The sequence below is a fragment of the Liquorilactobacillus cacaonum DSM 21116 genome, assembly GCF_001436735.1.
In the GTDB taxonomy this organism is placed as follows: domain Bacteria; phylum Bacillota; class Bacilli; order Lactobacillales; family Lactobacillaceae; genus Liquorilactobacillus; species Liquorilactobacillus cacaonum.
The window spans coordinates 57,139-110,896 of sequence record NZ_AYZE01000010.1 but is presented as its reverse complement, the minus strand read 5'-3'; the positions used below and the strand labels follow the sequence as shown (position 1 = coordinate 110,896).

59 protein-coding genes, 1 other RNA gene and 1 other annotated feature (1 of these 61 cut by a window edge) are annotated in these 53,758 nt (G+C 32.7%); of the genes, 8 read left to right on the top strand and 52 right to left on the bottom strand.

From position 1 onward, the window contains the following. Positions 1-232: 232 nt before the first annotated feature. Positions 233-616 (bottom strand): CvfD/Ygs/GSP13 family RNA-binding post-transcriptional regulator, encoded by a 384-nt coding sequence (locus FC80_RS03770; protein WP_057828813.1) that lies wholly within the window; start codon positions 614-616, stop codon positions 233-235. 24 nt (positions 617-640) lie between these two features. Beyond that, positions 641-1,213, bottom strand: coding sequence for a peptidylprolyl isomerase (locus tag FC80_RS03765; RefSeq protein ID WP_057828812.1), 573 nt, complete (start codon positions 1,211-1,213; stop codon positions 641-643). Positions 1,214-1,340: 127 nt separating this feature from the next. Here FC80_RS03765 and FC80_RS03760 point away from each other — a divergent pair, with 127 nt between their 5' ends. Then, complete coding sequence (locus tag FC80_RS03760; protein ID WP_057828811.1) at positions 1,341-2,357, top strand: NAD(P)/FAD-dependent oxidoreductase; 1,017 nt, start codon at positions 1,341-1,343, stop codon at positions 2,355-2,357. A 3-nt stretch (positions 2,358-2,360) separates the two neighbouring features. Beyond that, positions 2,361-2,996, top strand: a complete 636-nt coding sequence (locus tag FC80_RS03755) for a VTT domain-containing protein (RefSeq protein ID WP_057828810.1) — start codon at positions 2,361-2,363, stop codon at positions 2,994-2,996. A 140-nt stretch (positions 2,997-3,136) separates the two neighbouring features. On the opposite strand, the gene FC80_RS03750 is transcribed toward FC80_RS03755, so the two are convergent. From FC80_RS03750 to ccpA, 16 genes are all read right to left on the bottom strand, one after another. Continuing rightward, positions 3,137-3,763, bottom strand: coding sequence for a TIGR01906 family membrane protein (locus tag FC80_RS03750; protein ID WP_057828809.1), 627 nt, complete (start codon positions 3,761-3,763; stop codon positions 3,137-3,139). After that, entirely contained in the window at positions 3,764-4,534 is a 771-nt protein-coding gene (locus FC80_RS03745; RefSeq protein WP_057828808.1) for a TIGR01457 family HAD-type hydrolase, read from the bottom strand. Between the two features lie 35 nt (positions 4,535-4,569). After that, a complete protein-coding gene (locus FC80_RS03740; RefSeq protein ID WP_057828807.1) occupies positions 4,570-5,181 on the bottom strand; it encodes a YutD family protein in 612 nt (203 codons plus the stop codon). 27 nt (positions 5,182-5,208) lie between these two features. After that, positions 5,209-6,588 (bottom strand): bifunctional metallophosphatase/5'-nucleotidase, encoded by a 1,380-nt coding sequence (locus tag FC80_RS03735; protein WP_057828806.1) that lies wholly within the window; start codon positions 6,586-6,588, stop codon positions 5,209-5,211. A gap of 224 nt (positions 6,589-6,812) precedes the next feature. After that, complete coding sequence (locus tag FC80_RS03730) at positions 6,813-8,012, bottom strand: acetate/propionate family kinase (protein WP_057828805.1); 1,200 nt, start codon at positions 8,010-8,012, stop codon at positions 6,813-6,815. A 143-nt stretch (positions 8,013-8,155) separates the two neighbouring features. Continuing rightward, entirely contained in the window at positions 8,156-9,163 is a 1,008-nt protein-coding gene (locus FC80_RS03725) for a class I SAM-dependent methyltransferase (RefSeq protein ID WP_057828804.1), read from the bottom strand. 78 nt (positions 9,164-9,241) lie between these two features. Next, positions 9,242-9,532, bottom strand: coding sequence for a hypothetical protein (locus FC80_RS03720; RefSeq protein ID WP_057828803.1), 291 nt, complete (start codon positions 9,530-9,532; stop codon positions 9,242-9,244). Next, a complete protein-coding gene (locus tag FC80_RS03715) occupies positions 9,525-10,004 on the bottom strand; it encodes a competence type IV pilus minor pilin ComGF (RefSeq protein WP_157055584.1) in 480 nt (159 codons plus the stop codon). Before FC80_RS03715 ends, FC80_RS03720 begins: the two co-directional genes overlap by 8 nt. Positions 10,005-10,210: 206 nt before the next feature. Continuing rightward, the gene (locus tag FC80_RS03705) at positions 10,211-10,642 is read right to left on the bottom strand and encodes a type II secretion system protein (protein ID WP_057828802.1); all 432 of its coding nucleotides are present in this window, start codon (positions 10,640-10,642) and stop codon (positions 10,211-10,213) included. Beyond that, positions 10,626-10,928, bottom strand: coding sequence for a competence type IV pilus major pilin ComGC (gene comGC, locus FC80_RS03700; protein WP_057828801.1), 303 nt, complete (start codon positions 10,926-10,928; stop codon positions 10,626-10,628). The genes FC80_RS03705 and comGC overlap by 17 nt, the downstream gene beginning before the upstream one ends. A gap of 2 nt (positions 10,929-10,930) precedes the next feature. Beyond that, positions 10,931-11,947 carry a type II secretion system F family protein gene (locus FC80_RS03695; RefSeq protein WP_235807233.1) on the bottom strand — a complete coding sequence of 339 codons (1,017 nt, stop codon included), beginning with the start codon at positions 11,945-11,947 and terminating at the stop codon, positions 10,931-10,933. Then, positions 11,916-12,878, bottom strand: coding sequence for a competence type IV pilus ATPase ComGA (gene comGA / locus FC80_RS03690; protein ID WP_057828800.1), 963 nt, complete (start codon positions 12,876-12,878; stop codon positions 11,916-11,918). Before comGA ends, FC80_RS03695 begins: the two co-directional genes overlap by 32 nt. Positions 12,879-13,050: 172 nt before the next feature. Further along, positions 13,051-13,965 carry a ribokinase gene (gene rbsK, locus FC80_RS03685; RefSeq protein WP_057828799.1) on the bottom strand — a complete coding sequence of 305 codons (915 nt, stop codon included), beginning with the start codon at positions 13,963-13,965 and terminating at the stop codon, positions 13,051-13,053. A 93-nt stretch (positions 13,966-14,058) separates the two neighbouring features. Continuing rightward, a complete protein-coding gene (locus FC80_RS03680) occupies positions 14,059-14,787 on the bottom strand; it encodes a YebC/PmpR family DNA-binding transcriptional regulator (protein WP_057828798.1) in 729 nt (242 codons plus the stop codon). 88 nt (positions 14,788-14,875) lie between these two features. After that, positions 14,876-15,373 (bottom strand): VanZ family protein, encoded by a 498-nt coding sequence (locus tag FC80_RS03675; protein WP_057828797.1) that lies wholly within the window; start codon positions 15,371-15,373, stop codon positions 14,876-14,878. Between the two features lie 17 nt (positions 15,374-15,390). Then, complete coding sequence (ccpA, locus tag FC80_RS03670) at positions 15,391-16,392, bottom strand: catabolite control protein A (protein WP_057828796.1); 1,002 nt, start codon at positions 16,390-16,392, stop codon at positions 15,391-15,393. Between the two features lie 208 nt (positions 16,393-16,600). Between ccpA and FC80_RS03665 the strand changes: the two genes are divergently transcribed. Beyond that, a complete protein-coding gene (locus tag FC80_RS03665; protein WP_057828795.1) occupies positions 16,601-17,707 on the top strand; it encodes a M24 family metallopeptidase in 1,107 nt (368 codons plus the stop codon). A 153-nt stretch (positions 17,708-17,860) separates the two neighbouring features. On the opposite strand, the gene FC80_RS03660 is transcribed toward FC80_RS03665, so the two are convergent. Together FC80_RS03660 and FC80_RS03655 are read right to left on the bottom strand one after the other, a co-directional pair. Then, positions 17,861-18,310 carry a hypothetical protein gene (locus FC80_RS03660; RefSeq protein WP_057828794.1) on the bottom strand — a complete coding sequence of 150 codons (450 nt, stop codon included), beginning with the start codon at positions 18,308-18,310 and terminating at the stop codon, positions 17,861-17,863. A gap of 18 nt (positions 18,311-18,328) precedes the next feature. Next, entirely contained in the window at positions 18,329-18,730 is a 402-nt protein-coding gene (locus FC80_RS03655) for a DUF948 domain-containing protein (protein WP_057828793.1), read from the bottom strand. 150 nt (positions 18,731-18,880) lie between these two features. Between FC80_RS03655 and FC80_RS03650 the strand changes: the two genes are divergently transcribed. Then, positions 18,881-19,792, top strand: coding sequence for a mechanosensitive ion channel family protein (locus FC80_RS03650; protein WP_057828792.1), 912 nt, complete (start codon positions 18,881-18,883; stop codon positions 19,790-19,792). Between the two features lie 198 nt (positions 19,793-19,990). On the opposite strand, the gene FC80_RS03645 is transcribed toward FC80_RS03650, so the two are convergent. From FC80_RS03645 to cbpB, 3 genes are all read right to left on the bottom strand, one after another. Further along, complete coding sequence (locus FC80_RS03645) at positions 19,991-21,136, bottom strand: N-acetyldiaminopimelate deacetylase (protein WP_057828791.1); 1,146 nt, start codon at positions 21,134-21,136, stop codon at positions 19,991-19,993. Between the two features lie 168 nt (positions 21,137-21,304). Next, positions 21,305-22,015, bottom strand: coding sequence for a 2,3,4,5-tetrahydropyridine-2,6-dicarboxylate N-acetyltransferase (gene dapD, locus FC80_RS03640; RefSeq protein ID WP_057828790.1), 711 nt, complete (start codon positions 22,013-22,015; stop codon positions 21,305-21,307). A 31-nt stretch (positions 22,016-22,046) separates the two neighbouring features. After that, positions 22,047-22,526 carry a cyclic-di-AMP-binding protein CbpB gene (gene cbpB / locus FC80_RS03635; RefSeq protein ID WP_057828789.1) on the bottom strand — a complete coding sequence of 160 codons (480 nt, stop codon included), beginning with the start codon at positions 22,524-22,526 and terminating at the stop codon, positions 22,047-22,049. A 148-nt stretch (positions 22,527-22,674) separates the two neighbouring features. Here cbpB and FC80_RS03630 point away from each other — a divergent pair, with 148 nt between their 5' ends. Then, on the top strand, positions 22,675-23,409 hold the full coding sequence (locus FC80_RS03630; RefSeq protein WP_057828788.1) for an MIP/aquaporin family protein: 735 nt from the start codon (positions 22,675-22,677) through the stop codon (positions 23,407-23,409). Positions 23,410-23,496: 87 nt separating this feature from the next. Here the strand turns inward: FC80_RS03630 and FC80_RS03625 are convergent, their stop codons facing one another. After that, complete coding sequence (locus tag FC80_RS03625; protein ID WP_057828787.1) at positions 23,497-24,732, bottom strand: MFS transporter; 1,236 nt, start codon at positions 24,730-24,732, stop codon at positions 23,497-23,499. Between the two features lie 314 nt (positions 24,733-25,046). Here FC80_RS03625 and FC80_RS03620 point away from each other — a divergent pair, with 314 nt between their 5' ends. Further along, entirely contained in the window at positions 25,047-25,925 is an 879-nt protein-coding gene (locus tag FC80_RS03620) for a LysR family transcriptional regulator (RefSeq protein ID WP_057828786.1), read from the top strand. Positions 25,926-26,092: 167 nt separating this feature from the next. Here the strand turns inward: FC80_RS03620 and FC80_RS03615 are convergent, their stop codons facing one another. The 16 genes from FC80_RS03615 to FC80_RS03540 all read right to left on the bottom strand — a co-directional run bounded on the left by FC80_RS03615 (position 26,093) and on the right by FC80_RS03540 (position 40,673). Then, positions 26,093-27,064 carry a Gfo/Idh/MocA family protein gene (locus FC80_RS03615; RefSeq protein ID WP_057828785.1) on the bottom strand — a complete coding sequence of 324 codons (972 nt, stop codon included), beginning with the start codon at positions 27,062-27,064 and terminating at the stop codon, positions 26,093-26,095. A gap of 82 nt (positions 27,065-27,146) precedes the next feature. Further along, entirely contained in the window at positions 27,147-28,223 is a 1,077-nt protein-coding gene (gene hisC / locus FC80_RS03610) for a histidinol-phosphate transaminase (RefSeq protein ID WP_057828784.1), read from the bottom strand. A 10-nt stretch (positions 28,224-28,233) separates the two neighbouring features. Further along, positions 28,234-28,554, bottom strand: a complete 321-nt coding sequence (gene hisE, locus FC80_RS03605) for a phosphoribosyl-ATP diphosphatase (RefSeq protein ID WP_057828783.1) — start codon at positions 28,552-28,554, stop codon at positions 28,234-28,236. Between the two features lies 1 nt (position 28,555). Further along, the gene (gene hisI, locus FC80_RS03600) at positions 28,556-28,879 is read right to left on the bottom strand and encodes a phosphoribosyl-AMP cyclohydrolase (protein WP_057828782.1); all 324 of its coding nucleotides are present in this window, start codon (positions 28,877-28,879) and stop codon (positions 28,556-28,558) included. Continuing rightward, positions 28,876-29,634 (bottom strand): imidazole glycerol phosphate synthase subunit HisF, encoded by a 759-nt coding sequence (gene hisF / locus FC80_RS03595; protein WP_057828781.1) that lies wholly within the window; start codon positions 29,632-29,634, stop codon positions 28,876-28,878. The genes hisI and hisF overlap by 4 nt, the downstream gene beginning before the upstream one ends. After that, entirely contained in the window at positions 29,624-30,349 is a 726-nt protein-coding gene (hisA, locus tag FC80_RS03590) for a 1-(5-phosphoribosyl)-5-[(5-phosphoribosylamino)methylideneamino]imidazole-4-carboxamide isomerase (RefSeq protein ID WP_057828780.1), read from the bottom strand. The genes hisF and hisA overlap by 11 nt, the downstream gene beginning before the upstream one ends. After that, on the bottom strand, positions 30,346-30,960 hold the full coding sequence (hisH, locus tag FC80_RS03585; RefSeq protein ID WP_057828779.1) for an imidazole glycerol phosphate synthase subunit HisH: 615 nt from the start codon (positions 30,958-30,960) through the stop codon (positions 30,346-30,348). Before hisH ends, hisA begins: the two co-directional genes overlap by 4 nt. Further along, complete coding sequence (hisB, locus tag FC80_RS03580; protein ID WP_057828778.1) at positions 30,961-31,545, bottom strand: imidazoleglycerol-phosphate dehydratase HisB; 585 nt, start codon at positions 31,543-31,545, stop codon at positions 30,961-30,963. 12 nt (positions 31,546-31,557) lie between these two features. Then, a complete protein-coding gene (hisD, locus tag FC80_RS03575) occupies positions 31,558-32,835 on the bottom strand; it encodes a histidinol dehydrogenase (RefSeq protein WP_057828777.1) in 1,278 nt (425 codons plus the stop codon). A gap of 15 nt (positions 32,836-32,850) precedes the next feature. Beyond that, complete coding sequence (gene hisG / locus FC80_RS03570) at positions 32,851-33,483, bottom strand: ATP phosphoribosyltransferase (RefSeq protein ID WP_057828776.1); 633 nt, start codon at positions 33,481-33,483, stop codon at positions 32,851-32,853. Continuing rightward, a complete protein-coding gene (locus FC80_RS03565) occupies positions 33,458-34,627 on the bottom strand; it encodes an ATP phosphoribosyltransferase regulatory subunit (protein WP_057828775.1) in 1,170 nt (389 codons plus the stop codon). The genes hisG and FC80_RS03565 overlap by 26 nt, the downstream gene beginning before the upstream one ends. Positions 34,628-34,687: 60 nt before the next feature. Continuing rightward, positions 34,688-34,927, bottom strand: a binding site (T-box leader). A 51-nt stretch (positions 34,928-34,978) separates the two neighbouring features. Then, positions 34,979-35,824, bottom strand: a complete 846-nt coding sequence (gene hisJ / locus FC80_RS03560) for a histidinol-phosphatase HisJ (protein WP_057828774.1) — start codon at positions 35,822-35,824, stop codon at positions 34,979-34,981. 14 nt (positions 35,825-35,838) lie between these two features. After that, complete coding sequence (locus FC80_RS03555; RefSeq protein ID WP_057828773.1) at positions 35,839-36,771, bottom strand: alpha/beta hydrolase; 933 nt, start codon at positions 36,769-36,771, stop codon at positions 35,839-35,841. A 196-nt stretch (positions 36,772-36,967) separates the two neighbouring features. Continuing rightward, positions 36,968-38,317 (bottom strand): glucose-6-phosphate isomerase, encoded by a 1,350-nt coding sequence (locus tag FC80_RS03550; protein WP_057828772.1) that lies wholly within the window; start codon positions 38,315-38,317, stop codon positions 36,968-36,970. A 225-nt stretch (positions 38,318-38,542) separates the two neighbouring features. Beyond that, complete coding sequence (locus tag FC80_RS03545) at positions 38,543-39,406, bottom strand: GRP family sugar transporter (protein WP_187327430.1); 864 nt, start codon at positions 39,404-39,406, stop codon at positions 38,543-38,545. 79 nt (positions 39,407-39,485) lie between these two features. Next, positions 39,486-40,673, bottom strand: coding sequence for a class I SAM-dependent methyltransferase (locus FC80_RS03540; protein WP_057828770.1), 1,188 nt, complete (start codon positions 40,671-40,673; stop codon positions 39,486-39,488). Positions 40,674-40,887: 214 nt separating this feature from the next. Here FC80_RS03540 and FC80_RS03535 point away from each other — a divergent pair, with 214 nt between their 5' ends. Next, the gene (locus FC80_RS03535) at positions 40,888-43,059 is read left to right on the top strand and encodes an LTA synthase family protein (RefSeq protein ID WP_057828769.1); all 2,172 of its coding nucleotides are present in this window, start codon (positions 40,888-40,890) and stop codon (positions 43,057-43,059) included. Positions 43,060-43,156: 97 nt separating this feature from the next. Here the strand turns inward: FC80_RS03535 and FC80_RS03530 are convergent, their stop codons facing one another. The 8 genes from FC80_RS03530 to trhA all read right to left on the bottom strand — a co-directional run bounded on the left by FC80_RS03530 (position 43,157) and on the right by trhA (position 49,738). Then, positions 43,157-44,608, bottom strand: a complete 1,452-nt coding sequence (locus FC80_RS03530) for a sensor histidine kinase (protein WP_057828768.1) — start codon at positions 44,606-44,608, stop codon at positions 43,157-43,159. Further along, positions 44,608-45,330, bottom strand: a complete 723-nt coding sequence (locus tag FC80_RS03525) for a response regulator transcription factor (protein WP_057828819.1) — start codon at positions 45,328-45,330, stop codon at positions 44,608-44,610. The genes FC80_RS03530 and FC80_RS03525 overlap by 1 nt, the downstream gene beginning before the upstream one ends. Positions 45,331-45,519: 189 nt before the next feature. Continuing rightward, positions 45,520-45,887: a transfer-messenger RNA gene (ssrA, locus tag FC80_RS09365) on the bottom strand. A 42-nt stretch (positions 45,888-45,929) separates the two neighbouring features. Beyond that, entirely contained in the window at positions 45,930-47,279 is a 1,350-nt protein-coding gene (locus FC80_RS03520; protein ID WP_235807232.1) for a L,D-transpeptidase, read from the bottom strand. A gap of 142 nt (positions 47,280-47,421) precedes the next feature. After that, positions 47,422-47,550 (bottom strand): hypothetical protein, encoded by a 129-nt coding sequence (locus tag FC80_RS09705; protein ID WP_268872126.1) that lies wholly within the window; start codon positions 47,548-47,550, stop codon positions 47,422-47,424. Positions 47,551-47,618: 68 nt separating this feature from the next. Beyond that, a complete protein-coding gene (locus tag FC80_RS03515) occupies positions 47,619-48,296 on the bottom strand; it encodes an NAD(P)H-dependent oxidoreductase (RefSeq protein ID WP_057828766.1) in 678 nt (225 codons plus the stop codon). Positions 48,297-48,312: 16 nt separating this feature from the next. Then, entirely contained in the window at positions 48,313-49,011 is a 699-nt protein-coding gene (locus FC80_RS03510; protein ID WP_057828765.1) for a ribonuclease H family protein, read from the bottom strand. 94 nt (positions 49,012-49,105) lie between these two features. Then, positions 49,106-49,738: a PAQR family membrane homeostasis protein TrhA gene (gene trhA, locus FC80_RS03505; protein WP_057828764.1), complete on the bottom strand. Its 633-nt coding sequence runs from the start codon at positions 49,736-49,738 to the stop codon at positions 49,106-49,108. A gap of 149 nt (positions 49,739-49,887) precedes the next feature. On the opposite strand from trhA, the gene FC80_RS03500 reads away from it, so the two are divergent. After that, on the top strand, positions 49,888-50,391 hold the full coding sequence (locus FC80_RS03500; RefSeq protein ID WP_057828763.1) for a DUF1836 domain-containing protein: 504 nt from the start codon (positions 49,888-49,890) through the stop codon (positions 50,389-50,391). 91 nt (positions 50,392-50,482) lie between these two features. Here FC80_RS03500 and FC80_RS03495 read toward each other — a convergent pair whose 3' ends face one another. From FC80_RS03495 to FC80_RS03485, 4 genes are all read right to left on the bottom strand, one after another. Beyond that, the gene (locus tag FC80_RS03495; RefSeq protein ID WP_057828762.1) at positions 50,483-51,343 is read right to left on the bottom strand and encodes a class II fructose-bisphosphate aldolase; all 861 of its coding nucleotides are present in this window, start codon (positions 51,341-51,343) and stop codon (positions 50,483-50,485) included. A gap of 135 nt (positions 51,344-51,478) precedes the next feature. Continuing rightward, positions 51,479-51,634: a FeoB-associated Cys-rich membrane protein gene (locus FC80_RS09735; protein WP_083486917.1), complete on the bottom strand. Its 156-nt coding sequence runs from the start codon at positions 51,632-51,634 to the stop codon at positions 51,479-51,481. Next, on the bottom strand, positions 51,631-53,757 hold the full coding sequence (gene feoB, locus FC80_RS03490; protein WP_057828761.1) for a ferrous iron transport protein B: 2,127 nt from the start codon (positions 53,755-53,757) through the stop codon (positions 51,631-51,633). Before feoB ends, FC80_RS09735 begins: the two co-directional genes overlap by 4 nt. Next, a protein-coding gene (locus tag FC80_RS03485) for a FeoA family protein (RefSeq protein WP_057828760.1) crosses the window boundary here: on the bottom strand, positions 53,754-53,758 show its 3' portion. It continues 475 nt past the right edge of the window; 5 of the gene's 480 nt are visible here — the last part of the coding sequence; its start codon lies off the right edge, out of view; it ends in the stop codon at positions 53,754-53,756. The genes feoB and FC80_RS03485 overlap by 4 nt, the downstream gene beginning before the upstream one ends.

The window sequence follows — 53,758 nt, the reverse complement described above, 5'->3', positions numbered from 1 at the left end:
TGTCGAAACTTTGTTCAGTTTTCAAAGGTCTACATAATCGCTTAACGCAACTATTTGATAATAATACATCTGATGTTAAAAGTCAACATTTTTTTATTTTTAACTGTAAAAAAAGAATAAATATCCATTAATATTCATGAAAAGCCAATGATAACTCAGTGTTCCTAAGCATTTTCTGACAATCAACAAGAAATATAATATCAATTTATTCATTACAGGTCAAGCATTATTTTTATTTTCTTTCAATATCTTCTAAAGCATTACCCACCCAACTATTCAAATGAGACTCTATCGGCTTAAATCCATCATTAACTTTATAGTTAGTCCAATAATGTTTATGATTGCATCTAACACGTTCATCTTTTATATTTACAAATGCGTCTTTTAAACATCTCAAAGAAAGACTTATCTTTCCAGTATATTCATCGATATCAATAATCATAACTTTAACTCTTTGATTAGTCTTTAAGTAATGGTGAATATCAGCAACATAGCCATGCCGACACTCTGAAATATGGATAAGGCCTTGCATATGTGAATCAAGAGAAACAAAAGCACCATAAGTTTGTATCCCTGTTACCTTACCTTCAACAATTGATCCAATTTTATAATCCATAAATTCACCCCTGTAATTAATGAATTAGCTAATAATAATCTTGTTAATCACTATATCTTTAACAGGCTTGTCTTGTATACTTTCAGCTGAAGCAATCTCATCTACTATATTTAGGCCTAAACGAACTTGACCAAAAACAGTATGATGATGATCTAGCCAAGGTGTTCCACCCTTCTTATACTCTTCTACTATTTCATTTGGATACCCAGCCTGTATCATTTGTTCAACCATCTGATTAGGTAAACTTTCATTTTGAACGATAAAAAATTGGCTTCCGTTTGTATTAGGACCTGCATTAGCCATTGATAAAGCTCCTCTTAAATTAAAGAGCTGATTTGAAAACTCATCTTCAAACGACTTATTCCAAATACTTTGTCCACCCATACCGGTACCACTTGGATCGCCTCCTTGAATCATAAAATCTTTAATCACGCGATGAAAAATAACTCCCTCATAATATCCCTTTTCACTTAATTTCAAAAAGTTTTCAACCGTTTTAGGTGCTAATTCTGGAAATAATTCAATCGTAATTTCCCCGTAATTAGTCTGCATTGTCACCTTAGGATTTTCTGGGTTTTCTTGTAATTGTGGAAACATTGTAATTCCTCCTTTATTCTTACATAACACATTTTATCCGAATATTAAATAATTTTCCAATTTAATTTATTTTGTAGATCAATTATGCTAATGTATTCTAGTGTACATATTCGAAAGGAGCATTACAATGGGAAACGAAAATTACTATGACATTACAATCATAGGTGGTGGGCCTGTTGGTATCTTTGCTGCAACATATTCTTGTATGCGACAAGCAAAAACCCAGGTCATAGAAAGTTTAAATCAACTTGGTGGTCAAGTGGGTGCTCTTTTCCCATCTAAAACATTGTACGATATTCCAGGATTCTCATCTATAGAAGGTGAAGAACTTGTCAACAATCTTTTAAATCAGAATTCACAATTTAACCCTCAAATTTTTTTAAATGAAACCGTAAAATCAATTTCAAAAAACGAAAATGGTTTTACTATAATAACAGACAAAAAAACAACATATTCTCGTACAGTCATTATTGCAACAGGTGTGGGTGCTTTTCAACCTCGCAGATTAGCTATTGAAAATGCACAAAAATATGAAAATAAACAATTAAGATATTTTGTAAAAAATCTCAATGATTTTGTTGGAAAAGACGTTGTAATTGCTGGAGGTGGAGATTCGGCTGTGGACTGGGCTTTAGAAATTTTAAATATAGCTAAATCGGTCAGATTAATTCATCGTAGAGATAAATTTAGAGCATTGGAAAGCAATGTTAATTCATTAAAACAAGCAAACGTAGTTTTTGAAACACCCTATCTCATTAACAACCTAACAAATCAAAATGAAAAATTAAAAATATCTCTAAAAAAGGTTAAAGAAGATACTACAAAAGAAATAATCACCGATTTTTTACTTGTTAATTATGGCTTTATCTCAGATAATAAAACTCTTAAAAATTGGAATCTTGAAACAAATAATAATTTAATTAAAGTGAAAACGAATATGGAAACATCTATCCCAGGAATTTTCGCAATCGGCGACATTATTGATTATCCTGGAAGAGTCAATCTGATTGCAACCGGTTTTGGCGAGGCTCCAATTGCAATTAACAGTGCTATGAATATTATTCATCCTGATATTAGACAAGCAGCCCACAGTACACAACTTATCAACAATTTTCCTGATATAAAAAAAGAAAATAAGGAGTAAAATATGAGTTTTTTAATCGATTTCATTTTACACATTGACACTCATTTGATAGCTATTGTAAACAACTTTGGCAACTGGACATATTTAATTTTATTTATTATCATTTTTATTGAAACTGGAGCTGTCATTCTACCATTTTTACCAGGAGATTCACTCCTTTTTGCAGCAAGTGCTCTTGCTGCAAATTCACACTATCACCTAAACATCTGGATATTTGCACTGCTATTTTGGTTAGCACCTATTTTAGGAGACGCACTTAATTTTTTTATTGGCCATAAAATTGGAAATTCAATAAATAAAAATTCCTTTCTTGGAAAATTCATTAAGGAAGAAAATCTCCAACATACACGTTCATTTTTTGAACAACATGGAGCTGTTGCAATTTCCCTAGCAAGATTTATGCCCATAATCAGGACGATGTCTCCATTCGTTGCTGGCAGTAGTAATATGCCCTTCACAAAATTTTTCCGTTACAATATGATTGGTGCATCAGCTTGGATGACACTTTGTTGCGCGAGTGGCTACTTTTTTGGAAATATTCCTTTTGTTAAAGAACATTTTTCTCTAGTAGTCATCGGAATAATTATCATCTCATTAATACCTGCCTTTATTGGGATTTTCAAGAAAAAAAGTGCCTAAACTCTTAAAAATAATTTCATTAAATAAACATATGTGAAAAAAACGAGACTATATCAGAATTTAACTCCTGGTATAGTCTCATTTCTTTATAATTAATACCTTATCTATGTAATACTTTTCGTACTTAGGCACCAAAACGATTATTTCAAACTTTGTTTACCCAAAAGGACTCCACATCCTAGAAAGAATTCCACTAGACAAAAGAAAAAAGTAAAACATGCCATAAAAAAAGTATCTGGCAAAGCGTTAATTATAGGATCCTTTCTAGGATCAAATAACCAATCACTATTTCTAAATAACACCTCATGAAAGTCAACAAAAAATGTGTTGAAATTAAGAATCATTATTATAACTAGAACAAGAAAAAATAACATCATTGTTTTACACGGAACAATAAGTTGCCAAATTTTTTTTTGCCGTTTCATTTTTAATATCTTGCGGATAGCCGGCATAGCCGTGACAATTAATACAATATAATTTAAAAGAAATAATTTTTTAACATCGTAGAAATGATGCAATCCCTTAGATGACGACGATATTACAAGATTTAGTCTATCAATCCAAGGATAATTTAAAAAAGCTAATAACTTCCCGTACTCTATCATTAGTGCATGATTGCTTAATCCAACTGAGCTCCCCAAATTGTCCTTAAATACGAAGAAATGATAGAGTGGCGTAAAATTAATTGTAATTGCCACACTTAGAGATATAATAAATAAAAATAAAATAACATTTCCTAAATACTCTTTAAATTTAATCATTGTCATCTAAAAAGCCCATTTATCCAAAGAATCAATTTCATAAGTAGGTTTTACCTCTTTAGTTTTAACCAACTCGTGTGTCGAGACACCTGTATAAACAAGTAAGGTATCGATATTACTTTTAATTCCTGCCAATATATCAGTCATATAGTTGTCACCAACCATGATAACTTCATCATTTGACAGTCCTATCTTATTTAGAGCTTTCTCCATGATAATAGCTTCTGGTTTACCAATATATTTTGCTTTTTGTTGAGTTGCACATTCAACAAGTGAAATGACAGATCCTGCTCCTGGTACTAGACCTCTTTCGTTTGGTAGATTAGTATCTGCATTAGTTCCAATAAAAGTTGATCCACCTCTGATGGCTAGCGTTGCCAATTCAAATTTATGATAAGTTACATCATAGTCCAACCCAACAACTGTATAATCAGGATTTTCCTCTACAAAAACAAAATGCTTATCAGACAATGCTTGTTTCAATCCAGCTTCTCCTATTACATAGACACTTCTTTTTTCTTCATCAAGGTCAGCAACATAATCAGCAGTCGCTAGTGCTGAAGTATAAACATTATCAACAGTTACATAAATATCGAAATTTTTGCGCAAGTTTTCGACAACTTTCTCAGGCACTTGTGTGCTATTATTCGTTACAAACAAAAAAGGAATCCCTTTTTGTTGAAGATTATTGATAAATCTCTTTGCTGCTGGTATTGGGTCTTTTCCACGATATATTGTCCCATCTAAATCAATTAAATACCCCTTATATTTTTTCATCTAAATACTATCTCCTTTACATGAATACAATATATTTATTCATTCTTTTGGCGAATAACAAAGTGCCTTTTTCTAATATTATTCCTTTTTATTGTAGAAACTGTAACTTGATCTTTATTCTTCTCAGTCGTTCTCTCATGTACTTCAAATGTTTTTTCAGTAAATTGTGCCTTTTTCCTTTTATCATTCTCTTTGGGATTTTTTTGCGTATTCTTGCCTAACTCTTTTTTCTTCTTTTTATTAATATGATTAGTTTTCTTTTTTGTTGTCTTAGCAACATCCAAATTATGCAATATAAAATAAGCACATCCAAAATTACAGTATTCTAGTAAATAATCTTGCAAATGATTGATACTTTGCGAAGGAAATCCTTTTTTACTATTTGACGCATAAAATCCATGCAATCTTAATTGATCGTATCCCCAATCACCTACTATATAATCATACTTTGTGAGAATTTGGCTGAATCTCTCCTTAAGTTTTTCAATATCAAAACCATCTCGAAAATTCTTTTCAATAACATATGGATGCCCATCAATCAACAATTCTGTCTCGCTATTCATTTGAACATCACTGGCATATGCTTTAATCGTCTCAGCCTTTTTTGCTAGTTGTGCCTCACGTCGCTCTTTTTTTTCACTATTCATTCTTCACGCTCCTTAATTCAACATTAATTATACAGGAAATTTTTCCCCAAAGTAATCCCCAACAATATCTCTCAAAAATCGATTACCTATATAAGAAACCTGCCCCGCAATCTCTAGTGTAGGGAAAAACGGACAATATACAAAATTATCCACAGTTGCAAATTCGTAATCCGCCCCCAAATCAATCATCTTATCATGAATTAAAATATTTTTTGAAAGCGAGTCATACTTTATTCCATCATACAATATTTCTCCAAAGATGCTTCCTCTGAACCCATTACCTTTAACCAATAAATTTCTTAAGTGGTTTCGATTTTTCTCCATTTCTCTAATCAGGCGCCATAAATTATATCCATTCAGTCGAACCCTAATGACTCTCATAGGATGTGGTAATATGCGATGTAAATCCTTTTTTGAAATTATTCCTTGGTGCAAATCTCCCAAAAATAAACCGCCGTTTAAAATTGCAATTTTTGTATTTGTTGCCTTTTCTATTGATTCTAAACTCATATTCATTAAGGGTGAAGCAACCTGTTTCATTCCTAAATAATCTTTAGTTAAAAATGCAACTTTTTGCTCATCTAGCATACGCTCTCCTTCTTTTTGATAATTATTAATCTCAAAATTATCATCATTAGATTCGGATAACAATGCTGTTTCAACAGTTCTCGCTTTAATTTTTACTATTTTTTGATTTACACATTCAAGATCAACTCGACCTATATATTCCCCCCATTTGCCTGCCGCACAAATCATCGTTCCATCAATTAATTCTCCTTTTTTTAAAAGATGATGTGTATGACTACCCAAAATAATATTTATTTCCTTGAAATGTTTTGCTAATGAACGATCCACATCAATGCCTAGATGTGATAAGAGAATTATTATATCTGTCTGACTTTTCAAAGTTGATAACAATTTTGGAAGAACATCTCCAACTTTTTCTGCGTACCATTTATTCATTTCGTATGTGGCAGGAAACGGAGCAGTACAAGCCAGAACACCAATTCTAGTACCATTTTTAGTTTCAAATATTTTATTAGTTTTTATCCATGACGGTCTTTTGCCATCTTCTTGATTTTTTATATTATCTAAAATCACTGGAAAATTCGCATCTTGATATAAAAAATCTAATTGCTCATGTGAATTTCCAATTCCCTCATTATTTCCAATCGTAACTGCATCATATCCAACTGTATTCATTAATTTAACATTTATTTTTCCATTTGTTGCCTCAGTTAGTGGATGAACTCGGTCCATGGAATCTCCCAAGTCAAATATTAATACTGAATTATTGTCTTTTATCAATTCTTCTCTTGTTTCAATTAGATATCGTCGAATTTTTGGCCAATTTTCAAAATGTGAATGTAAATCATTAGTATGTAAAATCGTAATTTTTTCAGTCATTTCAATAATCCCCTTTAACTTTTACATCAATTATCTTCTTTTGAAACCAGTCTACTTGAATATCTTACAACTTACATTGTACTAAAAACAGAGTTTCCATAATTTGATATTACAAAATTTCTTTTTGGCAAATAAAAAAGGCTAAGCCAAAAATATATTCCGACCTAAAACCTTCTTTTGTTATCTCTGTTTTTATATTTCATTACCCTAAATATATCAATTTTTTATAACTCTTGACCTTGTAACTGATAAACATCTTTTGCAATCATTAGCTCTTCATTAGTTGGAATTGTCCATACACTTATTGCTGAATCTTCACGACTTATTTTTTGCTCTTTAGAAATTGATTTTTCATTATTTTTTTCATCTAACTTAACACCGAATATTCCAAGTTGTTCACAAATCATCCTGCGAATAAACGGTACATTCTCACCGATTCCACCCGTGAAAACTAACGAGTCAACCCGTCCTAATTCAGCAGCGTATGAGCCAATATATTTAATAATTCGATTAATAAATACTTTCACAGCTAAGTCCGCTCGATGATCAACATCTTTTTTGGCGAAAACTTCTCTCATATCCGGTGAAATTCCTGATATTCCCAAAATACCTGACTCTTTATTCAATATATCCAACACTCTCGTGGAACTAACACCTAATTGATTTTCCAAATAAATCAATAGTGATGGATCAACATCTCCCGACCTAGTTTGCATTGTAATTCCTGAAACAGGTGAAAATCCCATACTAGTATCTATTGATTGCCCGTTTTTCACTGCACAAATTGATGCACCAGATCCTAAATGCATCATAATTGTGTTAACATTTGCTTTATTCTTTGCCATATTTGTTAATTCAAGAAACCTATTAAAAACATAGCGATAGCTTGTTCCATGTGCTCCAAATTTTTGAACATGGTATTTTTTATAATATTCATAAGGGATACTATATATTACATTTTCTTCAGGCATGGTTTGATGGAACCCTGTATCAAAAACGGCAACACTTAGAGCATTGGGTAATGCTTCTCTAAATGCCTTAATTGCAATAATATTAGCTGGATTGTGCAGCGGCGCTAAAACTTTCAAACTTTCCATTTTTTCTAATACATAATCGTTTACAATTACCGATTTACTAAAAATAGTTCCTCCGTTCACGAATCGATGTCCTACACCTCTTATCTCATTAAGCGTACCAACTATCTGGTACTCTACAAGCAAATTAAGAAGTCTAACAACTGCTTCTTGATGGTTCCTTGATTCTATTTTTTCGGTAACCTTTTTGCCAGAAAACTCTGTGATTTCTACAGCATTGTTTAGCCCAATCCGTTCAATTAGACCTTTTGCAATTACTGTGGAATTTGGCATATTAAATAACTTCCACTTTAACGTTGAACTTCCGGCATTGACAGCTAAAATTTTCATAGTATATATTTCTCTCCATCACCTTAGTAATTAAGTCATAATTTATAATTCTGACCTAGTTACTAATTTATTCAATACAAACGAGATTTAAGAATTGCCTTTATATTACAAATAACCGCTACTAAACAATCCTAAATTAACGTTTAGCTATTTTCTTTTATCCAGTTATCTATTTGCCGTATAAACTTGGCAAACGCTACTTTTTCTTTTATGGAAGGAAAACCACCAAGCAAAATGGGTTTAGCTTGTCTCGCGCTGCCACCTCTTTTTTGCAATAACAACAAGGATTTCGTACTATTGGCACTAGAAAACAAATCACTTGGTAAGTTTAAAATTCCTTGAAAATGAGCTTGTTTTTGAATTACCTCAATCAATTTTTTTGACTCTTCTGACTCAAAAAGTGCCTTAGGAACAAGAAAAACTCCCCATCCACCAGGAATTAATTGTAATAGAGCTTGTTCAATCAATAAATGATGCACAAAAGAGTGACCCTTTTTAGATTTTGTTTCAAAGTTAACAACTCTTTCATCAATAGGATAATATCCAACAGGTAAATCACTTAACACTAAATCCACTTTGGGTGTTATCAAATTATCAATTGCATCTTGATGAAATAGCTGTATTTCATTTTTTTGCATTTTAAAGCTTATACCAGCAATCGCTAGTAAAGTGTCATCATTATCCACGCCAAAAAGTTCAATTTTCTTTACACCATTTTGTTTCAAATAATTTGTCACCGTTCCCAACAAATTCCCTGTGCCAATAGTAATGTCCAAAATTTTGACTTCATTTCTTCCAATCAATATTCGTTCTAATAAATGTGCTATCAGCACTCCAATCGAATCCGGTGTCATCTGATGATTACTTTGAATCTTATCTACTTTTCCTGCTTTAACCAAAGAAAATTGAATGACTTGTCTAATTTCTTCACTGGACAAATGAATCTCTAAAAAATTCTTATAAATTTTTTCTAATTCATTTACAATATCTTGTGTCGGCCTTCCGTTTTCAATCAAAACTCCACCATTTTCCAGTAGATTATCACCTGTTTCCACTAACGCATCTATATATGAAGAATCTAAACTGTTCTTTAGCAAGTCAATTGCTTTATCAAATAAACCATATGCATTACTGATTTTTTCTAAACTCATTTTTTTCACTCCTAATATAACTATCTACACTAGTTTAACGAAAAAAAAAATTAATTTCAATCAACGAATTAAAAATAGCTAATTATCCTTTGTTGTCATAATAGTTATTATTTGACCACCCTTTAGCTTTACAGAATATACATTAGAATTTTTTTCAACTTCTCCTTTGCTATAAATCATAACATCATTATTTCCAAGATTATTAGTTTTGGCTAAATTTACCAATATTTCCGCTGACTTATAATCAATCGTTTTTTTTAAAGATGTTGATCTTACGTAATAGTAATACATTTGTGCGCCAAAAATTAATGCGATAATTAAAATAATAAGCATTGCAGAGAAAAAAATATATCCCTTGCATCTATTCAATTGGCCGTTCTCCTTTTTTAAAAAAAATTATTTCTTTAACGTAATCTCTTTCATGAATTTTGGTATGCACTTTTAATGTATAATTTTTATCATCATATACTGCTTTAAAAAAACTGACATTATCTAAAAGTGGCTGATAGCCACTCTCATCCCCTGTCAGCTGGAGAACTCCATTTTTTAGAATTAAATGATATTCTTTATTTGTCTCTTCATTATATAAAACTACTGTATTTCCATCTTGTTTGATAAAACTTAATTTCATTGATTCATTATTCAAGACATCTACTGCCTGTTGCCATCTAAAAAAATCTTCTGCTGTTATTTGCTGATTTACTCGGTTACTAGTATTTAATACCAATCTAAATGTTGACAATATCATTAACGTTAAAGAAAGAGCTATTAGGCATTCAATTAATGTGAATCCCAAAATTTCTTTTCTCTTCAAACAATCACCTTTGAATTTTATACTCATCTACTCTCTTCTTCTCAGAGCCTGACAAATTATCATAACCTACAATTAACATTTTCTTAGTAACATTCAAATTTATTTCAACTTCCTTTAACTCCTCAATTTGCCTATTTTCATGTTTAACAAGTACATGTTGTTCACTAAAAAATAAACTAGTTAGAGTACAAAATAATATTAGTTCAATTAACACTTCTGCTAGTAAATATCCTCTAATTTGTTTCTTTTTTAATACGATAATCACCCCATGCCAATTGAAAACTAATAATATATTTTAGATTCGTTACATCAGATGTAAATACGACTGTGTCACCTCTTACTCTACCACTTGTTGAAATTTTTATAATTTTATACTGAAATAAATGTAACCCTGCAGGATAATACAAAGTTTTTTTTTCACTTTTGGGAATTGTAAATATCACTTTATCGTTATAAAAAGTAGTAGTGCCAATTTGGTTACTTTTTGGAACATTTGTTACTAAATGCATCCATGATTGATCAAACTTTTTCCAAAAAATCCCTTCATTTATCTCATCATACCTATTTTTTACTAGCTGAATGGAAAGCACTAAGGAAAATGTTACAATTCCTAAAACAGCCATTACTTCTATTAAAGTAAACCCCTCCTTACTCCTTTGTCTCATCAGAATTAATATTTATCTTTTCCTTAACCGCTTCATCATATTGTTTTTGATTCAAATAGTTGCTATCACGCAGTTGATCAAGCGATACAGTCGTAACACTGTTATCACTTCGATATAAATCGGCTTGGGTTTGCACAACTTCACTCAAAGCCTCACCACCGACCTTTTGTGCATTATTTTTTTGTGCACCAATTTTTGGCATTATCAATAATAATAAAATACCTATAATAAAAATCACAACTGACATTTCTATTAATGTAAAACCTTGTATTCTTTTCTTTTTCATCTCTAGATTCCTCCCAGATTATCGTAAATAGGTGCTAACATTTTTAAATACGCAATAACTATTAATATTGCAATAATAATAAATAAGATTGGCTGCACCATTTCTATTAAGCGATTTATTTGTATTGTTAATTTTTTATGAGTTAGTTCTGAAAAAAGAAATAGCTCTTCTCCAACCAAGTTCAAAATCTTTCCTTTTTGTAAAAATAAGCTTATCTCTGGCGGAAAAAAATCATATTTTTTTATGAACTCATGTACACTTGTTCCATTATTTAAATATTCACCTAGTTCAACACCTATTTCATACAGAAAAGTTCTACCTTCAAATTCTTTTAAAAAGTTATATATTTCTTTTATATTCATTCCTTCTTTTAAGAGTGCTGCAAGATTGAATGTAATATAATATGCGTAGTATTCTTTGATTAAATTTCCGACAATTGGAAGTCTGCATAATTTTTGTCTTTGTTGCAAAATAGAACTTTTTTTGAAACTCCATAGTTCATATAAAAATCCTATTAGGCTAATTACCAAAACAAATATAATTACCATGTTATATCCGCTTTTACTCGAATTTTCTGGCGTCAAGCTAGCCATTTCTGGCTGCCAAAAAAATTTAATTGCTATACCAAAAAAAACAAGCATTATCAATAATATTAGCGGATATACTAAAACAGCAAGTAATTTTCTTTTCTGGTCTTCCTTTTTTTCGCATAACTCTCCGAGTTGATTTAACATTTTAGGCAAAAATCCAAATTTTTCTGCTATAAGAAGTTGATTGTACATATCTTTGTGTATTAACTGATTTAATCCTGTACAAAACAAATTTCCTTGTTCTATTTCGCTTTCAATTCTTTTACAGACCCACATTTGTTTTGGAAAAAAAATCATTATATCACTTAATGATTGTCTTAATGAAAAACCTGAAGAAATTAAATCACCTAATGTTTTAAAAAAAAGAGTTTGTTGCCTAATTGACCACCTCTTTTTATTACCCCTCTTTATATTTTTCAAAAGTATCATTTGTAATCCATCCTTTTCTCCAACACTCCTCAAGTTTTGTAAACCAATCTAACTGCATACTTCTGTCAACAAATTGTTTCTGATCCAAATTATTACTATCTATTTGTTCAAATAAGACTTTACTTTGCCCCTTATTTTTCATTGGAATTAGTCTTTGATAATTGACTAGTTTAAGTGTCTGTCTCAAATCAGTATCTTTAACACTAAAATCTTTCATTCTACTAATTACACCCACAGCATTTAAAGCATGAACAGTACTTAATACTAAATGTCCACTTAATGCTGCTTTTACAGTATACTTGGCCGTTTCTTCATCTCTAATTTCACCAACTATTAATGCATCAAAGCGATGTCTTAATGTAGCTTTAATTAGAGTTGCGTAATCCATATGAGCTAAATTGTTAACCTGCAATTGTAAAAAATTTGGTTCATAAATTTCAACTGGATCTTCAATCGTCATGACCTGATTTCCTAATTGGCGTGCAACTTGATACATTGTGGTTGTTTTGCCAGATCCCACTGGTCCAGAAAATAATATTAATCCTTTATTTTGGGCTTTATTCAATATATTTTCCATTTGATCTGCAAAAAAATATTCATTTAAATCATTTTTTCGTTGATATATCAGTCTAATAACTAAAATTTCTCTTCCTAAAAAATCTCCAATGCTTGCCATTCGACTATAAACTCCCTCTCTTACAGTTAGCGATCCTGTTTGAGGACGTCTTTGTTCACTCAATGACATACTTGAACGAAATTTCAAATTATTAATTATCTGTTTACCTTTTTCAAAATCAACAGTCTGATAAACTACACTCTCTCCTTTCATAGTCATTTTAATTTCATACGTATCTTTATAGGGATGTAACGAAATATCACTTGCAAATTCTTTTATTGCAGTATCAAGTATATTTTGAATTAATTCATTCATTGGTTAACCTCCTTATATTTTAAATACGCAAAATCTTTTCCAACAAAAAAAGAATTTGCCCCAATTCATGAACAAATCCCTTGAAAATCACATATTTATTCTATTTAACAAAACAATAAATAATTTCTATATAACTTATTAGTGCCTTTAACTTGTTTCAAATAAAGTGTTATTACTTAATCCCATCGCATATTTCTTGTCTTGTTGGAATTGATGGGATTGCTCCGACTGTTTGAACAGTAATCGAAGAAGCATTAGTAGCGTACTCAATCGCCTCTTTGATATTGGAAAAATCCTTATTTAGTTGTGAACTTAGCGCTCCAATAAAAGTGTCTCCTGCAGCTGTTGTATCAACCGCATCAACTTTTAAAGCAGAAATTAATCCTTCATTCTTTTCAGTCATATAATATGCGCCCAGACTTCCCATAGTTATGATGACATTTTTTACGCCTTTTTTTTGGAGAATTTTAGCCGACTCCATAGCTGTCTTTTCATCAGTAATCTTGATTCCGGTTAACATTTGTGATTCAACTTCGTTTGGAATAATCAAATCCGTAATTTTTAACAAATCAGCTGTTAATTTTTTTGCTGGTGCTGGATTCAAAATTGTAACTACCTGATTTTCATGAGCCATCTTAAAAGATTCAACTATTCTGTCAATTGGAATTTCAAATTGAGCTATTAAGAAATCCGCTTCTTTTATTTTTTCTTGTGCTTGAATAACATCTGAAGTAGTTATCTCCAAATTAGTTCCACCATTTATAATCACACTATTTTGGCCAGATTCTTGAAGCAAAATATAAGCCTGCCCAGTCTGTCCATTTTTTTTAACAGATATTTTTGTTATATCAATGTCATTTTCCTCTAGTATAGAAAGCATCCTTTTCCCATAATCATCAGCACCAACTTTACCAATAAATGCTGTTTTTGCACCACTTCTAGCAGCAGCAATTGCCTGATTGGCACCTTTACCACCACCAGCAGAACTTAACGAATTCATTGGCATTGTCTCACCAGCAGTTGGTAATCTATCTATTCCTAATATAATGTCAAAATTAATGCTTCCAATAATCGCAACAGTATTCATTTGTTTTCACCTCTTCTAGTTAATTATAGCATTAATAAAAAAAATCTCTCACTAGTCAATAAGTAACTAATAAGAGGTTCTTTATAACTAAATTTATGCTTCAGGAAATTCACCGGAATGAAACACTTCTGAAACATCATCTTCGTCTTCAAGTCGATCAATTAATCTTTCTAATTGTTCAACCTTATCTTCAGGAACTGGCACATAGTTTTGAGGAACCATTGTTAATTCAGCTGTGTCCAACTCATATTTCTTTTGAAGTTCATCTCTAACATCCGCAAAATCTTTGGGATCAGTATATATTTCAAATACATCATCTGAGGTTTGCAAATCTTCTGCACCTGCTTCAATTGCATCTTCAAACATCTTGTCTTCGTCAACATCTAAATCTTCGCGTACAATTGCAATATATCCTCGGCGATCAAACATAAAGCTAACTGAACCAGATTCTCCTAAATTACCGCCGTTTCTCGTAAAATCAGCACGAACCGCTGAAGCTGTTCTATTACGATTATCAGTCAATGTATGCACTAAAATAGCAATTCCTGCTGGCCCATAACCTTCATAGGTGATTTCTTCGTAGTTTGCACCATCAGCACCTGTTGACTTATCAATAGCGCGTTTAATATTATCTTTAGGCATATTTGCAGCACGAGCCTTATCAACCATCAAACGTAATTGTGGATTAGAATCTGGGTCAGGACCACCACTCTTTGCCGCCATATAGATTTCTCGTGATAGCTTTTGAAAAATTTTTCCACGCTTAGCATCTTGGGCATTTTTTCGGCCTTGGATGTTATTCCATTTAGAATGTCCTGACATTTCTAATACCTCTTTCCGAAATTATTATAAAGTAACAATACAATCAAAGTGGATTATATCAAAAAGAATTTATTAAATCAAGAATTTTTTATTTGAGTTTTTTCCCCAAAAAAATCCCTAAACATAAAATTCCAACCATTGCGCCTACTCCATCGAGGATAACATCCTGAAATAATGGAGTCCTCCCACCTGTAATCATCTCATGAAATTCATCCAAAGCTGCATATCCTACTGTTGAAAGCCAAGCTATCATAATTGTTAGAAACTTGTTTTTAAGACGCTTAATCAGTCCCATATAAAAAAATGTACCTATCAATAAATAGAAGAAAAAGTGTGCACCTTTTCTAATGAAAAATTCTATAAATTTAAAATATCCAATTTGACTTATACTGATTTTTTCAGATGCATATATGAATGAAACATTTGCAAGTTCATTTTTAAATGGTTTAAAACTTAGATATTTTTCTAAAAAAGGAACTGAAGTTTGTTGCTTATAAGTCATTGAGGAGCTAACAAATAATATCAACATTACAAGAAGTGCTAACAATAAAAACGTATTGGGGTTTACTTTTAAAATTTTTTTCAACTCATGTCCCCCAGTGACTACTTAGTTGATGAACGCTTTATAAATCCATATGGTAATTCAACAACTTTTTCTGTAACGTCTTCTTTATTCATTAACTTCGTCAAAAATCTCATTGAAACAGCTCCAATATCATATAAAGGTTGTGTAATTGATGATAATTTTGGACGTACGATTTCTGTAATTTTTGAATTATTACTTGTTACTACTTCAAAATCTGTTGGTACTTTGACACCAGCATCTAGGGCACCATTCATAACCCCCGCAGCTAATTCATCATCTCCAACAATTGCTGCTGTTGCACCAGCCGAAACAATTGCTGGCCACAAAATTTCTCCAGCACGATAACTATAATCTGTTTCAAAAACCAATTCTTCATCGTATTTTAAATTGTTTTTAGCTAGTGCATTTTTATAACCTTTTAACCGATACTTAGAGTTAATCGCTTCATCTAAAGGACCAGAGATAAACGCAACTTTTTTGTTACCATGCACAATTAAGTCTGCGACTGCCTCCTCAACAGCAGCGACATAATCAATGTGAACACTGCCAAGTTCATTTTTTGAATCAACTGAGCCAGCTAAAATAATTGGTGTCTTACTTCGATCAAATTGTAACCTTAGCTCATCACTAATTTTATTTCCCATATAAATAATGCCATCAACTTGTTTTGCAAGCAAAGTATTCAAAACTTGCAACTCTTTTTGACTATTTCCGTCTGAATTAGCTAAAATAATGTTGTATTTATACATTGTAGCGACATCGTCAATTCCTCTAGCAAGTGAAGAGAAATATACATTAGAAACATCTGGAATAATAACCCCAACTGTCGTTGACTTTTTACTAGCTAATCCTCTTGCTACAGCATTTGGACGGTAATCAAGACGATCAATCACCTCTAATACTTTTTTTCGCGTTGCTGGTTTAACATTTGGGTTACCATTAACAACTCGCGAAACTGTTGCCATCGATACGGCTGCCTCACGCGCCACATCATAAATTGTAATTGTTTGCTTCTCCATAATTAGCTTATTTTCCTTTCATCTAGTTAATTATTCATTTTCAAATCATTTTCATAACATTGTTTAATTTAGCAAAATATGACATACTTTGCAAGCGTTTCATAGACTTATTTTTCAACCTTTCATTTAGTTTTCAATTTTTGAAAAGACATCTTCTTTATAATTTTAGTATGCTATAATGAATCTATCAAATTAAGGGAGCGATAAAATGTCACATATTGAGTCAATTCAAAATTGGTTGGTTGAAAACCACTACCAAATTGGTTATATCAGTAATTTCAAAAATATTCAGTATCTAACAGGGTTTGAAAGCGATCCTATTGAGCGCGTTTTGGCACTCTTTATCTTTCCTAATCAAGATCCATTTATTTTTGCACCTGCACTCGAAGTTGAAGCAGTGAAAGATACTGGCTGGAAATTTCCAGTTTACGGGTACTTGGACCATCAAGATCCCTTTGAAATAATAAAAAATCAAATTTTGAAAAGAGTTAACAACCCTAAATCATGGGCAATTGAAAAAGAGAATCTCGTTGTAAGCCGTTTTGAAGTTATCGCTGAAAAATTTCCAACTGCAAACTTTAATGGAAACTTGACACCTGTCATTCAAAAAATGCAACTCATAAAAACACCACAAGAAATCGAAAAATTAGAGTTGGCTGGTAAGTGGGCGGATTTCGCCTTTGAAACAGGTTTTAAAGCACTTAGTTCATCAAAAACAGAACAAGATATTGTTGCTGAAATTGAGTACGCTCTAAAAAAGAAAGGAATAATGCATACTAGTTTTGATACTATCATCCAAAGTGGTACTAATGCAGCTGAACCCCATGGTGTTCCAAAGAAAGATTTTATCAAACCAAATGAGCTAGTTTTATTTGATTTAGGTGTAATCTTCGATGGATATATTTCCGATGCTAGTCGTACTGTTGCATTTGGCAATAACTTAAGCCAAAAATCAAAAGATATTTATGCAGTCTGCTTAGAGGCTCAACTTACAGCACAATCTGCTGTAAAACCTGGTATAACTGCTGCAGAGCTTGATAAAATTGCCCGTGATATTATTTCTAAAGCGGGCTATGGTGAATACTTTATTCATCGTTTAGGTCACGGGATGGGTCAAAGTGAACACGAATTTCCTTCAATCATGGAAGGGAATAATATGGAACTCCAACCCGGAATGTGCTTTTCAATAGAACCTGGAATCTATATTCCAGGAGTAGCAGGTGTTCGTATTGAAGATTGTGTCCATGTAACAGATTCTGGTGCAGTTCCCTTTACTCATACCTCTAAGGAATTGAAATATCTTTCTATTGATTAGTATTCGATATACCAAATTTCAAAAGTTTACAATAAAAAATTAGGAAATTAGTCAAACTCTGATTAACTTCCTAATTTTTTATTGTAAAGATATTTAATGTATCACAAAAGAACAAAAAATAATAATTGGTTTAGCTTTTAAATTACCAATTCTCTAGTTTTCTTTGGGATAAAAAATTTCTGTCGGATGATCCTTCTCAAATTCAGCAGCATCTTTTGCTTCACCAAACGCTGATCTTCCATCAATTACAATATCTTCTTCAGGTTCTACTTCATCTTTTTTGTCAAATTGTTTTTTTAATTCCGAAGTTGCTTCTTTTAATGAGGACAGTGCTTGTCCGACACTGTCTTCGCCTTTAAACTTCTCAGCTTTATCAACCACTTTTTGCTTCAAATCGTTCAAAGTATCTTGCAATCCACTTTCTTCATTCATATAGTCCTTAGCATGATTATAGTAGCGTAAAGCAGTCTCCCGTCCTTCATCAGTAAATTGTGCAACTTTCTCTTTTATTTGATCTTGATGTTCTACTAACACTTTTTTTGTCACAAAATATGCTGCTGTTCCAATTGCCAATGTTGTTAAAACTGATAACTTTTTCCCCATCATTTTGTCCTCCAAGTATTACTTGTTTTTGTTTTTTAAATTATATAATTTTTTGGCCGCTCCAAATACAAGTGACGCTTTACCTGTGTTCTTAGTTGAAGATGTTACTTTAGTTGCTAATCCACGACTAGCATTGTTCAAATCAGAGACGCTTTCACTTAAATCTGCAACAGCCTGAAAAAGTGGATCGATTGTTTTAGCCTTACCTTCGATATCAGTAAGTAATGTATTAGACTTCGCCAATATAGACTCCGCTTCTTTTGAAAGACCATTAACATCAAAACGAATTGCTTTAATACTTTCTTTAACTTCATTCATAATTTTCCCAGCTTTTACTAAAACAATGCATAAAAAAACGACAAGCAATAAAAATGCAACTGCTGCAATTAAACCTGCTAGCTGCCCAAAAGTTAATTCCATAATTGTGCCTCCTCATTTTTTTCTTGATTATAGGATATCATTGCATACTAAAAACTTCAATTAAAAGAAAATTTGTTACAGTTTTCTGGAATATTATTTAAAAAAAAAAAAAATTTGTTATTATATAAGTATTAAAGGAGAGTTATTATTATGTTATTATTTTATTTAAAAAATTCAGATTCGGTAACAAAAAATGTTTCCACTCAATTTTCAAAACAAACAAGTGTCTTAACACATTTTCTTACTAAAATTAATTGGGATAGTATATTTAGTAAAATTATCACTAGTACTTTATCAATTTTTTTTCTATCTATTTTTTTCCTTATTGTATACTGGCTAGGTAAAAAAATTATCAAGCACAGTTTTAAAAGAGCTAAAATAAGTGACCACCTTTCGACAAATCGGATTAGTACAATTTATACTCTTACATTAAATATTTTCCATTATTGCGTACTTTTCTTTTATTTTTATGCAATATTGTCCATTATAGGAGTCCCAGTTGGAACATTAATTGCTGGGGCTGGAATTTTCAGTGTAGCTCTTGGCCTTGGTGCTCAAGGATTTGTTAAAGATATCGTAACAGGATTCTTTATTCTTTTAGAACAGCAATTTGATGTTGGAGATTCCGTAAAAATTGATTCAATTAGTGGAACAATTCACGCAGTTGGTCTTAGAACAACTCAAATTATTGATTTTGATGGTACATTGCACTTTATTCCTAATAGAAATATTACTATTGTAAGTAATTTATCACGAAATGACATGCGAGCTCTTATTGATATCTACTTTGACCCTTCATCGGACATTCAAAAAATGACGTCTTTAATAAATCAAGTTAATCAAAAACTTACACCTAAATATACAGAAATTACTCAAGGCCCAACAATTCTTGGAACTGTAGATAATGGAAATGGGATTTTAACTTTTCGTATCATAATTTACACCAAGAATGGCGCACAATACGAAATTCAAAGAACTTTTTTAAGTGAATATATAGAAACTCTTACACAACAAGGGTTTAAAATAAACAATTCACCAATTACATTAACAACTATAAAATAATAGAATTTTGTCCTTTATTGCCAATTGATTTAGGTTATCTATCAATTTTATTCGATAAAGGAAATACGCAGAAATTAGCCGAAAAAAGATAAGGGCCAGGTCAACGTGCATATTTTGACCCATCCCTTATTTTTTTCGGCTCTATATTTTTTTATTTATCAAAATATCAATATTAGTATTAGTAATCAAGTTTATTTTTTATTTACCAATTAAATTCATTCGTTCCTTCAAAAAACCAATAATTGCACTAACTCCCTTATGAATTGCCTCTTCTTTAGGTGCTAAATGCTCAGAATGTAGTGAATATGGGCTTTCCACCCCTAGCCAAAACATTGTTCCCGGTATCTTTGAAAGTAAAAAGCCAAAATCCTCGCCTGTCATTGCTGGCTTTGTTTCTTTAAATACAACATCAGCGCTATTGGACATATAGTTAATAAAAGCTTCCGTTGTTTCTTGATTATTTTCAACTGGATAATAGCCACCTTGATGTAAGTCTAATTCGACTTTACAGTCAAAAGCTAGTGCAACTGACTCTGCAATTTTTCTAACTCTTTTTTGAATTAATAAATTCATTTCCTGCGTTAATGCCCTGATTGTCCCGTCAATTTGAGCCCTTCCAGCTATTATGTTGCCTGTTGTTCCGCTGCTAAACCGCCCTAACGTAACAACACCAGCCTGGATTGGATCAACATTTCGACTGACAATTGACTGAACTTGTGTTACAAAATAAGCACCTGCAACAACCATATCATTTGCATTATGCGGAAAAGCAGCGTGACCGCTCTTTCCAATAAAAGTTGCATGAATTTCACACGTTCCCGCAAACAAAGTTCCTTGACGGCAACCAATTACACCTGCTTTTAGTTCTGGATTGTCGTGGAAAGCATAAATTTCATCTGGCATCCATTCATCTAGTTCCCCACTTTCATATAATTGTTTACCACCACTTGCGTTTTCTTCAGCAGGTTGAAAAATAAAAGTCATATTTAAATCCGGTTGGTTTTCTGCGAAATAACTAAGTATTCCTAATGCCACCGTCATATGTATATCATGACCACAAGCATGCATCTTTCCCTCATGAATTGATGAGAAAGATAAGCCCGTTTCTTCTGTAACGGGTAATCCATCAATATCAGTACGGTAACCAACTGTATGTGTTTTGTCTTTTCCTGTTAAATGAACAATAATTGCTGTTTTCCAGACTTTTAAAAAAAGCCATTTATTTGGCATCGTTTCTATAATTGACAGCAATTTTTTCTGGGTTTCAAATTCTTCCATCCCTATCTCAGGAATTTGATGTAATTCGCGCCTTATCTTAATCAATTCTTTTTCAGTTAACACCACCTGAATCATCCCTTCTCGCTAATGTTTATGCATTACAATTAAAAATAGTAAACAACTATACATCATGAGAACAACATATAGCTATATCATTTTCATAATACACTAAAAAAGGGCTAGTCGAAAGTAATATTCTAACCTAGTCCCTAATGCGATTAAAGCTATTCAAAACTAAATATTGCGTAAATCTTCTACTAAGTCAGTCTTTCCATCCTTAATCTCAGATACATTTTTTACTTTCTTAGCGGGCATTCCAACAACTACCGTCCCAGGCTCCACATCATGGGTTACAACTGCACCTGCTCCAACGACAGCTCCTTTTCCAATTCGGACACCTTCTAAAACGACTGCGTTAGCTCCAATTAAAACATCATCTTCGACAACGACCGGTTGTGCTGAAGCAGGTTCAATTACACCTGCTAGAACAGTACCTGCACCTATATGGCAATTTTTTCCAACCCAAGCACGCCCCCCAAGAATTGCACCCATATCTATCATTGAGCCATCACCAATTTCTGCTCCTATATTTATTACTGCTCCCATCATGATAACAGCATTATTTCCAATTTCAACTTGATCACGTATGATTGCACCTGGTTCAATACGGGCATTGAACCTTTTCTTATCAATCATTGCTACTCCTGTATTGCGTCCATCATTTTCAACCCGATATTGTGTAATATCATTTTTATTTTCATTCAAAAAAGCTGAAACATCTTTCCAGTCACCGAAAATAATTCCTGTTTTAATTTCAAAATAAGCTTCCAGATTTTCAGGAACTCTTAACACACTTAAATTTCCCTTTACATAGACTTTCACTGGTGTTTTCTTTTTTGATTCTGCAATCGTTCTAATTATTTCTTGAGTGTTTAAATTAGACACAAAAATCCCCCCTAGTTTATTAAAAATATTCTTATATAGAACTTGATTCCTTTTCAGTTATTGTATAATGCTTATCAAAGTCATGAACCATGTAGTTCACAGATTTTAAAACCTCTCGCCTAGTCACAATTCCAGTAAAGATATCATCATTATTAACTACAATCAAAAATGGATGATTCACCATTAAATGCAAAATTTCCTCCACATCATAAGGTAATTTTATTGTAGGAAAATCTTTTTGCATTACTTCTGATACCCTTTTCCTACTCAACCGTGTCGGATCAATTCCATTCAAGCCAAGCATCGTTTCAGTTAGCATTGGTAATGTCAATATTCCCTTAAAATGTTGATCTTTATCTAATACTGGTATCGATGAATATTTGACTTTAGTCAAAACAAGAAATGCATGATCCAAATGGTTATCTTCTTGTACATTTGCAACTATTTCCGCTGGAATCAAAAAGCTTTCCTGTTTCTCATTTAGCATTTGTTCCAATTGCTTAGTTATCACAACAAATAACCTCCTCTAGCCAATACATTCATTTTAAGATATTTCAGCAAAAAAACCAACAAAAAGTCTGGAAAATAAAGCAAAATATAACATTTACTTATATTTTTTTTATGCTAATATTAGAACGTATTATTTGAAGGAGGTAAACATGGAATATTCTCTACCAATTCGGCTCTGTGCCGAATTTTTTGGAACAGCTATCATGGTCATACTTGGTAACGGTTCCGTCGCCACTGTTGATTTAGAAAAAACAAAAGGAAATCACAGTGGTTGGATTGTAATTGCAGTGGGCTATGGCTTTGCAGTTATGATTCCAGCGTTAATGTTTGGCTCTATCTCAGGTAACCATATTAATCCAGCTTTTACAATTGGCCTTGCATTTGCCGGATTATTTCCTTGGAGTAACGTTTTACCCTACATTCTAGTCCAGTTTTTAGGTGCAATTATTGGCCAATTCATCGTTTATTTATGTTTCAAACCGCACTATGACCTAACTGAAAATACTGATTTAGTACTAGGAACTTTTTCTACTTCAGATGCAACTTGTAGTAAAATAAATGGCTTTATCAACGAATTTTTCGGGACATTCATCCTTGTTTTTGGTGCTCTTGGTATTACTAATTCTCCCAGCTTTAATCATGGAAACCAAATGTCTGGATTCATAGGCATTGGTCTTTTGGTAATGGTTATCGTTGCTTCTTTTGGTGGTCCAACTGGGCCAGCGTTAAATCCAGCCCGTGACCTCGGGCCAAGATTATTACATCAAGTGCTACCACTTAAATATAAAGGAAAATCCAACTGGGGATACAGTTGGATTCCTGTTGTCGCACCAATTCTTGCAGGAATTAGTGCGGTTGCTTTGTTCAAACTAATTTTTTTATAAACATTTTTCAAAAAATCTGTTAATCAAATAATACCAATAAATCTCATTTCTCGAATTTGGTAGATTCCTGAAATGAGATTTTTGAATCTATTCTATTTCATTATCTTCAAATGCTTCTAATTTTCTTTCAATAATTTCTCGCTTTAAAGCAGCTGCAGGCTTGTAAAATTTCATGTAAATCACCAAACAAATCACTGGTAATACAGAAGCTACTAGGTACATTTGTTGGAAGTCAACAATGTTCCTTACAATTCCTAAAATATAGGGACCAACTCCTAATCCAAGATCCAATCCAATAAAGTAAGTTGACAAAGCCACCCCAATTCGACTGCTATCATTCTTTACCAACTTTAAAGAAACAGCTTGTCCATTTGACATAAAGGTCCCATACCCTAATCCAACTAAAGCACCTGCAAACAACAATTCCACGCTACTAGTTGTAAATGCTAACATAATCAATCCTAAGGTTAAAAATACATAGCTCGGTAGCATCACTGAATTTTCACCGTATCTGTCAAAAATTTTTCCTGCCATAGGTCTAGTAACAGTAATAACTAGCGCATACACAACAAAGAAAAATGAGCCCGCACTACTAAGGTGTAATACTTTGTCATATGATGAAAGAAATGATAAAACACTTGAATAAGAAAGTCCCATAATGAATCCTATAGTTGCAATAAGGGCAACTCTTTTCTCAACAAAAGTATTTAATTTCCAACTTTTTGCGATTTTAACTTCTTCATCAGATAATTCCACGTTTTCAACTCTAAGGAAAAATGAACCCACTGTACTTAATGCGATTAAAATAACTGAAATCATGATAATTACATAGAAATTGGTGTAGTTAAGCAATAGCATCCCGACAAATGGCCCAATTGCTGCTGCTAAACTTGTACTTAATCCATAATAATTAATTCCTTCACCTCGGCGACTAAATGGAATATATTCTGTAACGATTGTATTAGTAGCAGAAGAGGCTGCACCATAACAAAATCCATTCAATAAACGGACAAGAAATAAGAAAGAAAGTGAAGGCATATAAAAATATGCAGCAGTAGTCAATAAATAGAAAATTATACTAATTCTCAATACTTTTTTTCGACCAAAGACTTCGAGTTTTTTCCCAATATATAATCTTGCTAATAATGTCCCAATAACATAAATTCCTGCTGCTAATCCGGCTTGACTCAATGATGCATTCAGTTTACTTTGTGCAATTACAGCGATAATTACCATTAGCAGATAATAGACCAGATATATTACAAAGTTTATTATCGTTGTGCCAATAAAACCTTTATTAAATAATTTTTCATTTTCTTCCATTTTCTTCTCCCGACTTTGTATGTCAAATAAAATTTATTTATTGTTGTGAATTTATGCACTTAACTATTGATTTACTCACTTTCTGAGTATAAGCTTGAGATATCAAGGTAGTACACCAATCTACTGAGGGTAGATTTAAAAAAGCAAGCAGATTTACTAGTTAAATAATTTAGATTCTACAACATATAAATAACAGCACTACTCATGTGCAATTAAGACTATATAACTTCAAACATTATATAGTCAAAGTATATAAAACAGATAACTAAAAGTTATATAGGTTTTAAAATGCCTATTATTTAAGGGGTTTTCACATGCATATAAATGATTTGAAATATTTTAACCAACTTTGTATTAAAAAAAGTTTTTCAAAAGTTGCAAAATATTATGATATTAGCCAACCAGCTGTTAGTAACTCACTAAAACGTTTGGAACGGCATTTTGACACTACACTTTTAATCCGTGGAAATTCACAAAAGGAATTATTAATTACATCTGCAGGTGAACAACTCAACAAACACATTGAAAGTATTATCAATGAACTCCAATCTGCAGAACGTGAAATTGTAAGAATGAATCGTAAATCGATGATGTTGGGGTTATCTCCCATAATTGGAAATATTTATTTTACTAAAATCGCTAAGCAAATCAAAGAGTCCTCTTTAACTCGTGATATCATTACCTATGAGGCAGGATCAAATGATTTAGAAAAAGCTCTAATTACAGGAAAACTTGATATTGCTTTAATCGGTTCCATTCAAAAGGATCAAAATGATCTTCTAACTTTCCTAAATTTTGCAGAGAGCAAATTCTGTGTTTTTATTTCTAAAGACAATCCACTTTCCTCGAGAACTGGTATTTATTTTTCGGAATTAAAAGATCAAGCTTTTGTTATGTTCAATTCTAGCTTTGTCCATACACAAGCATTAAAGGCTTTTGCCAAAAATGCTCATTTTTTGCCAAAGGTTTTGTTCACTTCTATCGATGTAAATTTTTTAATGAATATGGTCTCTGAAAATATAGGGGTTACTATTTTAGCTGACATTGTTAAGCCAAATAGACCGGATATTGTCAAAATACCTATTTTAGATGACAAGCAACCCCATTTTTATGCAAGCATCGCTTACCGCTCTAATCATCTTTTGACAGAATCTCAATCCAGTCTTCTTGAAATAATTAAGACAAAACTTTAATTTGTAGAAAAAAGAAACTAGGTCGCAAGCTATCTTGCAACCTAGTTTCTTTGACTCTATACTTTTCCTGTTAATAGATTGCAAAAATGGTAATCTATTGACAGATTTTGACATGGCTCCTATTTTTTATAAATATTTTACATCAAATTTTCGTGATAATGGCATCACTAATTAAGTGGATCACCATACCACTTTTGATACATTGACTCAATTATCGTCATCGTATGCATTGTTAGGTCTGGAGTAACTATTGAACTCTTAACTTCATTATTTGTTAACGATGTGTTAATATGATTAATTTCACACATTAGCTCATTTTTTGAATTATTCGCTATAATTTTTCGTTCTTCGCCATTTTTTTTCAAATAAGCAATACTTGATTCCCAATAGTTAGGAATCTCAACTTCCCCTTTGGTTCCATAAATTACTATCTTGGTTTCTAAGTTAAAATCAGTCGCTATCGTAATATTAGCTAAAACGTCATCCACTTTAAGTGTTAAGTTACATCTTGTATCTGCTTTTCCTACTTCATTAAACTCAAAACCATTCCATTCAGTAACTGCTTTACCAGTCAAATATTGGATAAGCCCTATTGGGGTTGTTCCACCATTAATAAAGGCACCTCCACCTGCAGACAACTTTGTAAACCATTCTTTCTTATCAGTAGTATCGTAATTTTCTTGAATATTAATAAAGTTAATTTTTCCAATTACACCATCACTAATAAGTTCTTTTATTTTTTCTAAAATTGGTAAAAAGAGAGCACTTTGTGATTCCATAATAAACAAATTTTTCTTTTGTGCTAGTAAAAAGAGTTCCCTAGCGCCGACTTTATGTCTCGTAAATGGTTTTTCCAATAAAACATTTTTTCCAGCCTCTAATGCTAATTTAGCACTCTCATAATGATCTTCATTTTTTATAGCCAAGTAGACTATGTCGATTGTAGAATCAATAAATAAATCTGCCAATTTTTCATAAGTATTTGCTACTCCATACGTTTTTGCAAATTGTTTTGCTTTTTCGAAATCATATCCGAAATTCGCAACTACCTCACTATTTTTGTTTTCCCCCAATGCCTCAACAAATTTAACTGCTAATCTACTAGTTCCAACGACTCCATAACGAATCTTTTCTGCCATTTCTATTCACCTCATCATCTATAATAATTGCTTTTTTTCCATTGTATCAGAGTTGGCGAAAGTTTCGTAACCATATTGAAATTTATTTTAAATTGTATTCTGAAATTATTTTTCTAAGAACAAGTCCATCAGAAACTGTCCCTATCGTTATTCGCAACCAGTTGTTTAATAGCCCACGTCTAATTTGGTATCCATTTTTTAATAACTCATCGGCAAGTTCATTAGCATTTGGATAATAAAAAAATATAAAATTTGCTTGACTGTTATAATATTTAATTTTATTTTTACTGAAAAAATTTTCCCAGTTTTTTCGTTCCAATTCTGTTTTATTAACTGATTCAGTCACAAATTTTTGATCTGCTAATGCTGCACAGGCTGCAACTTGTGCAAGTGAATTTAAATTATATGGTAAACGAACAGATTGCATATAATTAGCAAGTTTCTCATTCATTGCAGCATAACCAACTCGATAATTTGCAATCCCATAAACTTTTGAAAACGTCCTTAAAACCATTAGATTAGGATAATTTTCTAATTCTGCAATAAAGCTTCCTTCATCATCTTTCGTAACATAATCTATATATGCCTCATCTAATAAAATCAAAACATTTGCTGGAATTTTGTCAAAGAAATGCTTTAAAGTCGTTCTATCTTCATATGTTCCAGTTGGATTGTTAGGATTACACACCCAAATTAATTTGGTTTTATCTGTTAACTGCGATAAAAACTCAGCAAAGTTATAATTTCCAGTTTCTGGAATACAAGGAATTTCAATGACCTTAGCTCCCTCAATTGATGCATGCAACGCATATTCCGAAAATGTTGGTTTACTTAAAAGTACTTCATCATCTTTTTCCAAAAATATGCGCGAAATCATTGTAATTATTTCATCGAGTCCAACCCCAAAAACAAGTTTTTCAGGAGCAACTCCTATATATTGAGCAACACTTTGTCGTAAGTTACTTGCATAGCCATCTGGATAACGATTTTCTTCACTAAAACTCCAATTCAAAATAGCCTGCTTAACTTTTGGAGATGTGCCGAACGGATTTTCATTAGCCGATAATCGAATTAGTTTTTTCAATCCCAAGCGACTTTTAACATTTTCAATCGGCTCTTCAGGAACATAATTCTCAATTTTTTTGATTTGTGATTTCATAATTTTCTCCTTATAAATCCTGAATTTCAGGACGATCTTGAGCCTTACTCATCAAACCTTCTCTTTTAGCTAATTCAATCTTTATTTCTTCAAAAGGCACACCTTGTTCAACAAGTAACACCATCAAGTGATATAGCAAATCGGCTGTCTCATAAACAAGTTCACTTTTGTCAGGATTTTTAGAAGCAACAATTACTTCGGTTGTTTCTTCTCCAACTTTTTTTAGAATCTTATCGAGACCCTTTTTGAATAAATAGTCTGTATATGATCCCTCCTTTGGAGTATCTTTTCTTTGTAGTACTAATTGATATAGCTCTTCTAAATTTTGCATTTTACTTATTCCCTCCAAAATCAATCTCATCAAAAAAACATGTTCTCATACCAGTGTGACATGCTGGACCAGCGGGTATCACAGAAAGCAGAAGTGTATCTTGGTCACAATCTAAAAATATTCTTTTCACTGTTTGCACATTTCCGCTAGTTTCACCTTTATGCCACAGTTTCTTCCGAGATCTTGACCAGAACCATGTTTCACCTGTTGCAAGTGTTTTTTTATAACTTTCTTCATTCATCCAAGCTACCATTAAAACATCTTTTGTTTGATTATCAACAACTACACTTGTAATTAATCCCTTAGTAAAATTCGGTTCACTCATCGTACATTCACCTCGAACTTCTTTAATTCCTCTTTTAAATTTGGTATTGTAATCTCTCCATAATGAAAAACTGATGCAGCTAATGCACCATCAACATTGCATTTTCTAAAAACATCAACAAAATCTTCCATTTTACCTGCACCACCTGAAGCAATGACTGGAACATCTATTTCTGGCGCTATTTTCTGATATAATTCAATATCGAAGCCAGACTTCGTCCCATCTTGATCCATACTTGTAACCAATAGTTCACCCGCACCAAGTTCAACAACCTTCTTAGCCCAAGTAATTGCATCTATTCCCGTGCTTATTTTTCCACCATGAGTATAAACTTCAAAGAACTTTTTTTCATGATTGCGTTTAACATCAATTGCCACCACAATACACTGATTACCAAACTTCTTTGCTCCTTCAGTGATCAAAGAGGGGCTTGCAATAGCCGCAGAATTTAATGATATTTTATCTGCTCCTGCACGTAATAAATTCTGCATTTCTGCAACAGATTTTATACCTCCTCCAACAGTCAGCGGCATAAAAACTTTTCTTGAGACTTTTTCAACAACATCTATCATCGTTGACCTCGCCTGATTTGTTGCAGTAATATCAAGGAAAACGAGTTCATCTGCTCCTTGTTTTTCATATTCTGCAGCAATTGCTGCCGGCTCACCAACATCAACTAAATCTAAAAAATTAACGCCTTTTTTTACTCGCCCATTATCAACATCCAAACAAGGTATAATTCGTTTAGCCAGCATCTTTATTCACCTGCGCAATCTGTTCCAATGTTAATTGTCCTTCAAATAATGCCTTACCAACAACCATATCAACTAATTCCACATCAATCAGGGTACAAACATCTTCAAGATTGCGAATCCCACCTGATGCAATTATATTGCAATCCGGAAACTCGCTCTTTAATTTACTCAATAATTCGATATTAGGGCCTTCCATCGTTCCATCACGTTGAACATCAGTTACAATGAAATTTCTTGCGCCAGCATTTTTCATTCTTTCAATTAAAGAAGTCATTTTTGTATCTGAGGTATCAAGCCAACCATTGACTGCAACCTTCCCGTCTGTCCCATCTACGCCTATCACAATCTTTTCTGCACCAAATTTTTTTATTGCATCAATTACAAATTCAGGATCAAACAAAGCAGCTGAGCCAATAATTACTCGATTTATTCCCAAATCTAAATAATCTGCTACACGTTTTATATTTCTTATTCCACCGCCAATTTCAATTTGCCCGGTAAAAACTTTTCTAATTTCAGTAATCGTTTCTTTATTTTGTGGAATTCCTTTCACTGCTCCATCTAAATCAACTAAATGTAAATAACCAATTCCTGCTTCTTGATACTTTTTTGCCTGCAATGCAGGTGTTTCTTCAATTAGCGTTTCTTTCGTAAAATCACCTTTATAAAGCCGCACACTTTTCCCGGATTTCAAATCAATTGCAGGATATATCATTGTCTAACCACCTTTTTAGCAAATGTTTCTAAGATATCCAATCCTATTTTTCCACTTTTTTCTGGATGAAACTGTGTTCCAAAAACACTTCCATTTTGTACCATTGCCGGAACTTCAACCCCATAATCAACAGCTGAAATTAGATATTTTTTGTCGCAACTTGCATAGAATGAATGCACAAAATATGAATATTGTCCCTCAATAAAATCAAATTTAGTTCCTTGTATTTTCAATCGGTTTTTATTCCATCCCATTTGGGGAACTTTCAAACCACCTTTTTCAGGAATAGCTATAATATTCCCAGGTATAAGTCCTAACCCATTATGTTCGCCATATTCACTAGACTTCTCAAAAAGTAATTGCATACCCAGACAAATTCCTAGTAATGGAATTTTTTTTACCAATACAGCTTCTTTAATTACATCAACTAATTGTTTTTTTTCTAAAGTCGCCATTGCAGGGCCAAATGCACCCACACCAGGTAAGATCAATCCTGAACTTTCTAAAATTTCAGTAGGATTATCTGTCAACTTAATTTTTACTCCAAGGTAATCAAATGCTTTAATAACGTTAAAAGTATTTCCTGCATCATAATCAATCACTGCTAGCATCTAAATCACCCCTTTGGTTGAATTGACTCCTACAATTTCTGGATTAATTGTAACTGCTTCTCTCATTGCTCTTCCAAATGCTTTAAACAAACTTTCAATTTTATGATGAGTATTTCTGCCGTATAAAATTTCAGCATGTAAATTCATTTCAGTACTAAAAGCAACTGCTTGGAAAAAATCTTCTACTATTTCAGTCTCAAAATCGCCCAACCTTGGATTTTCAAGTTCAGCCTTAAAAACCAAGTACGAGCGACCACTTAAGTCCACACAAACTCGCCCAAGGGTTTCATCCATTGGAACAAAAGACGTTCCATAACGTTCAATTTTTTCTTTCGTACCTAATGCTTCTTTAAAACATTGTCCCAACACAATTCCCGTATCTTCGACAGTATGATGTGGGTCAACATTTAAGTCGCCATTTGAAACTATCTCCAAGCCAAAGCGTCCATGTTTAGCAAAAAGTGTCAACATATGATCAAAAAAGCCAACCCCTGTAGCTATTTTGATACCTGATTGTTCGTCAAGGTTTAGTTTTACTGTTATTTTTGTTTCTGCCGTGTTTCTTGTAATTTGAGCATCTCTCATTTTTTCTCCTCCTTAATTATTAAATCGTACTTCAATTGCTCGAGCATGCGCCTCAAGCCCTTCTTCTCGTGCTAAACTTGTAATTGCATTCATATCATTATTAAGTGCTTCCTTTGAAAAATTAATAAAAGAAGTTTTCTTAATAAAATCATAGACACCAAGTGGAGATGAAAACTTTGCCGTTCCTCCTGTTGGTAGCACATGATTTGGTCCAGCAACATAATCACCAAGTGGTTCGCTTGCATACCTTCCAAGAAAAACTGAACCAGCATTTCTAATCAGACTTAAATATTTCATTGCATCTTCTAATTGCACTTCTAAATGTTCTGGAGCAACAACATTCATTAATTCAAACATTTCTGGAATTGATTTCATTATTGCAATGAATCCACGTTCATTAATAGACTGAGTTGCTATACTTTTGCGGGGCAAATCTTCTAATTGCTTTGTTACTTCATCACTGACTTTTTGTGCAATCTGTTCATCATCTGTGATAAGTATTGCACGCGCACGTACATCATGTTCTGCCTGTGACAATAAATCGGCAGCTAACTCTTTTGCATTGGCATTTTTATCTGCCAGAATTCCAATTTCAGATGGGCCAGCAACCATATCAATTGCAACTTTTCCAAATACCTGTTTTTTGGCAGTTGCAACATAGATATTACCTGGTCCAACAATTTTATTTACAGCAGGGATACTTTCTGTCCCATACGCTAGAGCTGCAATTGCTTGTGCACCACCCACTTGATAGATTGCGTCCACACCGGCTATTTTTGCGGCAGCTAATACAGCTTGATTCACTCCGCCTTTTTGTGGAGGTGTCACCATAATCACTTGATCAACACCAGCTATTTTTGCTGGTAACGCGGTCATTAAAATTGTGGACGGATATGCTGCTGTTCCGCCTGGAACATAGATTCCAACCTTTTCAAGAGGTGTTACCTTTTGTCCTCTGATTATTCCTGGCGTCTTTGTATCTATAAAGCCTTGTTCTTTTTCAAATTCATGATAACTAACAATATTTTTTTTTGCTAAAAAAAGAGCTTCCTTGATTTTAGGATCTAAGTTTCTAAATGCTTCATTTATTTCCGCGCTAGAAATTTCAAAATTTTCAATATCTAAATTATCAAACTTCTTCTCATATTCTTTAAGAGCCTCATCTTTACGTACTTTTACAGCATCGATAATTTCAGCAACTCTTCTTTCAACTTCTAAATCAGTTGTTTGTTCTGTTAAATTTGCAACTACTTTTTTCATTTCTGCTAAAGAATCTCGATATATTTTCATTTTTTTCACTCCCGCTTAGTTATTAGCCTTAATTACCTGTTCTAATCTATCCACTAAAGAATAAATTTCTCGTGCATTTTGTTTTAAGGACATTCGATTAACAACAAATCTAGTTGAAACTTTGTCTAAATAATCATAAATATAAAGATTATTTTCTCTTAAAGTTGTACCTGTTTCTGTAATATCAACAATCGCATCAGCAAGTCCAATTAATGGCGCAAGTTCGACCGAGCCTTCAATCTTGATGACCTCCACATCTTGTCCAAGAGATTCAAAATATTTTTGAGTGATTAATGGATATTTAGTCCCGATAACCCGGCGACCTTCTTTATTAATGTCAAAGTCTTCAGTTGATGCTAAAACAAATTGACATTTACCAATTTCTAAATCAAGTAATTCATACTGATTATTGCGATGCTCAGTCAAAATATCACTTCCAACGATCCCAATGTCCACAACTCCTGAATTAAGATAGGTTGTTACATCAGGGCCTTTTGCCAAAATAAACTCATATTTTTCATCAGATGTATTAACAATTAGTTTTCTCTTTTTATTTTTTAATGGCTCACAGTCCACACCCGCTGCAGATAGCAAAGCAATAACCGGTTCCTCAATTCTTCCCTTAGTCAAAGCTATCTTCAATGACATTTTGTAGTTGGCCTCCTTTATCAATTACATACAATTCAACATTTTTTCTTTTTGCGACTAAAAGTGCATCCTCTAATTTATTTTCCATTGATAGTTCAAGATCATGTTTCTTTAAAATTTGATTGACCATTCCCAATTGATGCGGATAATAATATAGTAAATTTTTCTTATCTTGTTCAATATTTATATCTGAAAAATCAGCCAGTATTTCTAGATCTATGCCCATTCCAACTGCTGGTTCAGCTTGCTCTTGAAAATTTTCAAGTAACTGATTGTACCTACCTCCGCTAAAAACATAATCAGAAATGCTCTCAATAAAACCTTTAAAAGTAATTCCTGTGTAATAACTTTGAGGAGGTGCGACACTCAAATCAAGCAATACTTTTTGATTGGGCAATTGTTCTAACCAAGAAGTAATCTGGGTTAACTGATTGATAATTTGTTGAGCTTTAATTGGTAATTCAAATTCTGAAATTTTTCGTAATACCCATGATATGTTTCCAAATAATCTAGGCCATTTTTTTAAAAATTCATAAACTTTTTGGTCTTTAAAAGCATCAATATATGCTAGATATTTAGGCATATTTTTTCTAAATAATTCATTTTTTATTTTTTCTTTTAATTTACTGTCTTGAGTCAATTCATCAAGGATTGCATCAGCAAATTGTGCATGTCCTAATTCTATTTGTGCTTTTCCTTCCAAAAATTCGGTACTAATTTGATTTATCATTAACATACACTCTAACTCAGCTCTGATTGAAGGATATCCTACAATTTCAATTCCAGCTTGTGTCATTTGATTATATTTACCAGACAAGGCTTTTGAAATTTTGAACCGCTCCCCCACATAATAAAATTTTTGTGGTAGCTTGACATTATTTGTTGCCAGAAATCTTGCTAACGGTAATGTAAGATCTGGTCTCAATATCAAACTTTCATCATTACTATCAAGTAATTGATAAGTCCCCATTTGTTTGAGGTCAAACTCTGAAAAAACCTCCTTGTGTTCTAATAACGGTGTACTCACTTTCATAAAATTGTTTACAAGTAATTTCTTTTCAATTTCAGCTTTAATATAATATTTCTTCTTTTCCCGCTCCCCAAAGCTATCTCTTGTTCCCAGTGGTAGATTGACTTTATACATTTTTCATAACTCCCTTCTTACTTAAAATAAAAAAAGTCCTCTTAGCCTAATGTAATTGGCTAAGAGGACGATTATCGCGGTTCCACCTCAATTCGTTAATACTTCACAGTATCAACCTCATGCTGAATTAATAATTCAGCAGCGTTAACGAGCTTATCCGAGTAAACTTACTAATCTAACAACAGACTTTCAATTCATTGATTCATAGGTGTGTTTCAACAATTACTTCGATTCCCTTTCCAGCACCGGAAACTCTCTTAACGATAGGTAATTGCCTACTCTTCTAATCACAATCTTTTTTTATTAAAATTTTATTAGTTTGATTAATTTTAAAGTAGCATACACTGGAAATCAATTTCTGTCAAGCTTTTCGATAAAATCCAACATGTGGTAGCCTCGACCAACTTCATTTATCGCATGTGCATCTGAACCAAAAACAAAGGGGACTTCTTTTTTTAAAGCCAGCCGTATAATCTGACTTCCCGGATATACTTCATTACAATATGGTTTATAAAGCCCTGCAGTATTAAAATCAAGCTCACCTTTTTTTATTTTCAAATTATTTAAAATCGTAGAAATTAAATCAAGATTCTCGTCATTAAACGTATTTGGTAAATCAAAAAAGTCTTGATACTTTTTAATCAAGTTCATATGTCCAATTCTCTGAGGTGCAAACTTCCCAAAATCAGTTGCTACTGCCTGGTAAATTAATTTAAAATAACGATAATATAAATTTTGCGGATCTTGCAAATATTCTGAAAAGCCATCAGCAAATTCATCTGTATCGTAATCGACACACCAAAATCCATCTTTAGCACCTTTCATAAAATGAACAGATAAAATGCTTTCTTCAATTTTAGGACCATACTCATCTAAAAAATGCCTAATTTCATTCTCAAATCCAGGAAGATAATCCACTTCAAATCCAATTTTGATATTAATAACTCCACTATATTTTTCTTTCAGCTTCTCACATAATACAAAATATTCATCTAATTGTGACCAACTGAGTGCTGCTGTTTGCAAACCTTCAGCTCTACCCTTAAAACTTCTAGTAAAAGACCTAGGTAACGGTGCATGTTCAGTAATACAATAATCAGTAAAACCTAATTCAATAGCTCTTTCAATCATTTTTTCTGTTGAGTCACCAGAACCATGTGGACACAATTCTGTATGAGTATGGCCATCCTTTTTCATCTATGTTCACCTCATTACACATAGTATTTAGCTAAGTAATTTTCAATATGCTCTTTATATTTTTCTGGGTTTATCCAATAACTTTCTGCATGACTTGCACCTTCAACAATCCATAATTCCTTTGGTGCAGTAGTTGCTCTATAATTTTCTAAGGCCATATAACTCGGAACGTAATCATCTTTTTCACCATGTATGAAAAAAATTGGTAACTTGTTCTTTTTTAATTGTTCAACCGAGGAAACATCATCTAAGTAATATCCTAACCGTCTGCGGTTAATCGTACTTACCAACGGATAAAAGGGGTAGCGAGGCAAATGAAATTGACGCTTTAACAAGTATGTTAATTCTTCATAAATACTTGAATATCCACAATCAGCGATTAAACATTTTATTTGTGATGGTAGTCTCTCACCACTCAACATCTCTACTGTCGCTGCCCCCATGCTTACCCCAAATAAAACTATCTTTGCATCATTTCCAATACGGTCAATAATTTTATCAATCCATTTTAAATAATCTAGCCTATCTAGCCAACCAAAACTAATATACTTACCCGCACTTTCGCCATGTCCACGATCATCTGGTAATAAAATATTATATCCCATGTCATAAAACATTTTCGCATAGTTTGCCATTGTTTCTCCATTTCCCTTATATCCATGGGAAATTATAACAACTTTTTTTGAATCCGTGTTAGCAGCAATAAAGTACGCTGACATTGTTTCATCTTCTCCGTCAATCGAAAAAGTCCAATGTTCCTTAGAAATATTTTTAAACCAATTCACATAATTCCAATAACTCTTTGCATATTTTTGTTTATCTGCTGATGTTTCAGGAACATAATCAACTCGCTTAAAGGCAAACTTAAAAAGATACTCACTTGCAAGAATTGCACTTGCGGTTCCTATACCTAACATAGAACTTATCCAAAACTTTCCTCTTTTCATCTCTTTACCTCCATGACTCTAAACTTTACAAAATTAATTATTGTCTTAATTGGAAAAAAGAACAAGTAAAAAATTTTGCATACAAAAAGCCCTCATATCGAGAGTAGCTAAGATTCATCAAAAGTAACCTATCTTAAAGACAAACTTTCAATGTTTAACACTACACAAAAGGGCTTTTTTAATTCATTCTATTTTTTTACTTCAAGCGATTATTTAATTCTTTACTTAAATCTTCATAACCAGGGCGATTCAATAAAGCGAACATATTCTTTTTATATGCCTCAACACCTGGTTGATTAAATGGATTAATACCATTCAAATATCCAGAAATCGCAACTGCAATTTCAAAGAAATAAATCGTGTACCCTAAAGTATATGCACTACGATCTGGAATATTAACTATCATATTAGGAACATTCCCATCAGTATGAGCCAACACTACTCCTTGAAAGGCCTTAGTATTAACAAAATCCATTGACTTTCCTTCAAGATAACCTAAACCATCCAAATTTTCTTCTTCTTTAGGAATCTCAATATCATGATTAGGTTGTGCAACCTTGATAACTGTTTCCATCAGGTTACGACGTCCTTCTTGGATATATTGACCTAGGGAATGCAAATCCGTCGAGAAATTCGCTGATGAAGGGTATATTCCCTTTTCATCCTTTCCTTCAGATTCTCCCATCAGCTGTTTCCACCATTCAGAAAAATATTGCAAGGATGGTTCATAATTTTCAAGAATTTCGGTTGTATATCCTTTGCGATATAAAATGTTACGCAAAGCTGCATATTGGTATGCTTCATTTTTTGATAAATCAGCATCTTGATATTCAACACGAGCATCTTCTGCGCCCTTCATCAAAGCATCAACATCAGCACCCGATGCCGCAATTGGTAACAATCCAACAGGTGTTAATACTGAAAAACGTCCACCAACGTCATCTGGAATAACAAAGGTTTCATATCCTTCTGCATCCGCCTCAGTCTTTAAAGCACCTTTTGCCCTATCTGTTGTGGCATAAATCCGTTCTTTTGCAGCTTCTTTCCCATATTTTTCAATTAATTTTTCCTTAAAAACACGGAAAGCAATTGATGGTTCTGTTGTTGTACCAGATTTAGAAATAACATTAACCGAAAAATCATGATCCGCAACTAGTTCAAGTAAGTCATGAACATATGATGAACTGATTGAATTTCCAGCAAAAAAGATTTGTGGTGCATTTCTTTTTTCAGCAGAAAGTAAATTAAAGAAGCTGTGATGAATAAACTCAATTGCAGCACGTGCCCCCAAATAAGAACCACCAATTCCAATCACTATCAAAATTTCAGAGTCCGACTGAATTTTCTTTGCAGCAGCCTTTATTCTTGTAAATTCTTCCTTATCAAAATCAGCTGGGAGGTTTAAAAATCCTCTAAAATCATTTCCCGCACCAGTTCCTTCTCTTAACTCTTTATCTACAGCTGAAACAAGCGCTTGCATTTCTCCTAATTCGTTTTCATGTACAAATTTTTTTAAATTAGTTCCATCAAATGAAATGTGTGCCATCTTGCATATCTCCTTCTATTTTAAATTTATTCCATCCACATTATACAATATTATTTACAGTTTGTGCGTGTTTTTTACGAAAAACAATCGAATATACTTAAATTTACTTAAAATTTACTTATACCAACTTATATACTCACTACTAGTTTAATACTTAATAACTATTTTTTCTAAAAAAAGACTTCTTCATTCCGAAGAAGCCTTTTTATCAATCAGATATTGTTTTTAAATATTTGATAACAAAATTCCACCACAAATTATCAACACTGAACCAATAGTTATAAAAATTAATTCCTTCTTCGTTTTTCTTTCTCCTAGTAACAGAATGCTACCGAAAGTTGAAATAATAATTCCCATTTGTGAAAATGAATAACTTATCGCAAGTCCAACCATTGGGATAGCCAAAAACATAAAGAAGTTCCCTGTCCCCCATACAAGTCCAGTAATTACATTTTTATAGGTTTCTTTTTGTAACGCGTCTTTACCAAATGCAAAGAAACTAGCTCCAACAACCATTCCCAATGCTTGAGGTAAGACCATAGATTTGGTATCTACCCCTGTCCACTTAATGACAACTGCGTAACCAACATATCCTAAAGTAGACAACGCTAGAGCTCTAATTCCTATTGCCCAATTATCTGACCTATCTTTCTTAGAACCTTTATTATCTTTAAGTGAGGTTAGTGTTGCACCTACAATCAAAATAAACAACGCTAACGTCCCCAATGAAATCTGATGTGAGCTTGTCCATTCTCTGAATAATACAACACCTGCTAACGCATTAAAAACAAGTTGGAGTCCAGTTGAAAGTGGCACTGTATTCGAAATTCCTATAGCTTTCATCGAGTGAAACTGTTGGTTTTGACCTAAGCTCCAAAAAAGCCCTGAAACAAATCCCACAATCCATACTTCCCAAGTTGTGTTCAAAACAATATGATGCCAAAAAACAATCGTCGTTAGTATGCTAAAAAGTAAGGCTCCCCATGTCATTCCCAAAGTTTGTTGGTTTGCACTTCCACCTAGTTTTCCGCTCACTAACCCAATACTTCCCCACGCTATGGCAGGTATAAGAGCAATTAACATAAAAATAAAACCTCATTTCTCTTTTTCTCTTTGCGGCACAATATTATATCAGTTTTCCTCTACAAATTACAAGTATATTAAAAACTTATTTTCGTCCTTTTGAAACATCCAAAACGACTGCTTTAAATCCACTATTCTTAGTAAAAGCCTTATTTACCGTAAAATCATTATTGGCACGATAAGTATCCACAACTTCATAGTGAAAATCAGCATCGACAAAAGCATCTGCAATAATTTGTTTAAATTTTTTCATTGACATACTAGCTGAACTAGCAGTCAAAATCAGAGTCCCACCATCTTTTATATCCTGTAAACTTGCTTTAATTAATTCAAAATAATCTTTGCTTAAAGAAAATGAACCTTTTTTTCCACGCACAAAAATCGGTGGGTCTACAACTATAAGATCAAACAAAATATGATGTTTTTTTGCATAATCAAGATAGCTCATGATATCCATAGCTCGAATCTCTTGTTTTGTGGAATCTATATTATTTACTTCAAAATTATTAACCGTTTTTTCAACATTTTTTGTACTTAAGTCAACACTAACTGTCTTAAATGCCCCACCAACCTTGGCTGCGACCGAGACTGCACCGTTCTTACTAAAACAACTCAAAACAATTTTCTGAAGCGCGTATTTATTTTTGATTGCTTCAAGCAGTCCTTGTTCCTCCAAATTAAAGTCAAAATCCCCATCATTAAGGTGAACTATAAATTTAATTTCATTTTGAGAAACCTCCAAAGTTTCTGGAGCTTTTTCACCTTGAACATATCGTCTTTTTAGACCTTCATTTTGCACATTGAATTGTAATTTCTCGTATACTCCCTTTGCATCATTAATTGCAATTGCAAATGCCTCATAAATCGTTTCTCGATGATAATAAAGTCCTTGATTTTCAAAGGTAAACACATAAAAGCCATCAAAGTAATCAACATTTAAACCGCCTAAGCCATCACCAGTCCCATTAAAAAAGCGAAAGACATTGGTCTTATCATCATAATAAAAGCTTGTACGTTTAACCTGCGCCATAGTAAATAATTTTCGATAAAATTCTCCATCAATCCTTTGTTGCTCATCTAACGAAAGAATCCATCCATCTGAATTTCTTTGCTTAGCAATATAAGCATATGCGATAAAGTTTTTATCAACTACTAACCTAATCAAAGAACCATCTTCTTCATGTACTTTCTTTACAAAATCTCTTGTACTCAGAAGAGGAAAGCCATCCTTATATTTTCTTGCTGCATCTTTTGTAATTTCAATTGTTTTCAAATAAAAATCTCCTATATTAATGTATTCATCATTAATAATAACAGAGTTTATCGAAAAAAACTCTAATTACTTTAATTTTTAGTAGTTAATCATCTCAAGATGTTATTAGTTACTAAATATTTTATAATAATTGCAATCTTAAATTGACTTGATTTCAAATTTTGTTTTACAATGAACTATCAATGAACTTCTCGGAAAGGACGGTTCTATTGCCGTGTACTTATCAAAAATAAAAAAGAGCTTAGCTACTCGTTTTGGCTTTTTTCTCTTACTAGTTTTTCTTTTTTGGCTAAAGACGATTGCTGTTTATTTAATTGACTTTCGATTAGGTGTTAGCGGATTTTACCAGTATGCAGTTCTCCTAATTAATCCAATAGCCACAACTATTTTGCTCTTTAGTACCGCATTATATGTAAAAAGAACTACTCCGGCCTATCTTTTACTTTTTTTAGTATATATTGCAAACACAGCTTTGCTTCTCTTTAATGTTATCTATTATCGTGAATTTACAGATTTTATGACAATTAATGTTATTTTTGGATACTCTTCTGTTTCAGAAGGATTAACCACTAGCTCTTTTGCACTATTAAAACCCCAAGATTTAATTATGATTATAGACATCGTCATCATCTTACTCGGATTTGCAACCCGCATTATCAAATTTGATTCACATCCAATCCCAACAAAGCAGGCTGCAGCAGTTACGTCCTTTGCTCTATTTTTTTTAATCTTCAATATTACTCTTGGTGAAATCGGAAGACCACAATTGTTAACTAGGACTTTTGATCGTAACTACCTCGTTAAATATTTGGGCATAGACACATTTACTTTGTATGATGGCTTAAAAACTGCAAAGAACAACCAAGTCAGAAGTGAAGCAACTAGTTCTGATTTAAATACCATTCTACAGTTCACCAAAAAGCATTATGCAAAAGCAAATTCTAGCATGTTTGGCATAGCAAAAGGACGTAATGTAATTGTAATCCACTTAGAAAGTTTTGAACAATTTCTAATTAACTATAAACTAAATGGTAAAGAGGTTACTCCTTTCTTAAATAGCTTATATAACAGTAAATCTACTTATAGCTTCTCCAATTTTTTCAATCAAGTTGGCCAAGGTAAAACCTCTGATGCAGAGAATATGCTTGAAACCAGCACATACGGGCTCCCACAAGGCTCTCTTTTTTCATCACTCGGAACAGACAATACATTTGAAGGTGCACCAGCGATTTTAAGTCAGAGATCTGGGTACTCCAGTGCCGTCTTTCATGGAAATAAAGGATCGTTTTGGAACCGTAATAACGTCTACAAAAACTTAGGCTATCAAAACTTTTTCGATGCTAGTTATTTCAATACGAACGCAAATAATCTTACCGAATATGGCTTAAAAGACAAACTCTTATTTCATGATTCTGTTAAATACTTAGAAAGGCTTCAACAGCCTTTTTATGCAAAATTTATTACTGTTTCAAATCATTTTCCCTATGATTTAGATAAGCAAAATACAAGTTTCAAAGCAGCTAATACTGGTGATTCTTCTGTTGATAATTATTTTGTTACTGCTCATTATCTTGATCAAGCTGTCAAAGAATTTTTTGATTATTTAAAGAATAGTGGCCTTTATAATAACTCAATGATTATAATATACGGTGATCATTATGGCATTTCTAATTCGCGTAATCTTAAATTAGCGTCATTGCTTGGTAAATCATCTTCAACTTGGAATGATTTCGACAATCTCCAAATGCAACGTGTTCCTTTTATGATTCATATTCCCGGGATTCAAAATGGGGGGATTCAAAAACAGTATGGTGGTGAAATCGATGTATTGCCAACATTATTACACCTCTTAGGAATTAGTTCTAAACGTTATATTCAATTTGGAACAGATTTATTTTCAAGTAATCACGATCAAGTTGTTGCATTTAGAAATGAGAATTTTACAACTCCAAAATACTCAGTAATCAATGGTGTCATCTATGATAATAGTACTGGCATACAAATAACTCATCCTTCTTCAAGTTTAGCAGCAAAAATTAAGAAGGATTCTGAAAAAGTCAATACAGAGCTTTCTCTTTCAGATACGCTTAATAATAAAAACCTTTTACGTTTTTATGTTCCAAAAGGATTTACACCTGTCAATCCGAAAGACTATAATTATAAAGATAGCTTTGGCCAAATTTCAAAAATCCAAAAACTTCTAGGCAACAAGTCTACAAGCCTATGGAGTAAAAATGGTAATAAATCAACTATTTCTGACTATGTTTCAGATGCTCCAGAACTAAAAACAACCGACAATAACTCAAAAGATGTATCAAGTGCGATAGAGTCAACTAAAAATTCATCCTCTATTGATACAAGTTCAGATTCTTCCACATCTAAATAATTTACTCACTAAAAAAATGGAGAGTTTGAGTTTTTTCCTCAGACTCTCCATTTTTATACTTCAAACTTGATTTAACAACGTAAAATTATTGCGCTAATCATCTTTCATCAGGAAATATTAACGTAAATGTTGTTCCGACACCAAGTTTGCTAATCACTTCAACTTTTCCCTTATTCATTTCCATTAATTGTTGCACAATAGCCAAACCTAGTCCCGATTCTCCATACTTTGTATTCTTACGAGATGGATCTGCTTTATAGTATCTTTCCCAAATATTTTTCAATTGCTCATCTGACATTCCTATACCATTATCAGACACTCTAAAAATACTACATCTATGGCCTCTTTCAGCTGAAATTGTGATTATTCCATTTTCTGTAAATTGAATTGCATTTTGCGTAATATTGAAAACTATTTGTACAAATCTATCATAATCAGCATAAACATCCAATTTTTCTGGTCCATTAACTTCAATACTATCCCCAGATTCGCTTGCTTTTTTACGTAACTGTTCTTGCACATTTCGTAGCACATTCATTCCATTAAAGTTAGATAACCTTAAGCTAATTTGACCACTTCTGATTTTTTCATAATCCAAATTTTCATTGACCAGTCTAATTAATCGCTTAGTTTCATTACGCATTAATTCAATACTTTTCCCCTTATCTTCTTCTGGAATCGCGTCATACGCTAATCCTTCTAAAAGTCCATTAATAGTTGTTAACGGAGTTCTCATTTCATGGGCAGCATCCGCCATAAACTGTCTTCTTCTTTGTTCTTGTACTTTTATTTCTTCATTTGATTTCTTTAGGGAAACCGTCATTTTGTTAAAATCATTTGCTAAGTCATCCAATTCATCTCGTTTATTATCAATAACTTTAACATCAAAGTTACCATTAGCAACTGCTCTGGTAGCTTTCCTTAGCTTACTAATTCTTTTAGTCACATAATGAGCTAAAAAGTAACTAATTATTATACCCAAAAAAGCGGAAAGCAATAACACATACAGGAGATTCTTTTGGATTTTTGTGAATGATTCTTGTATGCTTGACACTTTCGCTCCAACAGAAATAACCGCCACCAATTTACCTGAACTATCAAAACAAGGCGCAAGAATATCTGTCATTCTTTGTTGGTTTTGTACATTCTGTCGATCTCCACCTCTCCAACCTAGATCACTTTTTCTTCTTAAGATTTCTCCATTTTTCAACTTTGTCCAATCCTTGGCAGAGATAACAGATTGATATCCTTGTTCTGGATACAATACATTAGTTCGACTCGTATAAATCGTAAAATGAACTTGCTGGTTACTTAACAACACTTCACTAGTTCTTAACTTATCAACATCTAGTGTAAAAACTTGCTTCCCATTTTCATTTTGAATCATCATAGACTGCGTCTTAAGACTATACGCATATCCCTCTAATTGCTCCCACGTATTTTCGTAAATCATTTCTCTTGTAACATGAAAAAAAGAAAAACCTAAAATCAGCAAAAGAGTCATTATTAGTATAAAAAAAGCAAGCATTTGCTGATAAATTAATTTCATTAATCTCTCACCTCAAGGTCATCAAATTTATATCCTACCCCCCAAACTGTCTGTATTACTTGTGGCCCAACCTTTTCAATTTTTTGTCTTAATTTTTTTATATGTGCATCAACGGTTCTTTCATCTCCATAAAACTCATAATGCCATACTAGTTGTAACAATTGGTCTCTTGAAAAAACTTGTCTGGGTTTTTGTGACAATGTTTTTAAAAGATCAAATTCTTTCGGCGTAAGATCCTTAATCATATTGCCATAAAGATATGCTTCTCTTGTACTCGTACTTAATTTAAAATGATCTGTTACAACATCAAAAAAATCATCACTTTCTTGTTCAACGGAGCTACTATTATTAACCAAGACTGCTCTTCGATGAAGGGCTTTTATCCTAGCAATCAACGTAATTGGGCTAAATGGTTTGACAACATAATCATCTGCTCCCATTTCAAGTCCCAAAACTTGATCACTTTCAGAATCACGAGCAGTTAAAATTATAATTGGTACTGTTGTTGAAATTGCACGAATTTCATTATTCACTTGGATTCCATCCATTCCAGGTAAATTTAAATCAAGTGTTATCATGTCCCAATTATTGGGGCTTTCTTTAAATTTTGAGAGAGCCTCCAGCCCATCATATGCATATTCAACATGCCAACTTTCCTTTTTAAAAAACATTGACATCATTTCAGAAACAGATTTATTGTCTTCAATCATTAATATTCTCAAATCATCCACTCATCCTTTTTTATTTTCTTCTTATCATATTCCCCAAAAATTGAAATTTTGACTACCTATCACGTTATCCTAAACTAAAAATGTTGCATTTGTTTGAACATTTTGAAAAGAAAAAAGCAAGCTATGTTTTCTATAACAAAAAAGTCGTCGAATTTCTTTAACAATTCAACGACTCTAAAAAAATGGAGATGGCGGGGATCGAACCCGCGTCCAAGCATATCGCCACTTAAACATCTACGTTCATAGTCGTATCATTTAAATTTCATCATTAATCGCGCCATACGACTTGGCTAACATTAATGACTAATCTGATTAATCTCTTCTGTCAACTTCAGATGGGAGTCTTCAGCGTAAGTCCACTTAATTTAAGACCTGCTACCAATACATGGACGATATTGGGCAGATCTACACTAAAGCGCGCTTAGGCAGCTAAAGCGTAAGAATTGTTATTATTTTTTGCAGTTATATTTAACTGAGCGTCTTTACGTCACGCAACTACGAAACGCAGTCTAAGCTCGACCTATACCTGTCGAATCCAAAACATCCCCGTAGTTAAATTTTATCATACATTAAGCAATAACTAAAGCATATTAGTAAACGACTACTGCTTCCTTTTGAGAAAGGCTGTCATATACACTTTTCATATTTTGACTCGGTGTATTTGCACAACCACCAGAACCATTCGTTAAATATGCCGTACTTGACCAATCTGTTCTCCAACTTGCATCATGAAATCCACAACCGCTACTTGTAAACTGTGCCCAATAATTTACCTTTACCGAATAGTTAGCATTGCCTACTTCACTACCTTGTAAAGTGGCTGGACTTTGTTTATACATAACATACCAAACACCTTTTGGAGTATCTTCATTGGTACTATGTTTTCCAGTTACTATATTTGTTGTATAAACTTCTTTTCCATCTATATAAAACCAAGCTCTTTGATCTTCTATTGATACTTCAGCATATGTTGTTCCAATCCCATCATTTGCTATATCATTATATCCTGTACCATATGTTAAGTATCCCACACCATAAATATCAGAAGCTGCATTAATTTCTTTTTTTCCCTCAATAAATGCAGAACTTATCGTTTCATATGAATCACTTCCCTTTAATGCCCATCCATAAGTACCACCAGGAACACTAACCGTATTTCCTGCATGTGTTTTAAAAGTTATTCCCTTTTGAAGCGTAGCTTGCTTGCTATTAATAGCATTTACCACGCTTAATATTCCAGCTTGCGCAATTTGGTAATTTCCATTCAGATATGTTGCTTGGCTGATTACTTGGGTACCTGTTAACCTATAATCCGTTTGTTGAACTTTATAAACAACTATTCTTTTTGATAATTCTTCTAACTTCGCTCTTTGTTTTTGCACTGTACTACTTAAGCTCGTTAATGGTTTAACTATGACCCTTTTAATTCTTGTTTCTGATTTGTTTTTTTGTTTAAGGTACTGCGAAATCATCTTAGAAATGTTATATTGTTTTCCTTTTTGGGGAGCAGTATAACTAATTTCGCCATATTTTAACACAGCATGTGTATCCACTGCTGGAACCAAGCTAACATTCTTGACTTCTAACATTCTCTTTAATTTAGGCTCAATAACTTTTTCTCTATAATCGCTAACTTTCGACGGTGTTATTTGATAAGTGTAAATCTTCTTTTTTGGAAAAAAAGTCCATTGTTTTTTCATTAAACTTTGAATATTTTTTAAATCCTTTTGTGTAAAACCTGAGCTAGTTTCCTTGCCTTTCAAAAAAACTTTTCCAGCAACATACACGTTATTATCGACTTTTTTAGCCTTCAACTTTGTCAAAGTAGCCCTAGCATTTAATCCACCTACTACAACACCATTTATTCTTACATTCTCATTGAAATGCGTGGCTCGATAGTAGCTATAACCACCCATACCCGCTACAATGAATACTAGCATAGCCATTCCAACATACAACACTAACTTATGTTTAATTCTAATCACCCCATGTTTAATTATATATTTTAGAAAATAATATAAAAATCAATAATACAAAATTTTGGACATTTAATATTAACTATATAAGAAGTCTCAAAGACAGTTACTGTAATTCCAATTTTTCACCATTCTTGTTACCATTTTTGCGGACTCCACAAACGTCCATCAAGTTCACTTTCAGCTTGTTCAATTCTTCTTCCTTGCTCTTCACAAATACTAGATAAATATTCAAAAAAAGCCCTCTTCTCATAACTTTTTTCACCATTTGCTAATTCATTTGCTTGATTAGCTAACCACTCACTAATATTGATTGTTTTCAGCCTCCCTAATCAACTTAATTTCATTTTTTAATTCGTCCAATTTTTCTTTTTGCTCTACTACATTATTTAAAATCAATTGTAGCTTGTCATTTTTAGATACTTCTACTAATTTCTTTAAGCGACTAATTACCCACAATTGCCTTTCTTCAAAACTAATAGGTTGATCTAAATCCAAATATTGTAAATAATCAATCATTAATCTTTTCTTTTTTTGTTCATCCAAATATTCAAATTTTTCGATCAAAAAATATGGCATTAGTTTCATTTTAAGCTTATTTGCAAGTGAACCTAAAGGACTTAACAGACTAGATAGTGAATTTTGTTCACTCGCACCTATGCGATAATTTTTTGCTGCTTGACCTATATTGACGACAATTCCAAGTTCTTTTTCAGCTAACCATGTATCATCAGTTTGCTTTATATTTAATCTTAACCATTCAAATAAAATTCCTGGTGCACTATACCATAATAAAGGAAATTGAAAAATAATTCGTTGATTTTCTTTTAGTAAGCTTCGATTTTTTTCAACATTATTTATTGATGCATTATTTAATTCTAGCCATGTGATTCCCTCGTGCTTTATCGCTATTTCTTTCAAGAAAAGCTGTGTACTAGATTCTTTAATTTCTGGATGTGCAACAATCACTAATGTTTTCAAATAAATCTCTCCCTTATTACATTTTATCCATAGTCTTATTTAAAAGTTCATCAACAAATAGATTACCTGAATTATCCAAATGGCCTTTTGTCCAACTGAATTTTATGTGTGGAAATTTCTTAAGTTGCTCAAATACTGCTTGCCACAATTCCTTATTTGCTACTTCTGAACCCGTTGCGGTCTTCCAACCTCTTCTCATCCAACTACCTAGCCAATCTTTTTCAATTGCATCAAGGACATATTTTGAATCCAATATTGCTAATATTGATTTCATATTAAGCTTTTCTTTTTCAAGTTCCTTTAACGCTTCAAATAAAGCCATAATTTCCATTCTATTATTAGTAGCACCATATTCTCCCGCGGATTGTGAAGTTTTTTCTTCATTTTGAACAAATAAAAATGCCCATGCGGCCTTATCATTTTCTTTTACATGTTGGCCCTTTTTATTTCCATTATTACGTGAACCCCCATCAGTCCATAAGTAAATCTCTGCTTTAATCTGACTTTTGGTTTTCTGATTGCTCAGCTTTCTATTTCCAACTTTTGAATAAACACCCGCAGTTGTCTCGTTTAACCAACGTTTTGCCTCTTCCAAATTATCGAATCCCTTAAAACGAGCTTTAGGATAATGCTGTACTTGCTTTTGACACTCACTCCAAGTTTGATAAATACCTTCTTTTCTTCCATTTGCAACTACATAGTAATTAAATGCGATTTTACATCAATCCTCACTTTGAATTATAAGTTTCTTAATAATATTAAATTATAATACAAATTCTAGATTTCAACTAATTTGTTAATGTTTGAAATTACAAAAAAAGGTAAATTGAGAAAAACATTGAAATCGAACCTAACATGACAAAAATATGCCAATAGACATGCACATATCTAACACCCCTAAGACTATAAACTAATGCCCCTAACGTAAACATTATCCCCCCCACAACTAAAAGAATAAATCCTACTTCTCCAAGTGATGAAAATAATTGTTTTCCTCCTGCCAAACATAACCATCCCATCGCTACATAAGTAACTGTTTCAATCCATTGTAATTTGCTATTATGAATAAATAAATGAAATAAAATGCCCAGAATTGACAAACTCCAAATTATACTTAGCATCCAAGTTCCTTGTACTCCCTTAATCGCTAGTAAGCAATAAGGTGTATAAGTACCGGCAATGAGTATAAAAATGCTGCAATGATCCATTGCTTGAAAAACTTTTTTTGCTTTTGTAAAGTATAATGAATGAAAAAGTGTTGATGATGTATATAAAGTAATTAAAGAAAGGCCATATATAAAGAATGAAAGAAAAGCTAGCACATCATACTCTCTAGTGCCTTTTATTAATAATAAAGTAAAGGCAACTATGCTTAAGACAATCCCGATTCCATGAGTGATACTACTCCAAATTTCATTCAACAAACGTTCCTTGTTATCCATTAATTAACACTCCTTCTGTTATATAGTTATGAAGTTAATATAACATAGATTATAAGTCTAGATAACGAAATATACAAATTTATTTTTAGAATCACTTTAACTTGTATGCTATACTTGTATTGTAAATTCAATAGAGAGAGGTCCTCTAAATGCATGATGATTTTGAAAAATGGCTAACTGCTTTTAGTAATAAAAAACTACCCCAATGGAATGAATTTCCTGATTTCGATTTATATATGGATCAGCTTGTTAATCTTGGAAATCGCTACTTAGAAGATTTTATTGAAACAAAAATTACTGCTTCCATGATTAATAGTTATGTAAAAAAGGGCCTAATGGAGCGCCCTAATAAAAAAAAATATACTATTACTAATGTTGCCGAATTAGTTGTTATTAGTCTTTTTAAGTCAATTTATCCACTAGAAATAATTCGTAGTGGCATCAAACAATCCATCAAAAGTAGTTCTATTGCCGATTCTTACGATTACTTTGCGAGTCTTTTTAATCAAACCCTCTCAAACTTTGATTTAAACTCTCTTTCTCAAGTAGATTCATTTGATGGAAATATAATTAGATTAACTGAAAAATTTGCTGTTCATGCCATTATCTATAAAATGATTAGTGAAAAATTAATTGATCTTCAGAAAAAATAAATACCAATTAATTTCATAAAATTTTTTTCTCACTGTTAATTAGTGCTAATAAAAAAACGATTCCTAAGAATCGTTTTTTTATTAGCACTAATTAAGCTTCTGGTGTACCAAACCAGTCAATGCGTTCTTTAACAACATCTGTAATAGCTTGTGTACCTGGTGCAAGAAGTTTACGAGGATCGTAACCCTTACCTTCTTCATCTTTACCAGCTTCAATATATTTACGAGTTGCTTCTGCAAAAGCTAATTGGCATTCTGTATTAACATTAACTTTAGAAACACCCATTGCAATAGCTTTTTGAATCTGTTCCTTAGGAATTCCTGAACCACCATGAAGAACAAGTGGAGTTTCAATAACTTCAGCAAGTTCCTTTAAGCGATCGAAGTTTAATCCTGTCCAATTTGCTGGATACTTACCATGGATATTACCAATACCACATGCTAAATAATCAACACCTGTAGCAGCAATTTGCTTAGCTTCTTCAACATCAGCTAATTCACCTGCACCAATAATACCATCTTCTTCTCCACCAATTGAACCAACTTCAGCTTCAACAGTGATACCTTTAGCATGTGCTAAAGCAACAATTTCTTTTGTCTTTTCCAAGTTTTCTTCAAATGGAAGATCATGGCCATCGAACATAACGGATGTATAACCAACTTCAATACATTCCTTAGCAGCTTCGTAGTTACCATGGTCGAGATGCATTATAACAGGAACAGTAATTCCCATTGACTTAACAGTTTGTTGCACCAAGTTAAGGCATAATTCATAACCACCCATGTACTTTGCAGCACCCATTGATGTTTGAATTAAGATTGGTGTGTTAGTTTCTTGCGCAGCAGCAAGAATTGCACGTGTCCATTCCAAGTTGTTTGTGTTGAATGCTCCGACTGCATAGTGACCTGAACGAGCAGCGTCAAAGATTCCATTACCGTTTACGATTGACATAAAACAGCCTCCTAAATTGTATTACTCTTTTGAGTACGTCTATATTCTAACACATTTTTGCAACAATTCTAATTAATATTTGAAAAATTTCACAAAAGAATGACTTACAAAGTTTTTTTAATTAAGTTACTTTAATTATTTTTTTCTACTTTCCTGATGACTATTCACAAGTGGGCACCCTATATCCTCACAGTCATGACACCCACTATTTCCCTTCTTAAAAAAGCGTGCATAGAGAATATAGAAAAAAGCCGTAAATATTATAATTGCTAAAATAATAGTTGCAATCATATTATTGAATCTCCCTTCATTTCATTTTGAATTTTAAACAGCGTATCTTTCTTATCAGTTTTAATAACTAATCCATAAACGAATAATGAGATCACAAAAATAACAAGCAATATAGAATGCCAACTAATTTTACCATTCGCTAGTTGAAAAGTTTGATAAATTAGTACCGAAACCAAATATGCGACAGCTGTTTGATACCCTACTGCTCTTAATGTCCACCTAGCATCCCCATATTCTTTATACATCGTCCCGATGGCTGCAAAACAAGGTGCACAGAGTAAATTAAATGTTAGAAATGAATATCCAGCAACAGCTGAATATGATGTTCTGAGCGTTTCTGTAAAAGCTGCTGAAGATTCACTACCAAATGCAATTCTCAGTGTTCCAACACAGTTTTCCTTCGCAATTAGTCCTGCTAAAACAGCGACAGTTGCATGCCAATCACCAAAACCTAATGGAGCAAATATTGGTGACAAAATAGTACCGAATACTTTTAACATGCTTTGTGCTTGTGGAACAGTTTGCAACTTAAAATTAAAACTTGAAAAGAACCAAATCATAACACACGAAGCAAAAATAATTGTTCCAGCTTTCTTTATAAAACCTTTTGCCCTGTTTATAACTTGATTTGCCACATTTGCTGCCCTTGGAAAATGATAAGTGGGTAACTCCATTACAAATGGCAATGGGGGACCCGAAAAAAGTTTCGTCTTCTTTAAAAAAACTCCTGAACCAATAACCGCTAACATTCCCATAAAATAGGCTGAAGGAGCTACCCAACTTTGATGTGGGAAAAAAGTCCCCGCTATTAGTGCAATTACTGTTAATTTGGCAGAACATGGCATAAAAGTTGTAAGCATAATTGTCATTTTTCGATCCTTTTCATTTTCAATCGTTCTAGTTGCCATAATCCCAGGGACACCACAACCTGTCGAAATTAACATTGGTATAAAAGACTTACCAGACAAATTGAATTTATGAAAAATCCGATCCATAACAAAAGCAATTCTTGCCATATATCCACAGTCTTCCAAAATTCCTAAACAAAGAAATAGCATCATAATTTGCGGTACAAATCCTAAAATCGAGCCCATCCCATTAATTATACCGTCTACTACTAATCCTTGCATCCAGTGTGCAACATCAAGATTTTGTAGCATTGAGGTAGCAAAATTCGGAATCCAGTTCCCAAAAAGTACATTATTGACCCAATCTGATCCCATAGTACCTATAGTTTGGATTGATAGATAGTATATAAACCACATTATCATAATGAAAATTGGTAGTGCAAAAAAACGGTTTGTTAGCACATTATCAATTTTATCACTCATGGTTGCTTTAAAATCATCCGTAGAAATTACCGACATTTCAATTATTTTTGCAATAAAGTCATATCTAGCATTCACTACAATACTGTCACTATTATCGCCAAAAATTTCTTCAGCAGTTTCAATTATTCCGTCAATTTCTTCTTTTTTTTCATCATCTAACTGCAGTTCATCTTTAACTTGCTCATCACATTCAAATAATTTAATTGCATACCAACGTAGATTTTCTTTGCTTACGCTATTCTTGATAGTGTCTTCAATCATACAAAGCGCACTTTCCAAGCGTTCATCATATTCTGGATAAGGATATAAATTCTGTTGTATTTCGATTTCTCTTTCCAATTTTGCCATATTTCTTTTTTTTAAAGCACTAATCCAAACTACCTGTACTGACAATAAATAAGACAATTTATCGATGTTTATCTTCTTACCAGACTTTTCCATTATATCCATCATATTCATTGCCAAAACTACTGGAATTCCTGTTTCCATTAATTGTAATGTTAGATAGAGATTTCTTTCAAGATTTGTTGCATCTAAAACATCTACTATTAGATTTGGGCGCTCTTCTATTATGAATTTTCGAGTAACAACTTCTTCGATGCTATAAGGAGATAAAGAATAGGTTCCCGGCAAATCTTGAATAATTATATTGTCATCTTTTTTTAATTTCCCTGATTTTTTCTCAACTGTTACGCCAGGCCAGTTGCCAATCGTTTGAGTAGAACCCGTAAGAACATTAAAAAGAGTCGTTTTTCCGCTATTTGGATTACCAACTAACGCAATATTTTTCAAA

Bases quoted from the DNA above. Each gene is read 5' to 3' on its own strand.
- FC80_RS03630 (WP_057828788.1), top strand. From the start codon at position 22,675: ATGGAATATTCTCTACCAATTCGGCTCTGTGCCGAATTTTTTGGAACA.
- FC80_RS03565 (WP_057828775.1), bottom strand. From the start codon at position 34,627: ATGTATAAAGTCAATCTACCACTGGGAACAAGAGATAGCTTTGGGGAG.
- FC80_RS03500 (WP_057828763.1), top strand. From the start codon at position 49,888: ATGCATGATGATTTTGAAAAATGGCTAACTGCTTTTAGTAATAAAAAA.
- hisJ (WP_057828774.1), bottom strand. From the start codon at position 35,824: ATGAAAAAGGATGGCCATACTCATACAGAATTGTGTCCACATGGTTCT.
- ccpA (WP_057828796.1), bottom strand. From the start codon at position 16,392: ATGGAGAAGCAAACAATTACAATTTATGATGTGGCGCGTGAGGCAGCC.
- FC80_RS03730 (WP_057828805.1), bottom strand. From the start codon at position 8,012: ATGAAAATTTTAGCTGTCAATGCCGGAAGTTCAACGTTAAAGTGGAAG.
- FC80_RS03765 (WP_057828812.1), bottom strand. From the start codon at position 1,213: ATGTTTCCACAATTACAAGAAAACCCAGAAAATCCTAAGGTGACAATG.
- FC80_RS03625 (WP_057828787.1), bottom strand. From the start codon at position 24,732: ATGGAAGAAAATGAAAAATTATTTAATAAAGGTTTTATTGGCACAACG.
- FC80_RS03520 (WP_235807232.1), bottom strand. From the start codon at position 47,279: ATGCTAGTATTCATTGTAGCGGGTATGGGTGGTTATAGCTACTATCGA.
- FC80_RS03550 (WP_057828772.1), bottom strand. From the start codon at position 38,317: ATGGCACACATTTCATTTGATGGAACTAATTTAAAAAAATTTGTACAT.
- hisB (WP_057828778.1), bottom strand. From the start codon at position 31,545: ATGAGAGATGCTCAAATTACAAGAAACACGGCAGAAACAAAAATAACA.
- FC80_RS03620 (WP_057828786.1), top strand. From the start codon at position 25,047: ATGCATATAAATGATTTGAAATATTTTAACCAACTTTGTATTAAAAAA.
- FC80_RS03665 (WP_057828795.1), top strand. From the start codon at position 16,601: ATGTCACATATTGAGTCAATTCAAAATTGGTTGGTTGAAAACCACTAC.
- hisG (WP_057828776.1), bottom strand. From the start codon at position 33,483: ATGTCATTGAAGATAGCTTTGACTAAGGGAAGAATTGAGGAACCGGTT.
- rbsK (WP_057828799.1), bottom strand. From the start codon at position 13,965: ATGAATACTGTTGCGATTATTGGAAGCATTAATTTTGACATTATATTA.
- hisA (WP_057828780.1), bottom strand. From the start codon at position 30,349: ATGATATATCCTGCAATTGATTTGAAATCCGGGAAAAGTGTGCGGCTT.
- FC80_RS03555 (WP_057828773.1), bottom strand. From the start codon at position 36,771: ATGAAAAGAGGAAAGTTTTGGATAAGTTCTATGTTAGGTATAGGAACC.
- FC80_RS03495 (WP_057828762.1), bottom strand. From the start codon at position 51,343: ATGTCAATCGTAAACGGTAATGGAATCTTTGACGCTGCTCGTTCAGGT.
- FC80_RS03530 (WP_057828768.1), bottom strand. From the start codon at position 44,608: ATGAAATTAATTTATCAGCAAATGCTTGCTTTTTTTATACTAATAATG.
- FC80_RS03735 (WP_057828806.1), bottom strand. From the start codon at position 6,588: ATGACTGAAAAAATTACGATTTTACATACTAATGATTTACATTCACAT.
- FC80_RS03660 (WP_057828794.1), bottom strand. From the start codon at position 18,310: ATGGGGAAAAAGTTATCAGTTTTAACAACATTGGCAATTGGAACAGCA.
- FC80_RS03650 (WP_057828792.1), top strand. From the start codon at position 18,881: ATGTTATTATTTTATTTAAAAAATTCAGATTCGGTAACAAAAAATGTT.
- FC80_RS03770 (WP_057828813.1), bottom strand. From the start codon at position 616: ATGGATTATAAAATTGGATCAATTGTTGAAGGTAAGGTAACAGGGATA.
- hisI (WP_057828782.1), bottom strand. From the start codon at position 28,879: ATGAGTGAACCGAATTTTACTAAGGGATTAATTACAAGTGTAGTTGTT.
- FC80_RS03695 (WP_235807233.1), bottom strand. From the start codon at position 11,947: ATGATACTTTTGAAAAATATAAAGAGGGGTAATAAAAAGAGGTGGTCA.
- hisD (WP_057828777.1), bottom strand. From the start codon at position 32,835: ATGAAAATATATCGAGATTCTTTAGCAGAAATGAAAAAAGTAGTTGCA.
- hisH (WP_057828779.1), bottom strand. From the start codon at position 30,960: ATGCTAGCAGTGATTGATTATGATGCAGGAAATACTTTTAACGTTATT.
- FC80_RS03680 (WP_057828798.1), bottom strand. From the start codon at position 14,787: ATGTCAGGACATTCTAAATGGAATAACATCCAAGGCCGAAAAAATGCC.
- FC80_RS03725 (WP_057828804.1), bottom strand. From the start codon at position 9,163: ATGAGTTTAGAAAAAATCAGTAATGCATATGGTTTATTTGATAAAGCA.
- FC80_RS03755 (WP_057828810.1), top strand. From the start codon at position 2,361: ATGAGTTTTTTAATCGATTTCATTTTACACATTGACACTCATTTGATA.
- comGC (WP_057828801.1), bottom strand. From the start codon at position 10,928: ATGAAAAAGAAAAGAATACAAGGTTTTACATTAATAGAAATGTCAGTT.
- FC80_RS03740 (WP_057828807.1), bottom strand. From the start codon at position 5,181: ATGAATAGTGAAAAAAAAGAGCGACGTGAGGCACAACTAGCAAAAAAG.
- hisE (WP_057828783.1), bottom strand. From the start codon at position 28,554: ATGCAAAATTTAGAAGAGCTATATCAATTAGTACTACAAAGAAAAGAT.
- hisC (WP_057828784.1), bottom strand. From the start codon at position 28,223: ATGAAATCACAAATCAAAAAAATTGAGAATTATGTTCCTGAAGAGCCG.
- FC80_RS03745 (WP_057828808.1), bottom strand. From the start codon at position 4,534: ATGAAAAAATATAAGGGGTATTTAATTGATTTAGATGGGACAATATAT.
- hisF (WP_057828781.1), bottom strand. From the start codon at position 29,634: ATGCTGGCTAAACGAATTATACCTTGTTTGGATGTTGATAATGGGCGA.
- FC80_RS03750 (WP_057828809.1), bottom strand. From the start codon at position 3,763: ATGACAATGATTAAATTTAAAGAGTATTTAGGAAATGTTATTTTATTT.
- FC80_RS03705 (WP_057828802.1), bottom strand. From the start codon at position 10,642: ATGAGACAAAGGAGTAAGGAGGGGTTTACTTTAATAGAAGTAATGGCT.
- FC80_RS03715 (WP_157055584.1), bottom strand. From the start codon at position 10,004: ATGAGTATAAAATTCAAAGGTGATTGTTTGAAGAGAAAAGAAATTTTG.
- FC80_RS03655 (WP_057828793.1), bottom strand. From the start codon at position 18,730: ATGGAATTAACTTTTGGGCAGCTAGCAGGTTTAATTGCAGCAGTTGCA.
- FC80_RS09735 (WP_083486917.1), bottom strand. From the start codon at position 51,634: ATGATTGCAACTATTATTTTAGCAATTATAATATTTACGGCTTTTTTC.
- trhA (WP_057828764.1), bottom strand. From the start codon at position 49,738: ATGGATAACAAGGAACGTTTGTTGAATGAAATTTGGAGTAGTATCACT.
- FC80_RS03615 (WP_057828785.1), bottom strand. From the start codon at position 27,064: ATGGCAGAAAAGATTCGTTATGGAGTCGTTGGAACTAGTAGATTAGCA.
- comGA (WP_057828800.1), bottom strand. From the start codon at position 12,878: ATGAATGAATTAATTCAAAATATACTTGATACTGCAATAAAAGAATTT.
- FC80_RS03760 (WP_057828811.1), top strand. From the start codon at position 1,341: ATGGGAAACGAAAATTACTATGACATTACAATCATAGGTGGTGGGCCT.